Source organism: Enterobacter sp. K16B (assembly GCF_020216105.1).
Lineage (GTDB): Bacteria > Pseudomonadota > Gammaproteobacteria > Enterobacterales > Enterobacteriaceae > Enterobacter > Enterobacter sichuanensis.
Window position 1 is genome coordinate 1 of record NZ_JAIWJZ010000088.1, and the last position, 49,712, is coordinate 49,712.

The 49,712-nt window shown below is 54.6% G+C and carries 50 protein-coding genes, 2 tRNA genes and 1 pseudogene; 14 read left to right on the forward strand and 39 right to left on the reverse strand.

The window, feature by feature from the left end:
* The coding region (locus LDK53_RS15980; RefSeq protein WP_225287566.1) for an LVIVD repeat-containing protein at nt 1–1,090 on the forward strand (1,090 nt) is incomplete at its 5' end.
* Nucleotides 1,091–1,130: 40 nt separating this feature from the next.
* On the opposite strand, the gene mtnK is transcribed toward LDK53_RS15980, so the two are convergent.
* The gene (gene mtnK / locus LDK53_RS15985; RefSeq protein WP_047958005.1) at nt 1,131–2,330 is read right to left on the reverse strand and encodes an S-methyl-5-thioribose kinase; all 1,200 of its coding nucleotides are present in this window, start codon (nt 2,328–2,330) and stop codon (nt 1,131–1,133) included.
* Between the two features lie 105 nt (nt 2,331–2,435).
* Here mtnK and mtnA point away from each other — a divergent pair, with 105 nt between their 5' ends.
* Together mtnA and LDK53_RS15995 are read left to right on the forward strand one after the other, a co-directional pair.
* The gene (mtnA, locus tag LDK53_RS15990) at nt 2,436–3,452 is read left to right on the forward strand and encodes an S-methyl-5-thioribose-1-phosphate isomerase (protein ID WP_045286209.1); all 1,017 of its coding nucleotides are present in this window, start codon (nt 2,436–2,438) and stop codon (nt 3,450–3,452) included.
* A 42-nt stretch (nt 3,453–3,494) separates the two neighbouring features.
* A complete protein-coding gene (locus LDK53_RS15995; RefSeq protein WP_045286208.1) occupies nt 3,495–3,965 on the forward strand; it encodes an SRPBCC family protein in 471 nt (156 codons plus the stop codon).
* A gap of 90 nt (nt 3,966–4,055) precedes the next feature.
* Here LDK53_RS15995 and LDK53_RS16000 read toward each other — a convergent pair whose 3' ends face one another.
* The 3 genes from LDK53_RS16000 to LDK53_RS16010 are packed head-to-tail and all read right to left on the reverse strand — an operon-like array spanning nt 4,056 to nt 5,895.
* Nucleotides 4,056–4,598 carry a 1,2-dihydroxy-3-keto-5-methylthiopentene dioxygenase gene (locus tag LDK53_RS16000; RefSeq protein WP_225287567.1) on the reverse strand — a complete coding sequence of 181 codons (543 nt, stop codon included), beginning with the start codon at nt 4,596–4,598 and terminating at the stop codon, nt 4,056–4,058.
* A complete protein-coding gene (mtnC, locus tag LDK53_RS16005) occupies nt 4,595–5,284 on the reverse strand; it encodes an acireductone synthase (RefSeq protein WP_047958008.1) in 690 nt (229 codons plus the stop codon). Before mtnC ends, LDK53_RS16000 begins: the two co-directional genes overlap by 4 nt.
* The gene (locus LDK53_RS16010) at nt 5,281–5,895 is read right to left on the reverse strand and encodes a methylthioribulose 1-phosphate dehydratase (protein ID WP_025756316.1); all 615 of its coding nucleotides are present in this window, start codon (nt 5,893–5,895) and stop codon (nt 5,281–5,283) included. Before LDK53_RS16010 ends, mtnC begins: the two co-directional genes overlap by 4 nt.
* 122 nt (nt 5,896–6,017) lie before the next feature.
* On the opposite strand from LDK53_RS16010, the gene LDK53_RS16015 reads away from it, so the two are divergent.
* Nucleotides 6,018–7,178 carry a pyridoxal phosphate-dependent aminotransferase gene (locus LDK53_RS16015; RefSeq protein WP_025756317.1) on the forward strand — a complete coding sequence of 387 codons (1,161 nt, stop codon included), beginning with the start codon at nt 6,018–6,020 and terminating at the stop codon, nt 7,176–7,178.
* On the opposite strand, the gene LDK53_RS16020 is transcribed toward LDK53_RS16015, so the two are convergent.
* From LDK53_RS16020 to citR, 3 genes are all read right to left on the reverse strand, one after another.
* Nucleotides 7,179–7,805 carry an IbrB-like domain-containing protein gene (locus LDK53_RS16020; protein WP_095452211.1) on the reverse strand — a complete coding sequence of 209 codons (627 nt, stop codon included), beginning with the start codon at nt 7,803–7,805 and terminating at the stop codon, nt 7,179–7,181.
* Nucleotides 7,790–9,013 (reverse strand): phosphoadenosine phosphosulfate reductase, encoded by a 1,224-nt coding sequence (locus LDK53_RS16025; protein WP_225287568.1) that lies wholly within the window; start codon nt 9,011–9,013, stop codon nt 7,790–7,792. Before LDK53_RS16025 ends, LDK53_RS16020 begins: the two co-directional genes overlap by 16 nt.
* A gap of 174 nt (nt 9,014–9,187) precedes the next feature.
* Nucleotides 9,188–10,087 (reverse strand): DNA-binding transcriptional repressor CitR, encoded by a 900-nt coding sequence (citR, locus tag LDK53_RS16030; protein ID WP_225287569.1) that lies wholly within the window; start codon nt 10,085–10,087, stop codon nt 9,188–9,190.
* Between the two features lie 637 nt (nt 10,088–10,724).
* Between citR and ahpC the strand changes: the two genes are divergently transcribed.
* Together ahpC and ahpF are read left to right on the forward strand one after the other, a co-directional pair.
* Nucleotides 10,725–11,288, forward strand: a complete 564-nt coding sequence (gene ahpC, locus LDK53_RS16035) for an alkyl hydroperoxide reductase subunit C (protein WP_008501015.1) — start codon at nt 10,725–10,727, stop codon at nt 11,286–11,288.
* A gap of 188 nt (nt 11,289–11,476) precedes the next feature.
* Nucleotides 11,477–13,042: an alkyl hydroperoxide reductase subunit F gene (gene ahpF, locus LDK53_RS16040; RefSeq protein ID WP_225287570.1), complete on the forward strand. Its 1,566-nt coding sequence runs from the start codon at nt 11,477–11,479 to the stop codon at nt 13,040–13,042.
* Between the two features lie 55 nt (nt 13,043–13,097).
* Here ahpF and uspG read toward each other — a convergent pair whose 3' ends face one another.
* Nucleotides 13,098–13,526 carry a universal stress protein UspG gene (gene uspG / locus LDK53_RS16045; protein WP_025756322.1) on the reverse strand — a complete coding sequence of 143 codons (429 nt, stop codon included), beginning with the start codon at nt 13,524–13,526 and terminating at the stop codon, nt 13,098–13,100.
* Nucleotides 13,527–13,706: 180 nt separating this feature from the next.
* Between uspG and LDK53_RS16050 the strand changes: the two genes are divergently transcribed.
* A complete protein-coding gene (locus LDK53_RS16050; protein WP_025756323.1) occupies nt 13,707–14,945 on the forward strand; it encodes a zinc-dependent alcohol dehydrogenase in 1,239 nt (412 codons plus the stop codon).
* Nucleotides 14,946–14,955: 10 nt separating this feature from the next.
* Here LDK53_RS16050 and yldA read toward each other — a convergent pair whose 3' ends face one another.
* Both yldA and rnk read right to left on the reverse strand, forming a co-directional pair.
* The gene (gene yldA / locus LDK53_RS23015; protein WP_008501020.1) at nt 14,956–15,045 is read right to left on the reverse strand and encodes a small membrane protein YldA; all 90 of its coding nucleotides are present in this window, start codon (nt 15,043–15,045) and stop codon (nt 14,956–14,958) included.
* 138 nt (nt 15,046–15,183) lie between these two features.
* Nucleotides 15,184–15,594 (reverse strand): nucleoside diphosphate kinase regulator, encoded by a 411-nt coding sequence (gene rnk / locus LDK53_RS16055; protein WP_025756324.1) that lies wholly within the window; start codon nt 15,592–15,594, stop codon nt 15,184–15,186.
* Between the two features lie 259 nt (nt 15,595–15,853).
* Between rnk and LDK53_RS16060 the strand changes: the two are divergent.
* Nucleotides 15,854–16,470 (forward strand): annotated as a pseudogene (locus LDK53_RS16060) (flavin reductase family protein).
* Here the strand turns inward: LDK53_RS16060 and rna are convergent.
* Together rna and dcuC are read right to left on the reverse strand one after the other, a co-directional pair.
* Nucleotides 16,464–17,273 carry a ribonuclease I gene (gene rna / locus LDK53_RS16065; protein ID WP_095450050.1) on the reverse strand — a complete coding sequence of 270 codons (810 nt, stop codon included), beginning with the start codon at nt 17,271–17,273 and terminating at the stop codon, nt 16,464–16,466. The pseudogene LDK53_RS16060 and the gene rna sit on opposite strands and share 7 nt — an antisense overlap.
* Before the next feature lie 94 nt (nt 17,274–17,367).
* A complete protein-coding gene (gene dcuC, locus LDK53_RS16070) occupies nt 17,368–18,735 on the reverse strand; it encodes an anaerobic C4-dicarboxylate transporter DcuC (RefSeq protein ID WP_045286223.1) in 1,368 nt (455 codons plus the stop codon).
* Nucleotides 18,736–19,129: 394 nt separating this feature from the next.
* Between dcuC and pagP the strand changes: the two genes are divergently transcribed.
* Nucleotides 19,130–19,747 (forward strand): lipid IV(A) palmitoyltransferase PagP, encoded by a 618-nt coding sequence (pagP, locus tag LDK53_RS16075; protein ID WP_047958016.1) that lies wholly within the window; start codon nt 19,130–19,132, stop codon nt 19,745–19,747.
* Between the two features lie 190 nt (nt 19,748–19,937).
* Nucleotides 19,938–20,147: a transcription antiterminator/RNA stability regulator CspE gene (gene cspE / locus LDK53_RS16080; protein ID WP_002439184.1), complete on the forward strand. Its 210-nt coding sequence runs from the start codon at nt 19,938–19,940 to the stop codon at nt 20,145–20,147.
* A gap of 219 nt (nt 20,148–20,366) precedes the next feature.
* On the opposite strand, the gene crcB is transcribed toward cspE, so the two are convergent.
* A complete protein-coding gene (crcB, locus tag LDK53_RS16085) occupies nt 20,367–20,750 on the reverse strand; it encodes a fluoride efflux transporter CrcB (protein WP_025756329.1) in 384 nt (127 codons plus the stop codon).
* Nucleotides 20,751–20,817: 67 nt separating this feature from the next.
* Between crcB and LDK53_RS16090 the strand changes: the two genes are divergently transcribed.
* Together LDK53_RS16090 and tatE are read left to right on the forward strand one after the other, a co-directional pair.
* Entirely contained in the window at nt 20,818–21,606 is a 789-nt protein-coding gene (locus LDK53_RS16090) for a deaminated glutathione amidase (RefSeq protein ID WP_225287571.1), read from the forward strand.
* 125 nt (nt 21,607–21,731) lie between these two features.
* The gene (tatE, locus tag LDK53_RS16095) at nt 21,732–21,935 is read left to right on the forward strand and encodes a twin-arginine translocase subunit TatE (protein ID WP_025756331.1); all 204 of its coding nucleotides are present in this window, start codon (nt 21,732–21,734) and stop codon (nt 21,933–21,935) included.
* A gap of 81 nt (nt 21,936–22,016) precedes the next feature.
* On the opposite strand, the gene lipA is transcribed toward tatE, so the two are convergent.
* From lipA to leuS, 14 genes are all read right to left on the reverse strand, one after another.
* Nucleotides 22,017–22,982, reverse strand: a complete 966-nt coding sequence (gene lipA / locus LDK53_RS16100; protein WP_024907012.1) for a lipoyl synthase — start codon at nt 22,980–22,982, stop codon at nt 22,017–22,019.
* Between the two features lie 207 nt (nt 22,983–23,189).
* Complete coding sequence (locus LDK53_RS16105; protein ID WP_045286197.1) at nt 23,190–24,143, reverse strand: YbeF family transcriptional regulator; 954 nt, start codon at nt 24,141–24,143, stop codon at nt 23,190–23,192.
* A 292-nt stretch (nt 24,144–24,435) separates the two neighbouring features.
* Complete coding sequence (gene lipB / locus LDK53_RS16110; RefSeq protein WP_045286196.1) at nt 24,436–25,077, reverse strand: lipoyl(octanoyl) transferase LipB; 642 nt, start codon at nt 25,075–25,077, stop codon at nt 24,436–24,438.
* 94 nt (nt 25,078–25,171) lie between these two features.
* The gene (gene ybeD / locus LDK53_RS16115) at nt 25,172–25,435 is read right to left on the reverse strand and encodes a DUF493 family protein YbeD (protein ID WP_003858718.1); all 264 of its coding nucleotides are present in this window, start codon (nt 25,433–25,435) and stop codon (nt 25,172–25,174) included.
* Between the two features lie 105 nt (nt 25,436–25,540).
* Entirely contained in the window at nt 25,541–26,752 is a 1,212-nt protein-coding gene (gene dacA, locus LDK53_RS16120) for a D-alanyl-D-alanine carboxypeptidase DacA (RefSeq protein ID WP_025756334.1), read from the reverse strand.
* A 139-nt stretch (nt 26,753–26,891) separates the two neighbouring features.
* The gene (gene rlpA, locus LDK53_RS16125) at nt 26,892–28,004 is read right to left on the reverse strand and encodes an endolytic peptidoglycan transglycosylase RlpA (protein WP_095441819.1); all 1,113 of its coding nucleotides are present in this window, start codon (nt 28,002–28,004) and stop codon (nt 26,892–26,894) included.
* 16 nt (nt 28,005–28,020) lie between these two features.
* Nucleotides 28,021–29,133, reverse strand: coding sequence for a peptidoglycan glycosyltransferase MrdB (mrdB, locus tag LDK53_RS16130; protein WP_013097590.1), 1,113 nt, complete (start codon nt 29,131–29,133; stop codon nt 28,021–28,023).
* Nucleotides 29,134–29,135: 2 nt separating this feature from the next.
* The gene (gene mrdA, locus LDK53_RS16135) at nt 29,136–31,037 is read right to left on the reverse strand and encodes a peptidoglycan DD-transpeptidase MrdA (RefSeq protein ID WP_025756336.1); all 1,902 of its coding nucleotides are present in this window, start codon (nt 31,035–31,037) and stop codon (nt 29,136–29,138) included.
* A 28-nt stretch (nt 31,038–31,065) separates the two neighbouring features.
* A complete protein-coding gene (rlmH, locus tag LDK53_RS16140) occupies nt 31,066–31,533 on the reverse strand; it encodes a 23S rRNA (pseudouridine(1915)-N(3))-methyltransferase RlmH (protein ID WP_003858701.1) in 468 nt (155 codons plus the stop codon).
* Nucleotides 31,534–31,536: 3 nt separating this feature from the next.
* Nucleotides 31,537–31,854: a ribosome silencing factor gene (gene rsfS, locus LDK53_RS16145; protein ID WP_003858696.1), complete on the reverse strand. Its 318-nt coding sequence runs from the start codon at nt 31,852–31,854 to the stop codon at nt 31,537–31,539.
* 270 nt (nt 31,855–32,124) lie between these two features.
* A complete protein-coding gene (nadD, locus tag LDK53_RS16150; protein ID WP_225287572.1) occupies nt 32,125–32,790 on the reverse strand; it encodes a nicotinate-nucleotide adenylyltransferase in 666 nt (221 codons plus the stop codon).
* Nucleotides 32,783–33,814 (reverse strand): DNA polymerase III subunit delta, encoded by a 1,032-nt coding sequence (gene holA, locus LDK53_RS16155; protein WP_225287573.1) that lies wholly within the window; start codon nt 33,812–33,814, stop codon nt 32,783–32,785. The genes nadD and holA overlap by 8 nt, the downstream gene beginning before the upstream one ends.
* Nucleotides 33,814–34,383 carry an LPS assembly lipoprotein LptE gene (gene lptE / locus LDK53_RS16160; protein WP_025756339.1) on the reverse strand — a complete coding sequence of 190 codons (570 nt, stop codon included), beginning with the start codon at nt 34,381–34,383 and terminating at the stop codon, nt 33,814–33,816. Before lptE ends, holA begins: the two co-directional genes overlap by 1 nt.
* A 14-nt stretch (nt 34,384–34,397) precedes the next feature.
* The gene (gene leuS, locus LDK53_RS16165) at nt 34,398–36,980 is read right to left on the reverse strand and encodes a leucine--tRNA ligase (RefSeq protein WP_148110461.1); all 2,583 of its coding nucleotides are present in this window, start codon (nt 36,978–36,980) and stop codon (nt 34,398–34,400) included.
* A 214-nt stretch (nt 36,981–37,194) separates the two neighbouring features.
* On the opposite strand from leuS, the gene LDK53_RS16170 reads away from it, so the two are divergent.
* On the forward strand, nt 37,195–37,677 hold the full coding sequence (locus LDK53_RS16170; protein ID WP_025756340.1) for a zinc ribbon-containing protein: 483 nt from the start codon (nt 37,195–37,197) through the stop codon (nt 37,675–37,677).
* 78 nt (nt 37,678–37,755) lie between these two features.
* Here LDK53_RS16170 and rihA read toward each other — a convergent pair whose 3' ends face one another.
* The 10 genes from rihA to miaB all read right to left on the reverse strand — a co-directional run bounded on the left by rihA (nt 37,756) and on the right by miaB (nt 48,029).
* Nucleotides 37,756–38,697, reverse strand: coding sequence for a pyrimidine-specific ribonucleoside hydrolase RihA (gene rihA, locus LDK53_RS16175; protein WP_225287574.1), 942 nt, complete (start codon nt 38,695–38,697; stop codon nt 37,756–37,758).
* A 121-nt stretch (nt 38,698–38,818) separates the two neighbouring features.
* On the reverse strand, nt 38,819–39,544 hold the full coding sequence (locus LDK53_RS16180) for an amino acid ABC transporter ATP-binding protein (protein WP_008501046.1): 726 nt from the start codon (nt 39,542–39,544) through the stop codon (nt 38,819–38,821).
* Entirely contained in the window at nt 39,541–40,218 is a 678-nt protein-coding gene (gene gltK, locus LDK53_RS16185; protein WP_025756342.1) for a glutamate/aspartate ABC transporter permease GltK, read from the reverse strand. The genes LDK53_RS16180 and gltK overlap by 4 nt, the downstream gene beginning before the upstream one ends.
* On the reverse strand, nt 40,218–40,958 hold the full coding sequence (gltJ, locus tag LDK53_RS16190; RefSeq protein ID WP_008501048.1) for a glutamate/aspartate ABC transporter permease GltJ: 741 nt from the start codon (nt 40,956–40,958) through the stop codon (nt 40,218–40,220). Before gltJ ends, gltK begins: the two co-directional genes overlap by 1 nt.
* Nucleotides 40,959–41,113: 155 nt before the next feature.
* Nucleotides 41,114–42,019 (reverse strand): amino acid ABC transporter substrate-binding protein, encoded by a 906-nt coding sequence (locus tag LDK53_RS16195; protein ID WP_008501049.1) that lies wholly within the window; start codon nt 42,017–42,019, stop codon nt 41,114–41,116.
* Between the two features lie 399 nt (nt 42,020–42,418).
* On the reverse strand, nt 42,419–43,957 hold the full coding sequence (gene lnt, locus LDK53_RS16200; protein ID WP_225287575.1) for an apolipoprotein N-acyltransferase: 1,539 nt from the start codon (nt 43,955–43,957) through the stop codon (nt 42,419–42,421).
* Nucleotides 43,958–43,962: 5 nt separating this feature from the next.
* Complete coding sequence (corC, locus tag LDK53_RS16205; RefSeq protein ID WP_225287578.1) at nt 43,963–44,841, reverse strand: CNNM family magnesium/cobalt transport protein CorC; 879 nt, start codon at nt 44,839–44,841, stop codon at nt 43,963–43,965.
* Between the two features lie 89 nt (nt 44,842–44,930).
* Nucleotides 44,931–45,398, reverse strand: coding sequence for an rRNA maturation RNase YbeY (gene ybeY / locus LDK53_RS16210; protein WP_008501052.1), 468 nt, complete (start codon nt 45,396–45,398; stop codon nt 44,931–44,933).
* Entirely contained in the window at nt 45,395–46,441 is a 1,047-nt protein-coding gene (locus tag LDK53_RS16215; protein ID WP_025756345.1) for a PhoH family protein, read from the reverse strand. The genes ybeY and LDK53_RS16215 overlap by 4 nt, the downstream gene beginning before the upstream one ends.
* A gap of 163 nt (nt 46,442–46,604) precedes the next feature.
* Entirely contained in the window at nt 46,605–48,029 is a 1,425-nt protein-coding gene (miaB, locus tag LDK53_RS16220) for a tRNA (N6-isopentenyl adenosine(37)-C2)-methylthiotransferase MiaB (protein WP_225287576.1), read from the reverse strand.
* Between the two features lie 135 nt (nt 48,030–48,164).
* Here miaB and ubiF point away from each other — a divergent pair, with 135 nt between their 5' ends.
* On the forward strand, nt 48,165–49,340 hold the full coding sequence (gene ubiF / locus LDK53_RS16225; protein ID WP_225287577.1) for a 3-demethoxyubiquinol 3-hydroxylase: 1,176 nt from the start codon (nt 48,165–48,167) through the stop codon (nt 49,338–49,340).
* Between the two features lie 96 nt (nt 49,341–49,436).
* Here the strand turns inward: ubiF and LDK53_RS16230 are convergent.
* Nucleotides 49,437–49,511, reverse strand: a tRNA-Gln gene (locus LDK53_RS16230).
* 36 nt (nt 49,512–49,547) lie between these two features.
* Nucleotides 49,548–49,622 (reverse strand) — tRNA-Gln (locus LDK53_RS16235).
* Between the last annotated feature and the right edge of the window lie 90 nt (nt 49,623–49,712).

Sequence of the window (49,712 nt, forward strand, 5' to 3'; positions counted from 1 at the left end):
CGTGCGCGACCCGAAAAACCCCAAACCCGCGGGCTATGTTCCCGCGCCGCCCGGCACCTGGAATGTGCACCTCCAGGCGCATGACGATCTGCTGCTGGTGATCAACGCCCGGGATCTGTTTGCCGATGCCCGTTTTGCCGACGAGAAGGTTTACTACACCCGTCAGGTGGGGGAGACCGTCAGCGACGTGCAGGACAAAGGCTGGAGCGCCGGGCTGCGCGTGTTTGATATTTCCACGCCGGACAAGCCGCGTGAGATCGGCTTTCTGTCACTGAGCGGCATCGGCATTCACCGCATCTGGTACGTCGGCGGGCGCTGGGCCTATGTGTCCGCGCTGATCGACGGTTTTACCGACTACATCTTCCTGACCATCGATCTGGCCGATCCGCGTAAGCCCGAAGTGGCAGGGCGCTGGTGGCTGCCGGGGATGAATCAGGCGGCAGGGGAAAAGCCTGACTGGCCGGAAGGCAAACGCTATGCGCTGCATCATGCGATCGTCGCAGGCGATACCGCCTACGGCAGCTGGCGCGACGGCGGTCTGACGCTGCTGGACGTGAAAGACCGCACCCAGCCGACATTAATTAGCCATCGCAACTGGAGTCCGCCGTTTGGCGGTGGGACGCATACCGCGCTGCCGCTGCCCGACCGCGATCTGCTGGTGGTACTCGACGAAGCGGTGCTCGACAATCAGCAAGACGGCGAGAAGCTGATCTGGCTGTTTGATATCCGCGAGCCGGCAAACCCGGTCAGTATCTCGACATTCCCGCAGCCGGATGAGAGAGACTACGTGACGAAAGGGGCACATTTCGGACCGCATAATCTGCATGAAAACCGGCCGGGGAGCTTTGTCAGCTCAACGCTGATTTTTGCCACTTACCAGAATGCTGGCATACGCGCGTATGACATTTCCAATCCGTATCGTCCGGTGGAAACCGGTGCGCTGGTGCCTGCCGCACCTGAGAGGATGATGGACACGCGGCCGAATCGCCCGCAGGTGATCCAGTCATGCGATGTGTTTGTGGATGCGCAGGGGATTATCTACAGCACGGATTATAACGGCGGGCTGTCGGTGATTGAGTATCTGGGGTGAGGGTTTGCCCGGTAAGCGCAGCGTCACCGGGCAAACGGTCTCAGCTGTACTGACGCACCCGTGCCACCAGCTCTTCCACGCTGTCGATGCGATCGGCAATCACAATCAGCGCCTTGCCGAGCGTAATCGCGTGGCGTAGGCATTCGTGGCGCATGGCGTCATCCGCGATGGTGTCGATATCCGCAACGTGTGAAAGCCCTACGCTGCGGCGGATCAGCTCGGTGCCACTGAAGCCAATGGCATCGTGCCAGACTTTTTTCAGAAACGCGGAGGCATAGCCCGGTACGCTCAGCGCGGCATCGCGCGTTTTCTCATGTGCCAGCGCCTGGAAGCGTTCCGCGAAGGTGTTCCAGAGTTCCTGAATATCGGTCAGCCGCTGCTCGCGCGCGGCGGCGGCATCGCGAATGCCCAGATGCCCCGGCAGGCCGCAGAAATTGAGCAGCAGGTTACCGATGGCGGTACCCACGTCAAAGCCAATCGGGCCCACGTAGCCGAACTCAGCGTCGATGGCCTTCAGGCTGTCTTCCGCCACGAATATCGATCCGCTGTGAATATCTCCGTGCAGCAGCGCTTCGGCATGCGAGAAGAAGCGATGCTTGAGTGAGGCCACGGCAATTTTTAGCTGGGCGTCGTCGCGGAGGGCGGCGACGTCGCTTTCCAGCTCGGCCGGGTAGCTGTTGCGCGCATGGATCTGGTACGGATCGTTGAAGAACAGATCTTCCGTGATCTCGCACATCTCAGGGTTAATGAACTTCGCCACCTGCGCTTTCTTATCGTGCGGGTGCAGGTAGAAATCGCTGGTGTGGAACAGCGTGTGCGCCAGGTATTCCCCCAGCTGACGTGCGGCCTGCGGGTAGTGATGATTTTTAATCAGCTCGCCGCGCCAGATGCGATGGCTGGAGAGATCTTCCATCACCATCACCGCCAGCTCCGGGTCGTAATGGTGGATTTTCACGGTGTGCTGCGGGCTGTGCCGGTAGTGCTCGACCAGCGTTTGCGCCTCCAGGCGCGCGCGGTCCAGCGTCAGCGGCCAGGACTCGCCGACGCAGCGCACGTAAGGGAGTGCCTGCTTAACGATGATACGGCTCACGCCCTGGGCATCGTAAATTTTGAAAACCAGATTAAGGTTACCGTCGCCCACTTCCTGCGCCTCTACCAGCGATGAGGGATTATCAAGGCCGCCAAACTGCCTGGCATACTCCACGGCGTCCTGGGCGGTAAAGGTACGGTATTGCGACATTGCCTGCTCCTCACTGATTTTGCGAATAAAGACATGTAGACGTCTATACATCTGGATTTCATCCTGACACAATGTGCTACAACAACGCAACAGGGAATTAACGACATGCAGACAATACAGACGACCAGCCTGCGGGTGACGGATAATCAGCTCTTTATTCTCGACCAGCAGGCGCTTCCGCAGGAGAAACGCTGGCTGGACGCGACAACGGTAGAGGCGCTGGTGGGGCATATTCATGCCCTTCGCGTGCGCGGCGCGCCGCTGATTGGTCTCTCTGCAAGCCTGCTGCTGGCGCTGTTGGCCGAAAACGGCAAAAGCCGTGATGAACTGGCGCTGGCGCTGGAAACGCTGCGCGCCTCCCGGCCGACGGCGGTTAACCTGATGAACAACCTCGACCGCATGAAGCTGGCGCTCTGGCAGGAAGATTTTGTGCCAGCGCTGACGGCGGAAGCGTTGCGTCTGATTGATGAGGATAAACAGCTCTGCGACGCCATCGCGCGTGCGGGCAGTGCGCTGGTGAAGCCCGGTAGCCGTCTGCTGACCCACTGCAACACTGGCGGTCTCGCAACCGCGGGCGTGGGGACCGCGCTCGGCGTTATTGCCCGTGCGCATCAGGAAGGCAACGTCAGCAACGTCTGGGTGGATGAAACCCGGCCGCTGCTGCAGGGGGGCAGGCTGACCGCATGGGAGCTTGGCGAGCTGGGTGTGCCGTATCAGCTTATCACCGATTCCATGGCCGCCAGCCTGATGGCGAAAGGGCAGGTCGACGCTGTGTGGGTAGGGGCCGACCGCATTGCCGCCAACGGTGATGTGGCGAATAAAATTGGCACCTACTCTCTGGCGGTGCTGGCGAAATTCCACGGTATTCCGTTCTACGTTGCCGCGCCGCAGACCACGCTCGACCCGGCCTGCCCGAACGGGGACGCGATCCCCATCGAGCAGCGTGCCGCCAGCGAAGTGACGGGCGTGGCGGGAAGCTTTGGCGCGGTGCAGTGGGCGCCGGAAAATGCACGGGTCTATAACCCGGCCTTTGACGTTACGCCTGCCTCGTTGATTAGCGGCTGGGTACTGGATACGGGCGTGGTCACGCCGGAAGCGGTGGCAAACGGGAAATTCGCCTGACTCCGGCTATCCTTTAAGGGGTTCCCCTGAGAGGACAACATCGTGACGCTCGACCCTGAGACAGATTTAAAACTGGAGCGCGTGGTGGATGCACCGCGCGACCTGCTATGGCTGTGCTGGACTACGCCCGAGCACATCAAAAACTTCTTCATTCCTGCACCCCATAAGGTGACCGAATGCGATCTCGATCTCCGCGTGGGCGGGCGGTTCAACACCGTGTTTGAGGTGGACGGTCAGCGGATGGATAACCGCGGCGTCTTTCTGGAAATCGATCCTGGCAAAAAGCTGGTCTTTACCGACGGTTATACCGAAGGCTGGAAACCGGCCGAAAAGCCGTTTATGACGGCGATCCTGTTGCTGGAAGATGTCGGGGAGGGCAAAACCCGCTACACGGCGATTGCGCGGCATCCAACGAAGGCGATCCGCGAGCAGCATGAGCAGATGGGCTTCCACGAAGGGTGGGGGATTGTGCTGGATCAACTGGTGGGGTATGTGAAGGGGCTTAACGCGTAGGGTGCGCTGGTTCCCTCACCCCGGCCCTCTCCCACAGGGAGAGGGAGCAAACACTAAAAAAGGCAGCTATAGCTGCCGTTTTGCTTTCACCTATGCCAGACGAGGATACGCATCCGCAATCGCATCCCCGGTAAACTGCGCCACCCAGCCTTCCGGGTTGTCGAAAATACGGATCGCGGTAAAGTTCGGCTCTGAACCCATATCAAACCAGTGCGGCGTGCCCGCCGGCACGGAAATCAGGTCGTTTTTCTCGCACAGCACCTGATACACCTCATCACCAATGTGCAGGCAGAACAGCCCGGCACCTTCTACAAAGAAGCGCACTTCATCTTCGCCGTGGGTGTGCTCGTTCAGGAACTTCGCGCGCAGCGCCTCTTTCTGCGGGTTGTCGGCGCGCAGGCTGATCACATCCCAGCTCTGGTAACCCTTCTCCGCCACCAGCTTATCGATCGCATGCTGATAAGCTTCGATCACGGCTTCAGGCGTGGGGTCCTGTCCTAAATCCCGATCGGCCGCCCAGCGTTCAAAGCGCACGCCTTTGGCGTTGAGCTGTTGGGCAATTTCGTCCGCGTCGGTGCTGTGCCACTGATGCTTACTGGCGTCTTTATCAGAGTAAATCGTTAATGCGCTCATGAAGGGATCTGCTCCGGGTTAATCTCGTCAAACTGGTGAACCTGATGATGGTGGCTTGCGCCGTCATCATCACCGCGAATCAGCTGCAGGGTGCGAAAACCTGCCTGTTCAGCCGCGTCCAGCTCCTGATGAATATCTGACAGGAACAGGATCTGCGATGGCGAGATGCCCGTTTGCGCCGCAATGTTCTGATAAGACTGTACTTCACGCTTGGCGCCGATATGGGTATCAAAATAGCCGCTGAACAGATGAGTAATATCACCTTCGTCGCTGTAGCCAAATAACAGTTTTTGCGCTGCGACGGAGCCAGAGGAATAAACATAGAGATCAATCCCTTGCGCTTTCCATTTTTCCAGCGCAGGGAGCACGTCCGGGTAGAGATGGCCGGTAAAGTCGCCATTGACGTATCCGTCGTGCCAGATAATCCCCTGCAGTGCCTTCAGCGCCGTCGATTTGCGGTCTTCATCCATAAAGGTAAACAGGGTGTCGATAAGAGTGCTGACGCTGGCGTGCGGCGCGTCAATTTCATCGCGCAGGTTGTCCAGAATGGATTTGACCGGCTCGGCGTACTGCTGAGCGGTGACGAAGGCCGCCAGACGCTCACGCGCATAGGGGAACAAAACATCATGGACAAAACGGATATCGCTGGTGGTGCCTTCAATATCCGTCACAATTGCGCGAATCATACCTTCTCCAGTTGTCGTAAACGCATTTCGCATTCAAATAAGAATTCTAACCCTTCAAGATGACGGCGGGCCTCGGCCACATCGCGTCCCCAGCAGGTTAAGCCATGACCGCGCAGAAGAAAACCATAATTAAGCGGGCGTTCCTGTGCGTAATGGGCGATTCGCGAGGCGAGGGCGTCGATATCCTGATCGTTGTCAAACACCGGAATGGCCACCGTATCCAGATGGCTGGTTTGCCCGGTGAGGGATTTTTGCATCTCGAAGCCGCTGATGTTGAGCTCAGCTTCTTTCACCAGACGCGACAGCACCGTGGCGTTAACCGTGTGAACATGCAGCACGGCGTTGGCTTCCGGGAACAGACGATAGATCAGGGTGTGCAGCCCGGTCTCCGCCGAGGGCTTGCGGCCAGATGGCGCGCGGTTGGTGGCGATCTCCACCTGCAAAAAATCCTCTGTTGTGAGGCTGCCTTTGTCTTTTCCGGATTCACTGAGCCAGCACAGATGTTCGTCCTGACGCACCGACATATTGCCGCCGGTGGCAGGCGCCCAGCCTTTGGCCCCGATCCAGCGGCAGGCGTCGACCAGAGAGGTGAGTTGCGGGTTGTCTGTCATTGCCTTGTATCCTCCCGGACAGGAATATGAATAGCATATAGACGTCTAAGCGTCTTGATTGCCAAAGACTAACATCGTGTTATAGTGGCGGCAACATAAGTATTACAAGCAGGCACAACACAATGAGCACTAACGCATTGATTCCGCAGAGTAAGCTTCCTCAACTGGGGACAACCATCTTTACGCAGATGAGCGCCCTGGCGCAGCAGCACAATGCGATTAACCTTTCGCAGGGGTTCCCGGATTTTGACGGACCGTCATATTTGCAGGCGCGCCTGGCGTACCACGTCGCACAGGGGGCGAATCAGTACGCGCCGATGACCGGCGTGCAGGCGCTGCGGGAGGCCATTGCGGACAAAACGGCTGAGCTATATGGCCATAAGCCTGATGCAAATACTGACATCACGGTGACGGCAGGGGCTACCGAAGCGCTGTATGCGGCGATCACGGCGCTGGTCCGCACCGGCGATGAGGTGATCTGCTTTGACCCAAGCTACGACAGCTACGCGCCGGCGGTTGAACTCTCCGGCGGCGTGGTAAAACGGGTGGCGTTACAGCCACCGCATTTCCGTCCTGACTGGCAGGCGTTCGCTGCGCTGTTGAGTGACAAAACCCGCCTGGTGATCCTGAATACGCCGCATAATCCCTCGGCGACCGTGTGGCAGAAGGCCGATTTCGCCGCGCTGTGGCAGGCTATCGCTGAACGCGAGATTTATGTTCTAAGCGATGAAGTGTATGAGCACATCTGCTTTGCAGAGGAAGGGCACGCCAGCGTGCTGGCCCATCCGCAGCTTCGCGAGCGGGCTATCGCCGTGTCGTCATTCGGTAAAACCTATCATATGACCGGCTGGAAAGTGGGCTACTGCATCGCGCCGGCCGCCATTAGCGCGGAGCTGCGCAAAGTGCACCAGTACCTGACGTTTGCCGTGAATACGCCAGCCCAGCTGGCGCTGGCCGATATGCTGCGCGCTGAACCTGGACATTATCGCGAATTACCGCATTTTTACCGCGAACGTCGGGATCTGTTTGTCTCAGCGCTCAGTAAAAGCCGTCTGGAGATTTTGCCTTCGGAAGGGACTTACTTCCTGCTGGCTGACTACAGCGCGGTTTCCGATCTGGATGACGTCAGCTTCTGCCAGTGGCTGACCAAAGAGGTGGGCGTGGCGGCGATCCCGTTATCGGTATTTTGCGCCGATCCCTTCCCGCATAAGCTGATCCGTCTCTGCTTTGCGAAACAGGAATCGACGCTGCTGGCGGCGGCAGAACGTCTAAACGCGCTCTGATTATTTTACCGTCCAGGCTTCGGAGTATCGACGGTCTGCAAAGAGTTCCAGCAGGCCGTTGATTTGTCTGAGGCGCAGGACCTCGTCGTTGTCCATCCCCAGTTCCTGACTGATTTTCTCGTCATCCCAGCCAAGCTGGGCCAGCTCGCGGACGATGTCGGACATCGCACTAATCTGGTGACGACCCCGGGCACGATTATGGCGAATGGTGGCCGCCATCCGGTCGAACTTTTTCTGCCGTTCTTTACGCAGAAAGGTGACGGGCAGGTAGCCTTTAAGCTGGCGTTTTAACACCGCCCGGTTCGAACCCATTTCGTGGCGGTGAAAGCCGTCGACGATTTCATAATGTTGAGTACCGCTTTCCGTTACCACAATGGGCTGGGTGAAACCGTCCAGCTCCAGTGATTTGCAGAGCAGCCGTTTTTCCGGCGGCGCGACGTTATTGGGGTTGTAATCGTTCGCGGTGATATCGTCCTGTTTAATCCACAGCACGCAGTCGACAGGCTGCTCACGGAAAGGGCTATTTTCATGAATGGCCTGACGAAAGGCGTTGATGGCTTCAATGCGTTGGTCTTCGGGAAGAGACTGAAGATAACGTTTAATTTCCTGAATCAATCGTTGCTGCATAATATTCCCCACTCCTTGCGTTTTGACTTTATCCGTTCGCTGTAACGCTGATAATGCTTTGGTTTATTAGGACTGAATGAAAGCGCCCGACACCAGTAGTCATTATTGAGTAATACCTTACACACGCGTCGCCAGGACGGAATATCTTTCGCCCCGATATCGCCTTCCTGCGTGTCGGGAATATCGGCCATGCCTCTCTTCTGATACCAGTGCAAATAAATCGCGATTTTATTGCGGTAATGTTCCGCCGTCATTTGCGGCATGCTGTCGAGCAGCAGCAGGGCGTATTCACGCCAGCTGAGCGCGTCGGGTTTCAGAATTTTGCGGTGGCCATAAAAATGATTGTCCTGCCCGGCATAGACGCCACCGCAGTGAACGCCCGCCACACGCTCGCACATCGCCGCCCAGCGCTCGGGCTCCACGACGTGATAGAGCCACAACCCCTGGCGCTGCTCGGGGCCGAAGGGTTCACAGATGCGCATATAGCGCGGGGGGACGCCCGCCTGGAACATCAGGTCGTAAAGCGGGTTATAGCATCCGCCCGTTTTGGCAAACCATGTCCAGATATCAGCGGTTTTCCAGTCATAAAGCGGATAGATATACCAGGCGTGGCCGCCAGGGGCGACGGTGGTCCAGGGTTTGTCATCGGCAAAACGCTGCTTTCGCGCATTGGCGATGGTCAAAAAACGGTTGTAGGATTCATCGGCGCGAATACCGACCATCATTGCCGCCGGGCGTCGTTGGGCATACCAGTCGGAAAAGGCGCGGACAAAGGCTTCAAACGTCATGCCAGGCTGGTAGAAATCGAAGTAAGCCGGATCGGTAATCGCCTCTGCAGGCGGCTGGCGCACCCACTGTTTCCCTGGCTCCCAGCATTGCCATTCTGGCTCGAATTGTGTCAGAGCATTTTGCGTGGTGAGGGGGAGCGCAACCCACCAGTATTGTTCAATCACGTCGGCGTATTGCGCGAGCATATTATTTACATGCTGAATGGTATAGGTAAACTGCGCTTCCCAGTCGATAAAAAGCAGATGAATTTTTCTCCCCATTTTGCGGGCCTGGCGGGCCGTTAAATGCAGCATAATGGTGGAATCTTTCCCACCTGAAAATGAAACACAAACTCTGGGTAGATTCTCAAGCGTCCATGTTATGCGGTCCTCCGCAGCCTCCAGGACATTTTGATTGAGCGGATACTTATACATTGACATAACCAATCTTCTCCCTGGATATAAATACCGGATGGGTGTCAATTAAGGTGTGAGGATAATAGTAGTGAAAAACAGGAGCAGGTAAATGAAAAAGAGAAAAGTTTTTATTATCTATAAATGAGGATTATCTGTTTATAAAAGAAAAAGGGCTGTGTGAACCCCAGCCCGAGGTGTTTAAATTTCCGCAACTTGTCCAATAAAGGTCGAGAAAATCGAGCTGTTAAGGGCAGAGCGGTTATAAATCATGAACACATCCACAGGGGGAAGCATGATGGGGGCGTGCAATCTTTTGAGCCGCATTACGTCTTTGTATTTTTCAAATAATACTTCGGGCAAATAACCAATGAGATGCGAGGCGCTAATCATGGCGAGGATCGTGTATACGGAATCGCAACGGAAACCAATGTTTTTCTCAGCATGCACCTTCGCCACTTGTGACTGGTAGTTCTTCACGCCAGCTTCCTCGCTGAGGAAAATCGTAAATTTCTCTTCCTGAAGTTCCTCCATCGTCACAACGTCCTTCATGCGCGGGTGATCCTGACTGCATACCATAACCATCGAATAGCTTGCATAAGGGACACACACCATGGAACGGTTGTTAACCGGCGCCATAGAAAAAATAAGATCCGCTTTCCGGTACGCCAGCAAGTCTTCTGCGGAATCAGCAGTCAGCAGCATATCGTGAAGCTCTATCTCGTAGTTATGATGTCTCATCAAGAGTTTAAGCGGGGTAATCAGGTTTTCCGTCGTCAGGATTTGCGGACTGTAGACGATAAAATTCTTTTTAAGTGCAGACGCATTCATAATGTTGATTGTCTGCTCAAGCTGATTGAGGTTTTGCTCAAGATGATGGTGAAGATTGACACCCACCGTGGTGGGCGTAATTCCTTTCCCCGAACGGATAAAAAGCGGATCGTTGAGCTGGTTACGCAGTCGCTGCAGCGATTGACTGACGGCTGACGGAGTAATGTACAGCGTTTCTGCTGCCTTGCTGATGCTAAGATGCTGGTAGATACATTCGAAAATGACCAGCAGGTTGAGATCGAATTTTTTAAGGTCGTAAAGGTTTGCCATGTTTCATCCTGAGTGAGCTGCGTTGCGTTATCACATCAATGATAACTATAGAACTAAGTTAACTATTTACCATCCGTGATAGTTAACTAACTTAATTGTTATTCAATGCGAACTTAATATATCACGAACGTAGATTAATGAAATAGAACTTCAATTATGATGAAGATATTTTTATCTTTAAAAACGCAGATAAAATTGAATAAAAATAGTGTCGTTTATATATCGACAAGTAAATATCACTCATTTCTATTTTTCACGCCGGATAAGAGGGGCGTGCGTGAAAAAGGCCGTTTGGTAAAACCTATCACAGCCATAGATACGATTACCCCTTTCGCGCATTGCTCTGGGTCTGTACGGGTGCTGTAATCAGGAGGCTGTTACGATCCTGATATAAAGGTAAGTAGAGCGCAACGCAACGCCAGTGTAACTGGCACTGAAAGTTCCTGTGGAAAGTTCAGGTATCAGGGCCGCCCACCAGGGCGGCCTTTTTACTTTCGGGCTTTTGTTTATTCAGTTCTTAACGTTGTCTTGATTGGGTTGTTAGGTTTGGCTGATTGATTTGATAAAGCATACGCATTAGCCCCGATGGATAAAGTTGGTTACCTTACATCTCAACGAAAACACGGAGGAAGTACAGATGTCTTTGATTAATACCAAAATTAAACCTTTCAAAAACCAGGCGTTCAAAAACGGTGAGTTCATTGAAGTCACTGAAAAAGATACCGAAGGCCGCTGGAGCGTGTTCTTCTTCTATCCTGCTGACTTCACCTTCGTTTGCCCGACTGAACTGGGTGACGTGGCAGATCACTACGACGAACTGCAGAAGCTGGGCGTAGATGTCTACTCAGTGTCTACCGACACCCACTTCACCCACAAAGCATGGCACAGCAGCTCTGAAACCATCGCCAAAATCAAATACGCGATGATCGGTGACCCGACTGGCGCCCTGACCCGTAACTTCGACAACATGCGTGAAGATGAAGGCCTGGCTGACCGCGCGACCTTCGTTGTTGACCCGCAGGGCATTATCCAGGCTATCGAAGTTACCGCTGAAGGTATCGGCCGTGATGCTTCTGACCTGCTGCGTAAAGTGAAAGCGGCTCAATATGTTGCTTCTCACCCAGGCGAAGTCTGCCCGGCGAAATGGAAAGAAGGCGAAGCGACTCTGGCGCCATCTCTGGACCTGGTCGGCAAGATCTAAATCTGTAAAGCCTGGCGGCGCTGCGCTTGCACAGGCCTGCAGTATCGTAGGCCGGGTAAACGAAGTGCCACCCGGCAATCAATGGGCGCACCCGCGCCCATTTCATTCCAGCACCATGATGCAAGTTGCATTCAGGCCGCCCGCAGAAAGGCTGCTTGCATGATGACGTTTTAAGAGAGGGAAGAATAATGCTCGACACTACGATGAAAACCCAGCTCAAGGCCTACCTTGAGAAACTGACCAAACCTGTTGAGCTGATTGCCACGCTGGACGACAGCGCGAAATCGGCAGAAATCAAGGAACTGCTGGCAGAGATCGCTGAACTGTCGCCAAAAGTGACGTTCAAAGAAGACAATTCCCTGGCTGTCCGTAAGCCTTCTTTCCTGATAACCAACCCAGGCTCTGATCAAGGGCCGCGCTTTGCCGGTTCCCCGCTGGGGCATGAATTTACCTCGCTGGTGCTCGCGCTGCTGTGGACCGGCGGCCATCCGTCGAAAGAAGCACAGGCGCTGCTGGAGCAGATCCGCGATATCGACGGCGATTTTGAGTTTGAGACCTATTACTCACTCTCCTGCCACAACTGCCCGGACGTGGTGCAGGCGCTGAACCTGATGTCGGTTCTGAACCCGCGCATCAAACACACGGCTATTGACGGGGGTACCTTCCAGAACGAAATCACCGATCGCAACGTGATGGGTGTTCCGGCAGTGTTCCTGAATGGGCAGGAGTTTGGCCAGGGGCGTATGACCCTGACGGAAATTGTCGCCAAAGTGGATACCGGTGCCGAAAAACGGGCTGCCGAAGAGCTGAACACGCGTGATGCGTATGATGTCCTGATTGTCGGTTCTGGCCCGGCGGGCGCGGCGGCGGCGGTGTACTCCGCACGTAAAGGGATCCGTACCGGCCTGATGGGCGAACGTTTTGGTGGTCAGGTACTGGATACCGTGGACATTGAAAACTATATCTCAGTACCGAAAACCGAAGGTCAGAAACTGGCCGGGGCACTGAAAGCGCACGTCAATGATTACGCCGTGGATGTGATCGACAGCCAGAGCGCCAGCAAGCTGGTTCCGGCCGCGGTTGAAGGTGGCTTGCATCAGATTGAAACCGCCTCCGGCGCGGTGCTGAAAGCGCGCAGCATTATCATTGCTACCGGCGCGAAATGGCGCAACATGAACGTCCCGGGCGAAGATCAGTATCGCACTAAGGGCGTGACCTACTGCCCGCACTGCGATGGTCCGCTGTTCAAAGGGAAACGCGTGGCGGTGATCGGCGGCGGTAACTCCGGCGTGGAAGCGGCTATCGACCTGGCGGGTATTGTGGAACACGTTACCCTGCTGGAGTTTGCCCCGGAGATGAAAGCCGACCAGGTTCTGCAGGACAAAGTACGCAGCCTGAAAAACGTCGACATCATCCTGAACGCGCAGACCACGGAAGTGAAAGGTGACGGCAGCAAGGTAACCGGTCTGGAATACCGCGACCGCGTGAGTGGCGATGTCCACAGCGTAGCGCTTTCGGGGATCTTCGTGCAGATTGGCCTGCTGCCAAACACCACCTGGCTGGAAGGGGCGATTGAGCGCAACCGTATGGGCGAAATCATTATTGATGCGAAGTGTGAGACCAGCGTGAAGGGCGTATTTGCGGCCGGCGACTGTACCACAGTGCCTTATAAACAGATCATCATCGCCACTGGCGAAGGTGCGAAGGCGTCCCTGAGTTCATTCGACTATCTGATTCGCACCAAAACCGCATAAAAAAGTAAGACGACACCTGCAATAGCAAGAGGCCACCGGAAGGTGGCCTCTTTTTTTATCTGACAACCATCACCGGAATGTGCGTGTGGCGGATCACGCTGGAGGCGTTCGACCCGAGCAGATGCGTGGTGATGGACGGGTTACGCGAACCGATGACCACCACGTCAGCTTTCAGTTCGTTTGCCAGTTCGTTTACCGCATCACGCACGCTGCCAAACCGGACGTGCGTTTTGATGCGTGAAGGGTCGATGCTGAAATGGCCAACCATGGTTTGCAGGCGCGTTTCCGCCTCGTGCTGCAAATGCTCCTCAAAGCGACGCACATCGGCGGCGAAGCGGTGAAGGCTCAGGCTGGCGGAGCCTGGCAGCACGTGCAACAGATGGATTACACCGTCCTGCTGCGCCAGGAACTCGGCATGGCGTACGGCCTTGTCGCTCAGCTCCATCTCAAAAACATCAACCGGCATAATGATTCTCTGATACATACCCGTTTCTCCTTGTTTATAAACGCTGAACTCATTCAACCACAAAATAGTCATGGTTTCTGTAAGCGCCTCGTCAGTTTTCTTATCTCGCCAGGAAAAATCTCAAAAGGCCTCTATTCCCGGGCAGACCTTCAGGGGTAGCTACCCTTATACACTTACCTGGAACCTTTCGGAGGTCGCATGAAAGCACTTACGTATCACGGTCCGCACCATGTTCGCGTCGAGAATGTCCCTGACCCCATCATTGAACAGCCCGACGATATCATCCTGCGCGTTACGGCCACGGCGATCTGCGGCTCCGATTTGCATCTCTACCGTGGCAAGATCCCGAAGGTGCAGCACGGCGATATTTTTGGTCACGAATTCATGGGTGAAATTGTTGAGTGCGGCTCAGAGGTGAAGCAGCTGCAGAAGGGCGATCGCGTGGTGATCCCTTTTGTCATCGCCTGCGGAGATTGTTTCTTTTGTCGTTTGCAGCAGTACGCGGCCTGTGAGAATACCAATGCCGGACAGGGTGCGGCTCTGAACAAAAAGCAAATCCCCGCGCCGGCAGCGCTGTTTGGCTATAGCCATCTCTACGGCGGCGTGCCGGGGGGACAGGCGGAATACGTGCGCGTGCCGAAAGGTAACGTCGGGCCGTTTAAAGTCCCGCAACTTCTTTCTGATGATAAGGCGCTGTTCCTGTCGGATATTTTGCCCACGGCCTGGCAGGCGGCAAAAAATGCGCAGATTGAAAAAGGCTCAAGCGTGGCGGTTTACGGTGCCGGGCCGGTGGGGCTACTGACCATTGCCTGCGCACGGCTATTAGGGGCCGAGCAGATCTTTGTTATCGATCACCACCCGTATCGGTTGCGATTTGCCGAGGCGCGTTACGGTGCCATCCCCATCAATTTTGATGAAGATAATGATGCCGCGGAAAAAATCATCGAGCAGACCGCCGGCCAGCGTGGGGTTGATGCCGTGATTGATGCGGTAGGATTCGAAGCGAAAGGCAGCACCACGGAAACGATCCTCAGCAATCTTAAAATTGAAGGCAGCAGCGGGAAAGCGTTGCGTCAGTGTATTGCGGCCGTTCGCCGTGGCGGGGTGGTCAGCGTACCTGGCGTGTACGCCGGGTTTATTCATGGCTTCCTGTTTGGCGATGCCTTCGATAAGGGGCTGACGTTTAAGATGGGCCAGACGCACGTTCACGCCTGGCTGGGCGAACTGTTACCGCTGATCGAAAAAGGGCTGCTTACGCCGGAAGAGATCGTCACCCATTATCTCCCCCTTGCGGATGCGGAACGCGCCTATAAAATTTTCGAAAAACGGGAGGAGGAGTGCCGGAAGGTGATCCTGGTTCCTGGCGCCGAAACGCCCGAGGCGGCGGAACAGCAGGTTAAAGGGCTGGTAAATGCCTTTCCGGGTGGGGTGGTGTGAGGTGACTCATCTACCAGTGGCGCTCCAGATAAAGCACCGCCGTGACGATAATCGCCACAAAAATGAGAAAAATAAGCGTGATAACCCCTATCTCACTCATGACCGTCCCCGCGGCACCAAAACAGATTAAGCGTGGATTAAGGCCATTTTGCGCGATATAGGAAATTAGGGTGAATTGGCGGAAAGAGGATGCGACTGCATCCTCTGTGCAACGCGGGGCGCGCTTGTTCAGAAGGGGTTAACGCAGGTAATCGCCCGCCGCTTCTGGCTGGTAGAGTAACGCCAGGACTTCCAGATGGGTTGAGGCGCCGCCCGGTAATTCCCAGTGGATGGTATCCCCCGTGCGCAGCCCCAGCAGTGCGGCCCCTACCGGTGCGAGGACAGAAAGCTGAGTGCTGCTGTCCGTCATCTGCGCCGGGTAAACCAGCGTGCGGGTCAGCTCTTCACCGGTGGTCAGGTTGCGGAATTTTACCTGGCTGTTCATGGTGACCACGTCATGGGGCATTGACTCAGGCGTGCACATTTGTGCCCGGTCGAGCTCCTCATTCAGGGCGTCTGCCACCGGCAGTGAGGCAAATTCTGCTTTTTCCAGCAGTCTGTCGATACGTTCTGCGTCGAGCTCGTTAATGATAATGGTTGGTCTGGACATTTTTACTCCATGTCGTTAATGCTGCGTGTTACGCAGAAACTGATCCAAAAGAAAACCCTCGCCGTCTGGCAGCGAGGGTTTAACTCTCCCGATGATACTGGCTGAGCGCATAAGTTTGAAGTGATGAAGGTCACATTCATGGTCCATATGAATTTTCGTTGAAATTTATTCAGTCTCCCTTTCCGCTGGATTGCGTTACGCTGAGCGTTCTGAACCGGGGTCTGGTGCGAAGCGCCATGCCCACCAACGAGAGAGCACTATGTACTTCTATCAACCGTCTCAGGGGCACGGCCTGCCGCATGACCCGCTGAATGCCATTATTGGCCCACGTCCTATCGGCTGGATCTCCTCATCTGATAAGGCCGGTCAGTTGAACCTCGCACCGTACAGCTTCTTTAACTGCTTTAACTATCGTCCGCCTATCATTGGTTTTTCCAGCAACGGCTGGAAGGACAGCGTGCGTAATATTACCGAAACGGGGAATTTGTCTGGAACCTGGCCACGCGCGAACTGGCTGAAGCGATGAACCAAACGTCCGCGATGCTTCCGCACGACCGGGATGAGTTTACCTTTTCCGGATTGACGCCGGCGGCGAGCCAGCTTGTTAAGGCGCCGCGCGTGGCGGAGAGCCCGGTGAATTTTGAGTGTCGCCTGTCGCAGTGCATTCAGCTGACCGGCGCCGACGGTACGCCGGTTGATACCTGGCTGGTGCTGGGGGAAGTGGTCGGTATCCATATTGCCGAATCACTGCTGGAAGAGGGGATCTACCAGACGGCGAAAGCGCAGCCCATCCTGCGTGCGGGTGGGCCGACGGCGTACTATGGCATCAGTGATGAAAACCGGTTTGATATGGTTCGCCCGGGTGCGGGTCAGTAACCGGCCTTATCTACCACGAATTGTTTACCGCAGTTACCCGGATGTGGCTGCGGGGCAAATGACGTCGCAGACAGCGGGTTATTAATGGTCGCTGCCTTGAGTGAAATCTGCATTTCGGTCAGATACGCCGGATTGCCATTGCAGGTGAGCTTGAACGCTTTGACGTTTTCCTTGCCCCAGCTTTTGGCAACGGCGCGGTCAAAGTCGCTACGGTTGACGGTTTTCCCGTAGTTATCGGCGAGGAATTGACCGACAGCGCTGCTTTTTACTTCCTGATTCATCCGCACCATCGTGCCGAAATAGGCATCGGGATCAAAACCAAAGCAGACGCCATGTTTGGCATACTCGTAACGCTCCAGGCAGGAATTACCGCCTGCGCCCGGCATCACGCTGTTAAGCTTTGCGGCACCGGACAGCGACAGTCCGGTTTCGGCGGCGGCACATTTGCGGCTGGCCTTCGCTTCCGGCAGGTTTGGGATTGGGCGCGTGGCGCAGCCAAAGCGCATCCATCGACGTTCATCCACGCCGCGGGCGGCAATCGATTTCGGCAGGCCTGGCCAGAGTCCGTGAACGGTCAGAAAATCGACTTTATTGTCGGTCTCTTTTTGCAGGCGACACTCGTCTGGTTCATTACGGTTGCGCTCGACCATGCTCTGACAAAACCCGGTTTGCCAGGACAGCGCCAGCACATAACGATCGAAATCGCCATACTGTGTTGCCTTGAGCGGTTCGGCCTGTGCGGAGAAAACACAAAGAGCAAGCGCGAATGCGCCAGACGGGATAACGATATCCTTCCTGAACATATGATTTCCTGATCGAATGAGCACAATAAATTTCTGGAAGTTATTAAAGCACAAAAAGCGCCCGCAGGCGCTTTCTGGATAGCCGTAATTTAGCTTAGGCTGCGCCGGGAACCAGCACTTCGGTGGCGATAATCACGATAATCAGCCCAACAATCACCGGCACTGAGGTGCGTTTGACCACTTCGAATGGCGAGATTTTTGCCATCCCGGCAACGGCGACGACCACGCCCGACACCGGGGAGATAGTACGGCCCAGGTTTGACGCCTGCAGCATGGGAATGGAGAGGTACGCCGGGTTAATACCGGAGGAGTGAGCCAGTTTGGGGATCATCTCCACAAAAGCGTAGAAGGGCGCGTTACCGGAGCCGGTGGTCATGGCCGCCAGCATGGTGAGCACCACCAGAACCAGCATCAGGATAATACTGGCCGAGCCGAACGAGGTGGCGATGGAGATCAGGCTCTGGATAAAGCCAATTGTGCTCAGCCCCTGGGCAAAGACGCCTGCCGCAACCAGTAGCATCACCACCCCGGCAAAGGCATCCGCCATACCGCGATACGCCACTTCCAGACCGGAGAAGACGTTTTGCGTGTTAAAACCGCGCACAAATTCCAGCATGGCGGCCAGCAGCATACAGATCACCAGAATGGTGATGATGTGCAGTTGCGGACCCCATTTGCCGTCAAAAATCAGTACCCCGATAATCGGCGTGAAGGGCAGAATGGCATAAAACGCGGGTGCGGTGGTGGTGATTTCACTCACATCCATCATTTCGTGGCTGATGTTCTCTTTCTTATCCAGATAGCGCTGCCAGAAGAAATGCGCGATACCCATTCCCACAATGGCGACAATAGAGATCGGCAACGTGGTTTTAAAAGCGAAGTCGATGAGTGACATTTCCGCTGCCTTTGCTGCCAGTACTACATCACCTGAAGTCGGGGAGAGAATTATCGCTGCCGGTGACGCGCAAATTGCCGCTGCCGCGCCACGGCTGATACCGACATTGACCATGACCGGGAACAGTGTGGCCATGAGCAGTACGCCAAGTCCGGTAGCCGACGACACGGCCAGCGACATCAGGCAGGCGAGGAAATAGGCGGCGACCATCAGCAGATAGGGCGAGTTGATGTACTGCAGGGGTTTTGAGGCAAGTTTAACGACCATGTCGTTGGCACCGATATGGGTCATGTAGGCGGCAAAGCCGCACAGCATCATGATCATCATACCCAGGTCGCCGCCGCGGCTCATGAGTAATATCTTAATGTATTCAACAATATCAGTAGCGGTGTAACCCGTACTGGTTGCGCTGGCTGGTAATACCTGATGCCCCATTATGGCGCTGATAATCAGCAGTGTTAAACCGCCAACAAATAATACGCCCGTGGCCGAGTAGCCTTTAATGATGTAGCGTGCGACACCGACAATGACGACGACCCCAATAAGGAGTTCGATAAACGTAAGCATGATTTCCCCTGTATCTTTGCTGCACTGGAGCACAAAAAAATCAATAAAATAAGAAGGATGAAAATGTGCCGAATAAATGGCCCGTTCTTGCTGATTAAAATCAATAAACAGACGACTAGAGAACGGAACAACCGCATTTTGCCATGGCCCATACATTTATGTCATGAGAGGCTTGACCGTCAGACATCGCGCAGGATGTCTTTATAATGATAACAAAATGTTAATAACCTGTGTAGTTTAGTATGTTGTTGATTAAAAAGTTAAAGAGGTAAAAAGCCTACGTAATATGGGCTTATTCGAACGTTCCCGACAGGTTTAATTAAGAATATTCCCGAAAAAAGGCCGGATAATTAGGAATAACAGCGATGCCGTTAAGTTCTGGTTCAACTATTTTATGGTAAACTTTGCCTCGAATACTAAGAATGGTAATTGCATTGTGATCGTACGTAATACTTTTTTCTCTATTTTGTTGTTTATTTTTGGGCAGTTAACGTTTTCTTCTGTTGCACAGGCAGCGGACAACGCGACGGATAAAGGCTGGTTCTCAACCTTTACGGATAATGTTTCCCAGACATGGTCGGCACCAGAACATTATGATCTCTATGTTCCGGCAATAACGTGGCATGCGCGCTTTGCTTATGACAAAGAGAAAACCGATAAATACAACGAGCGTCCCTGGGGGGCGGGGTTTGGTCAGTCGCGCTGGGATGAAAAGGGCAACTGGCACGGCATCTATCTGATGGCCTTTAAGGACTCGTTTAATAAATGGGAACCGATTGGCGGTTATGGTTGGGAGAAAACCTGGCGCCCGTTAGCAGACGAGAACTTCCACGTCGGTTTGGGCTATACCGCCGGGGTCACTGCACGTGACAACTGGAACTACATTCCGATCCCGGTGCTGCTGCCGCTGGCCTCTATTGGCTATGGGCCGGCAACGTTCCAGATGACCTACATTCCCGGTACGTACAACAACGGTAACGTTTACTTCGCCTGGATGCGTTTTCAGTTTTAACTGAAAAAACTTTACATGTTGGTGAAAAAACGCGCAGGCGTTGATTCATAAACGATAAAAATCTGCCAGTGAAAATTAACGCGACTTTAGTCACTTTTTATCAAAGATCCGCTGGACAAAAGGTCCCACAATTGATGTACTGGTAACCGACACAGCATTTGTGTCGTTTTTTAATGTAAAGGTAATTTTGATGTCTAAGATTAAAGGTAACGTTAAGTGGTTTAATGAGTCCAAAGGATTCGGTTTCATTACTCCTGAAGATGGCAGCAAAGACGTGTTCGTACACTTCTCTGCAATCCAGTCTAATGGTTTCAAAACTCTGGCTGAAGGTCAGCGTGTAGAGTTCGAAATCACTAACGGTGCCAAAGGCCCTTCTGCTGCTAACGTAATCGCTCTGTAATTCAGACGCGTCAGCAAGAATTTCAAAACCCGCTCACTGAGCGGGTTTTTTTCGTTTTGAATCAGCCAAGCAGATACATTTTCAGGAAGCTGGCCACGATCAGCACGCTCAACAACACCATTCCTGCGCTCATCAGACTCTGTTTCATTCTGTCACCCTCGTTCAGTATTGCACTCAGAGTGACAGAGAAAAATTAAGCCAACATTAACGCGCCGGCTGTTAGTGCTGACTTGCAGTGGAAAATAGCCAAAATGCGATCCCCGTCATCGCAAAGGAGCCCAGCATGTTAATGGCGATGTTCACCAGCGCCCAGCCGATACGACCTTCCTGAAAGAGAAACACCACTTCTGCAGAGAAGGTGGAGAAGGTGGTTAAGCCGCCGCAGAAACCTGTCGTAATCAATACCTTCCACATTGGGTCGATGTGCGTCATGCGGTTAAACCAGGCCAGTCCCATGCCTATGATAAAGGCGCCAATCAGGTTCGCGGCAAGCGTCCCCATAGGAATCGCCTGATGCAGCGGGTTAAACCGCATACTCAGAAACCATCGCGCAACGCTACCCGTTCCCCCACCAATAAAAACGGCTAAAAGTAGTTGTAACACGCTTAATACCTGCTATTTGATGTGTAAGAGAAGCGAGTTTAACGCCGTTTATGATGAGGGGACAAATATGTATGTTGCGGTAGGACAATTTGCGGTCACGCCTCGCTGGCACGAGAACGCGATCGCTTGCGTCAATCTGATGGCGCAGGCACAGCAAAAAGGCGCGTCGCTGCTGGTGCTCCCGGAGGCCTTGCTGGCCCGTGATGATAATGACCCGGATCTGTCGGTGAAGTCGGCCCAGCCGCTGGACGGCGGTTTTTTACAGCATTTACTGGCGCAGAGTGCTGGTAACGAGATGACCACCATTCTGACCGTGCATGTTCCCTCAACACAGGATCGTGCGGTCAATACGCTGGTGGCGATTCGTGACGGGAAGATTGTCGCACATTACGCCAAGCTGCATCTCTATGATGCCTTCAGCGTTCAGGAGTCCCGGCGGGTTGACCCGGGAGACCGTATTCCCCCGCTGCTGGAGATTGACGGAGTAAAGATTGGGTTGATGACCTGCTACGACCTGCGTTTTCCGGAGCTGGCGCTCCATCTGGCGTTACAGGGCGCGGACGTTCTGGTATTGCCTGCCGCGTGGGTCAAAGGACCGTTGAAGGAGCATCACTGGGCGACGCTGCTTGCGGCGCGCGCGCTGGATACGACCTGCTATGTGGTTGCAGCAGGCGAATGCGGCACGAAAAATATCGGGCAAAGCAGGGTGGTGGATCCGCTTGGGGTGACGATCGCCGCCGCCGCTGAAACCCCCGAGTTGCTGGTGGCGGAGATAAACGTAGACAGAATCGCGCTTGCACGTCAGCAATTACCTGTTCTTCGCAATCGTCGGTTTGCGCCACCGCAATTATTGTGATGTTTTTTTCAACAACGCTTGATTCACCTTGTTACAGATTGCTATTGTGTGCACGCGCTAAATGACCGTTAATAGATTCAGGTTTTGGCGCTGTATGCAGCCTGTTTTAAGTAAAGAAGGTATCTATGGGTGAGATTAGTATTACCAAACTGCTGGTGGTTGCCGCACTGGTCGTCCTGCTGTTTGGTACCAAGAAGTTACGCACGCTGGGTGGTGACCTGGGGGCTGCCATCAAAGGCTTTAAGAAAGCGATGAACGACGATGACGCGGCTGCGAAGAAAAGCGCCGAGGACGACATCCCGGCAGACAAGCTTTCTCACAAAGAGTGACAGCCATGCCTGAGGGCATGCGAAAAAAAACCGGCTCATGAGGCCGGTTTTTTTGTATTACTGTAAATGAATATTACAGCATTATTTTACTTCTTCGCCTTTCGCCTGCATGTCCGCATGGTATGAAGAGCGAACAAACGGGCCGCACGCCGCGTGGGTAAAGCCCATCGCCATCGCTTCGGCTTTCATCTCATCAAACTCGTCCGGGCTGACGTAGCGCTGTACCGGCAGGTGGTGACGGCTTGGCTGCAGATACTGGCCCAGGGTGAGCATAGTTACACCGTGGCGGCGAAGATCGCGCATTACCTCGATGATTTCCTCATTGGTTTCACCCAGCCCTACCATCAGACCTGATTTGGTCGGGATGTGCGGATGTGCTTCTTTAAAACGCTCCAGCAGCTTCAGGGACCAATTATAATCCGCACCCGGACGAACCTGGCGGTAAAGACGCGGCACGTTCTCCAGGTTGTGGTTAAACACGTCTGGCGGCGTGGCGGTCAGAATATCCAGCGCACGATCCATACGGCCGCGGAAGTCAGGCACCAGCGTCTCGATTTTGATGTTCGGGCTTTTCTCGCGAATGGCCGTAATACAATCAGCGAAGTGCTGTGCACCACCATCACGCAGATCGTCACGGTCTACGGAGGTAATGACCACATAACGCAGCGCCATATCAGCGATGGTCTGCGCCAGTTTTTGGGGTTCGTTAGCATCAGGTGCAACTGGACGGCCATGGGCTACGTCGCAGAACGGGCAGCGGCGGGTACAGATAGCACCCAGAATCATAAACGTCGCGGTACCGTGATTGAAACATTCAGCAAGGTTCGGGCAAGAGGCTTCTTCACAGACGGAGTGAAGGCCATTTTTGCGCATCGCCGCTTTGATCCCCTGGATACGCGAAGAGTCGGCCGGAAGTTTGATTTTCATCCATTCCGGTTTTCTTAACAGCGCCTCGCGCTCTGTAGCCACGTTTTTAACCGGGATAAGGGCCATTTTATCGGCATCGCGGTATTTAACACCGCGTTCCATCACAATGGGTTTACTCATAGCGTGCGTGTTCCAGTTGCGAATATCGAAGGAAAGCGTTTCAATTCAAGGGAATGTTGTATTTATCAACTATTTTTGAACGAACGACAGGCAGTATATCATTGAAAGGGGCGTTAAAGCAGCCTGCCAGGTCGCCAATTTGTAAAATAGTTGTTGTTTTGTGCCTTTTGCCCTGCCTGCAGCAGGGACTTGTGCTGTATGAAGCGGTCAGAAGGCCTGACGGATAATGCGGATAACGTTTTCCAGGACCGGATCGCGCAAACTCAGTTTGTTGTAATGCAGTGAAATCTCGACAGATTCCGCATTAAGCTGGCTGAGCGGGATACTTTCCAGCGGCCAGCATTTGCGCAGCAGGTTGTACAGACGTGCCGGCATAATGCACAGCATATCGCTGCTGCCGATCAGGGATGCGGTAGTGAACATATTGTAACTGCTGAAACTGATCTGGCGTTCCGGGAAAATTTCATCAATACGCTGGCGCAGAGCATGATTCGCCTGTCCTTCGGTCATGAAAGACGAGTGGTCATAGTTGCGCAGGTTTTCAAGGGTCAGCGGTTCGCTGAGCGCGGGATGCTGCTGGCGACACACCAGAACCAGATTATCCGCATAGAGCACATTTTGCCCCAGTGCTCTGGCACTGAAGCTGCCGCTTTCAATAATCAGGTCCGTCTGGAACTGGGCAAGCTGAATATCAGGCTCACTGAGAGGCACGTTGCGCAGCAGAAGCTGCGGGGCATGCTCTTTCACGGCCTGATAAATTGCAGGCATCACCAGAACGCCCACGGAAGGGGAACAGCCGATGGTAATGGTGCGCTGCTTATCGTAGCTGCCGGTTAAATCCAGCGCGCCCAGAATGGATTCCAGCCCCTGGCTGATGAACTCATGGAGGTGCGTGGCGTAGGCCGTCGGCGTCACTCCCTGACCCTTACGGATAAATAACGGGTCGGGAAATATAGCGCGCAGCTTTTGAATGGACTGGCTTATTGCTGATGGCGTGAGATTAAGAATTTTCGCAGCGTTAACGATACCCTTATGGACATATACTGCCTCAAAAATAGTCAGTAAATTGAGATCAATATTACGTAAAGTCCGAAAAATTTGCGGCTTGTCTTCGCCACCAGGGTCATTCAGGCGTTTGGCTGGTAAATTATTATACTCCACGCTTTTACTCCGTATACATTCACAATATGAATGATAGTTGAATTTATTTATTATGCTTGTAGAGATTCGTAAAGTGTTGGTTTTGTTTCACTTCTTTATCAAAAATCAAACAGTTGTGTGATTATCACTCACGTTACTTAGACCCTGTTTGTCACGTTTGAGGGAAGCTAAATAATATGTAACGGCAATATTCGGGCGCTTCGAAAATATAGAATCTGTGGTTTATTGTAAAGCGCAAAAGCGGTAAATAAACAGTGGCCCGTCAAATTAGCGAGCCATGTTGTATGATATATTAAGCAGGGATATATTCGTGCGGGGGATTGTTAAGTAGTGCTAACACGTTCTTCAAAAGCACAGGACGAATAGTGTCTGGCGTAGCGGTATCGACCCACTGACGCATTTGCGTCATCTCCATGCCGGCGTAGCCGCAGGGGTTTATGCGCTGGAAAGGGGTGAGATCCATATTAATATTCAATGCCAGGCCGTGGAAGGAGCAGCCTTTACGAATTCGCAGCCCCAGAGAGCAGATCTTCATTTCCCCGACGTAAACGCCTGGTGCATCGGCGCGTGGATGCGCATCGATACCATATTCCGCCAGCGTATTGACGACAGTTTGTTCCAGTAGAGTGACCAGTTCACGCACGCCCAGTTTTCTGCGCTTCAGATTGAGCAGGACGTACATTACCTGCTGTCCGGGGCCGTGGTAAGTGACCTGCCCGCCGCGATCGCTCTGAATCACCGGGATGTCTCCCGTCATCAATAAATGTTCCGCTTTTCCCGCCTGACCCTGCGTAAAGACTGGCAGGTGTTCGACCAGCCAGATCTCATCCGGGGTGCTCTCATCGCGTGAATCGGTGAAGTCATGCATAGCCTGGGAGACAGGCTCATAAGGTTGCAGCCCGAGGTGTCGGACCAGAATTTTATCCTGATACAAAACAGCGTCTCCGAAGACGAGGGACAAAAGATGCGGGGGAGTATATCACAGCGGGGAGTGGGGTTACCCGGCAAACCGGGTAACCGCAAAGGGACTACAGCACCATACGAACAATTTCGATATTGCCGAGCTCTTCGTACAGCGTCTCAACCTGCTCAATGTGTGTAGCGGTGATGGTAATAGAAACCGAGTGGTAGTTGCCCTTGCTGCTTGGTTTTACTGACGGAGAGTAGTCACCCGGCGCATGGCGCTGTACCACTTCAACCACCTGATCAACCAGCTCAGGCTTCGCCAGACCCATTACTTTGTAGGTAAATGGGGTAGGGAATTCAAGCAGTTCGTTAAGTTTGGTTTTCATGTCAGCTCCGGCGTAACGTCAAAAAGAATAACTCCCACGTCAGGTGGGAGTTATCAGGATACTTAGTATATGGGGATCAAAATCACACTTTCAAGTGTTCAATTTTTAACCAAACCAGTGATGGAACATCAATTTAATGTAATCAATGATTTTGCCGAAGAAATTACCTTCAGGAATTTCTTGCAGGACAACCAGCGGACGCTGATCGATCGTCTTGCCATCCAGCTGGAAGTTGATGGTACCTACAACCTGGTTTTTCTGCAGTGGCGCATGCAGCTCGGTGCTGTTCAGGACGTAGCTGGCTTTGAGATCCTTCATACGACCGCGTGGAATGGTCAGGTACAGATCTTTATCCACGCCAAGAGAGGCACGGTCGTTGTCGCCGAACCAGACGGGTTCGGAAGCAAACTCTTTACCTGCTTTCAGCGGGTTCACGGTTTCGAAGAAACGGAAGCCCCAGGTCAGCAGTTTCTTGCTTTCTGTTTCACGACCTTTAAAGGTACGGCCGCCCATCACGGCAGAGATCAGGCGCATCTGACCTTCAGTGGCAGAGGCCACCAGGTTGTAACCCGCTTTGTCAGTATGGCCCGTTTTGATGCCATCAACGTTCAGGCTGTTATCCCACAGCAGGCCGTTACGGTTGGTCTGACGAATACCGTTGAAGGTGAACTCTTTCTCTTTATAGATGGCATATTCGTTAGGTACGTCGCGGATCAGCGCCTGACCAATGAGCGCCATATCACGCGCGGAGCTGTACTGACCGTCGGCGTCCAGACCGTGTACGGTCTGGAAATGGCTGTTTTTCAGACCCAGCGCGTTCACGTAGCTGTTCATCAGGCCCACGAAGGCGTCCTGGCTACCGGCAGCAAAATCGGCCATCGCCACACAGGCATCGTTACCTGACTGCAGGTTAATCCCGCGAATGAGCTGAGAAACGGGAACCTGCATACCCGGTTTCAGGAACATCAGAGACGAACCTTTGAACACCGGGTTTCCGGTTGCCCACGCATCGTTACCGATGGTGACCAGGTCAGTTTCCTTGAATTTCCCGGCTTTCATCGCCTGGCCGATAACATAGCTGGTCATCATTTTGGTCAGGCTGGCCGGGTCGCGGCGGGCATCAGCATTCTGTTCTGCCAGCACTTTGCCAGAGTTGTAATCGATCAGGATGTAGGATTCCGCGTCGATTTGCGGAACGCCAGGGATCATGGTCTTGATATTCAGGTCATCGGCGTGAGCTGCAGAAAGTGCAGCAGCGCAAAGGGCCGTGGTCAGCGCCATGCGCTGCACAAAACGAGCAGAAAAAGTGGTCTTCATGGTCAGAACTACGACATCCGTGATGGAATTAAAAAAAGTGCCTTACTATAGCAAATGCTATTCAGGCAGGCATCCGACTTTAAGCATGAGTTTGTGAATGTGTTTTACACAAACTGACATTTCGGACACCGCCGATTAATTACTTTGCAACAGCGATAAATGACTGAAGCTGAGCTTCATTTTGCAAACGCTGCTGCAGGGACGCTGCCTGCGATTTGCTGGCAAACGGCCCCATCTGAATACGCCAGACCGCACCGTTTTGCTCAACGCGTCCCGGGACGCCAAACTGCTGGCTCAGACGCTGTTGATACTGCTGGGCACGAGCCTGATCGCTCACTGCGCCTACCTGCACCACATAGCTGCCGCTGGCCGCTGCCGGAGCTGCCACCGCCGTACTTTGCGTGGCCGCTGGCGCCGTTACGGGCGCCGGTTGAGCTGCTGGCGCACTCACAGGTGCAGGGGCGGGTGTCGGCTCACTGCCTTCAAGTACGCCCGAGGCTAAGGTCGTTGGTGCACCAAGAAAGCCGCTACTCTTTACCGGTGCGCCCGTTGAATCATCACTTTGCAGCGTATCATTGCTGATTGGACGGATTTCTCCCCCCGGCTGAGCCGGTTCGGCCGGAGAAGAGACGCTACCCATTCCGCCGTCAAGATTTGGACGATCGGGCAGGGCATAGGTCTGTTTCGCCACTGTCGTACAGGCGGTACCCGGTCCGGAGAGCGAACCATCCTGCGCCACGATAATCGGGTCGATACGGACTTTGGTGTTATTCGACGTGTTCAGGCGATCGGCGGACGCGCGAGACAGGGAGATCACCCGGTCATTGCCGTACGGGCCGCGGTCATTGATACGCACAACGATCATACGGCCGTTCGCCAGGTTGGTGATACGGGCATAGCTCGGGATCGGCAGCGTCGGGTGTGCTGCTGTCAGTTGCATTGGGTCGAAGGCCTCCCCGGACGCCGTCAGGTTACTGCCGGGTTCGGCATCATAAATGGCGGCAAAGCCAGCCTGGCTGAAGCGGGAAGGATCCTGAACAATTTTGTAACTTTTGCCGTCGCGCTCGTAATCCTGATTCGCACTGGCATTCAGCGGTTCATAAACGGGATCGGCACCGCTGATTTCAACGATCGGGCCATTACACACCGCAGGCTGCGGCGGCGCGACGGTTGCCTGTTGCTGACCATCATCACTTGTACAGGCCGCAAGTAAACTTGCCGCAATGCAGATCCCCAGCCACTGCTTACGCATTCCGATCCCCTTATTTTTATACGCTTTTTGACAACATTTTTCTGTGGGTATGGATCGACATCACGATACCAAACCCGGCCATCAACACAATCAGTGCCGAGCCTCCGTAACTCACCAGCGGTAGCGGTACGCCAACCACCGGCAGAATACCACTCACCATACCAATATTTACGAAGACATAAACGAATAAAATCAGCATCAACCCGCCAGCCATAACGCGACCAAAGGTGGTTTGCGCGCGTGCTGCAATCCACAATCCGCGCATGATCAGCAGGACGTATAGCGCCAGCAAAATTAAGATGCCCACCAGCCCCAGCTCTTCAGCCAGTACGGCGAAAATAAAGTCGGTGTGGCGTTCCGGTAAAAACTCCAGCTGCGACTGTGTACCGTGCAGCCAGCCTTTACCGCGCAGGCCACCGGAGCCAATCGCAATTTTTGACTGAATAATATGATAGCCCGCGCCCAGCGGATCGGTTTCCGGATCGAGCAGCATCATGACGCGCTGGCGCTGGTAATCATGCATCAGGAAGAACCAGAGAATCGGAATAAACGCGGCAACCAGCACCACCGCGATGCCAATCAGACGCCAGCTCAGGCCCGACAGGAAAAGAACGAACAGGCCGGATAGGGCGATGAGGATTGAGGTTCCCAGGTCAGGCTGCGCCGCGACCAGCAGCGTTGGCAGGAAAATCAGAACCAGCGCGATGGCGGTATTTTTAAGAGACGGCGGACAGACGTCGCGGTTGATAAAGCGTGCCACCATCAGGGGTACGGCGATTTTGGCGATTTCCGAGGGCTGGAAGCGGACAACGCCCAGATCCAGCCAGCGCTGCGCCCCTTTTGAGATGGCGCCAAACGCGTCTACCGCAACCAGCAAAATAATACAGAAGATGTAAAGATAGGGCGCCCAGCCTTCATAGACGCGCGGTGGGATCTGCGCCATCACCACCATAATGACCAGACCCATCGCGATCTGGCCAATTTTACGCTCCATCATGCCGATGTCCTGGCCGCTGGCGCTCCAGATAACCAGGGCACTGTAAACCAGCAGAGCCAGCAGGATCAGCAGCATGGCTGGGTCGATGTGGATTTTATCCCACAGCGATTTTTTATTCGGATTATCCGTCATGATTATTGGTCCTCCGCCGCAGCGGCGGCCGGGTTTTCAGCCGGCAGTTCGGTGTTGTTATCACCCAGCATAATGTGGTCAAGGATCTGGCGCATGATGGTCCCGACCGCGGGGCCGGCACCGCCGTTTTCCAGAATCATCGCCACCGCGACCTGCGGGTTATCATAAGGGGCAAACGCCGTCATCAGCTTATGGTCACGCAGACGTTCGGCAATGCGGTGGGCGTTATAGGTTTCGTTGGCTTTCAGACCAAATACCTGCGCCGTACCGGATTTCGCGGCCACTTTATAAGGCGTACCGGCGAAATATTTATGAGCGGTACCGTTCGGACGGTTTGCCACGCCGTACATCCCGTCTTTCGCGATTTCCCAGAAGCCAGAATGGATGTCACCCACAGGCGCTTCGTGCGGCTGGTTCCAGGGCACCTTTTTGCCGTCTTCAACGGTACTTTGCAGCAGATGAGGGACTTTCACCACGCCGTCATTGATGAGGATCATCATGGCTTTGTTCATCTGAAGCGGCGTAGCCGTCCAGTAGCCCTGACCGATACCCACCGGAATAGTGTCACCCTGATACCACGGTTTCTTAAAGCGCTTCAGCTTCCACTCACGGGTTGGCATGTTGCCAGAGCGTTCCTCGGCAAGGTCAACACCGGTGTAATGTCCGTAGCCAAACTTACTCATCCACTCTGACAGACGGTCGATACCCATATCGTACGCCACCTGGTAGAAGAAGGTATCCGCGGACTCTTCCAGCGATTTCGTCACGTTCAGATGGCCGTGGCCCCATTTTTTCCAGTCGCGATAGCGTTTTTCAGAACCCGGCAGTTGCCACCAGCCGGGGTCAAACAGGCTGGTATTACGGTTGATGACACCAGCACTCAGGGCAGAGACCGCCACGTAAGGTTTAACCGTTGACGCTGGCGGGTAAACCCCTTGCGTAGCGCGGTTCACCAGCGGCGTGTTCGGGTCATTCAGCAGGCCGGAATAGTCTTTACTGGAGATGCCGTCAACAAAGAGGTTCGGGTCATAGCTTGGCATTGACACCATCGCCAGGATGCCACCGGTACGAGGATCGGTGACCACCACGGCCGCACGACTGCCCGCCAGTAAGGTTTCAATATACTGCTGCAGTTTAAGGTCGAGGGTCAGATATACGTCATGTCCCGCCTGAGGCGGCACCTCTTTCAGCTGACGAATGACGCGGCCGCGGTTGTTCACCTCAACCTCTTCATAGCCGGTCTGCCCATGCAGAACATCTTCGTAGTAGCGTTCAATGCCCAGCTTGCCGATATCGTGCGTTGCTGCGTAGTTAGCCAGCTTGCCGTCTTTATCGAGGCGCTCGACGTCTTTATCGTTAATCTTGGAGACGTAGCCAATGACATGCGTCAGCGCGGAGCCGTAAGGGTAGTAACGACGCTTGTAACCTTTCACTTCCACGCCGGGGAAACGGTACTGATTCACCGCAAAGCGGGCCACCTGGACTTCCGTCAGATTGGTTTTAACCGGAATGGAGGTGAAACGGTGGGAACGGGCGCGCTCTTTTTTGAAAGCCGCGATATCGTCATCGTTAAGATCGACCACGCTTCGCAATGCTTCCAGCGTGTCCTGAACGTTATCGACCTTTTCCGGCATCATCTCGATTTGATAGATGGTGCGGTTTAACGCCAGCGGGGTACCGTTACGATCGTAAATAATGCCGCGGCTGGGCGCGATGGGCACCAGCTTGATCCGGTTTTCGTTTGAACGCGTCTGGTAATCGGTAAAGCGGACAATTTGCAGATTATAAAGGTTGGCGATCAGCACGCCGGTAAGCAGCAAAATCCCGGTAAAGGCGACCAGCGCCCGGCGCACAAACAGCGCGGACTCAGCCGTATAGTCGCGAAAAGAATTCTGTAGTTTCATCCGCTGCTTAATCTACCCTGGTCAGTCATTACTCGCGGTGATAGGGGTGGTTGGTAGTAATGCTCCACGCGCGATACAGGCTTTCTGCCACCAGTACCCGAACGAGCGGGTGGGGAAGCGTCAGCGCGGAGAGAGACCAACTTTGTTCTGCTGCCGCTTTGCAGGCAGGGGACAACCCTTCAGGCCCGCCAATCAACAGACTGACGTCACGACCATCCTGCTTCCAGCGCTCCAGTTCGTGCGCCAGCTGCGGCGTATCCCAGGGCTTCCCTGGAATATCGAGAGTGACGATGCGGTTTTTGCCTGCGGCTGCCAGCATCAGTTCACCCTCTTTATCGAGAATACGTTTGATATCGGCGTTCTTGCCGCGTTTTCCGGCGGGGATCTCCACCAGTTCGAACGGCATGTCTTTTGGAAAACGACGCAGATATTCAGTAAAACCGGTTTGTACCCAGTCCGGCATTTTGGTGCCGACGGCGACCAGCTGCAACTTCACGCATTAACCCCAGAGTTTTTCCAGCTCATACAGGCGACGGCTCTCTTCCTGCATGACGTGGACAATCACATCGCCGAGATCGACAACCACCCAGTCAGCGGTCGCTTCACCTTCAACGCCGAGGGGCAACAGCCCTGCAGCACGCGATTCCTGCACCACGTGATCGGCAATTGAAACAACATGACGCGTAGAGGTACCGGTGCAGATGATCATGCAGTCGGTAATACTGGATTTACCCTTAACGTCGATAGCGATGATGTCCTGACCTTTCAGGTCATCAATTTTGTCAATAACAAAATCCTGGAGTGCTTTACCCTGCAAGTTTTCCCCCTGGGGTGAATGAGATTGTATAACGTTGAATTCGTAGCCAGACAGTATACCTGAACTCAGGCCTGTAACGGGACAAATGTCTCCTGCCCGGCTTTTGAAGGCGGGTATCATCCCACCCTCCGCCTGAGATTGCATCGCCATTTTTGTAAAACAATTTCTGTAAAGCAATGATCGGCGGGAAAGTCTGGCAGCGGAGGATAACAGTATGGCTTACCCTGTCAAGGCAGGAAAAACAATAAGCCACTTTATTATGCCCTTCGGCTATTCATCTGCGCTTTTCTGATACAAACCGTGCGTATGGATATACGCCAGCACCGGGGCCGGTAGCAAATCGTCACAGGCTAAACCGTGCTGTAAACGCTCGCGAATGAGGGTCGCAGAGATATCGAACCACGGCGTCTCCGCCAGATAAATCTTCCCGGCCGGCTGTGTGTGAAGATCTTCTATATTGTCGGTGAGATGATCTTCCAGCCACTGCTGATACTGTGCTTCGCGCATGGTCAGCGGATAGCCCGGACGACGGCAGACGAGCAGATGGCTGTTCTCCAGAATGGTTTCATACTGATGCCAGGTGGGGAGATTCAGCAGAGAGTCCTGACCGATGATAAAGGCCAGCGGCTGGTCTGGTCCGTGTTCAGCGCGCCACTCCTGCAACGTTTGCGACGTCCAGGAGGGCGTGTCGCGGCGCAACTCGCGCTCATCAAGGCTGAAGAGCGGTTTGTCCGCGATGGCCAGGGCAAGCATCGATTTTCGCTGCTCGCTGGTTGCTTCGGGCTGCGGACGATGAGGCGGGACATTATTGGGCATAATGATAACGCGCTGAAGACCAATCAGATTCGCCAGAATCTCAACCGGCTTCAGATGCCCGTAATGTACCGGGTCGAAGGTGCCACCATACAGGGCCTGGAGAGAGTGCATACTATCCATCAATAAAAACGTCAGCCAGCGCCTTGTGGCAGAGCAGCAGAGAAAGACTTTCCAGCTCCGCCCAGACCGACTGACCGTAATCTTGTTTTAACGTGAGCTCAGCGCGCATCAGAAGCTGTACTGCCTGACGCAGCTGTTCATGGCTCAGGCGGTTGACGGCCTCGGTGGTTAACGCCCTGCGATTTTGCCACACCCGATGTTTATCAAACAGCGCGCGCAAGGGCGTATGGGCAGACTGGCGCTTGAGCGCGATCAGCAACAGCAGTTCGCGCTGGAGCGTGCGCAGCAAAATGACTGGCTCGCTGCCTTCAAGGCGCAGCTGCTGCAGAATATGCAGGGCGCGTTTGCTCTTCGCCGACAGCAAGGCATCAACCCAGTGGAACGGCGTGAAGTGCGCCGCGTCGTTAACGGCCTGCTCGACGCGCGGCAGGGTCAGCTTGCCATCCGGCCAGAGCAGGGCGAGCCGGTCCAGCGCCTGCGCGAGGGCCAGCAGATTGCCTTCGTAGCAGTAGCAGAGCAGTTGATTTGCCGCGTCATCCAGCTGAAGGTTGTTCTGCTTCGCGCGCGCGGCCACCCATTTTGGCAGATGTGCCTGCTCAGGCGTCTGACAGGTGACCTGCACCGCATGGGTCGCGAGTTGGGTAAACCACGCCGCGTTTTCCTGCGCTTTCGTCAGTTTATTGCCACGCACGATAAACAGCAGATCGCTGTGTAACAGACTGACCAGCGTGGCCAGTTGTTCATTAATGGCAGCGTTCGGACCATTCTCTGGCAGCAGGATCTGGATCGTCTGACGCGAGGCAAACAGGCTCATCGCCTGGCAAAGTGAGAAGAGGGCATTCCAGTCGGTATTGTTATCCAGCTGGACGGTGTGGTGTTCATCGAAGCCCTGAGCGGCCGCTGCGTGTCGCACGGCATCCAGGCTTTCCTGTAGTAATAACGGATCGTTACCGAGGAGCAGATACGCCGCGCGCAGCCCTTCATTGAGCTGCGCGCGGAGTTGTTCAGGATACAGCCTGATCATCAGTTACCCATTGAGGTAGAAACAGGAGACGCGTCGGCATCCGGTTTTTCAACAATGTCAGATCCTTGTTTTTTTGACGCTGCAATAGCTGGCAGTTTACGGATCAGCTGTTCCGCTGCCTTGTCGTACATTTCGTTGATGATAATCTGCTGTTCGGCATCTTTTGCCAGCGCCGTCTGCGGGTTATCGAAGAACGAACGGTACACTTTCGTGCTGATCGGGTAGATGTCTTTACCCGGGATCAGAACTGCCGCGTTAACCGCCATGACCATCTGATACTCTGCGGTATGGCCGTCCTGGAAGATAGAGGCCGTATCTTTGCTGAGCGTCATCCCCAGCACACGCAGAGACGGTACATCCTGGCGCAGGGTGCCTTTTTCGATCAGCTCGACGCCGTTCAGACGCAACTGATTACGAATTGCGCGGCTGAGTGGACCGTTAGGATCCGATGAGTCGAAAATCATCGTTTTCATCTCAGCAGGCACCGCCGTGGTATTGCGCAGGTGCCAGCCACAGCCAGCGGTGACAAGCACCGCCAGAGATAAGAGTATTGTTGCCAGTTGTCGCACGTTTCCTCCCGCGCTTAGCCAACGACCAGATTCAGCAATTTACCTGGTACGTAGATCACTTTACGTACGGTAACGCCCTCAAGATATTTTGCGACCAGCGGTTCCTGGCCCGCGCGCTCGCGAACCTGTTCTTCGGTTGCGTCGACCGCCACGGTAATTTTACCGCGGACTTTACCGTTTACCTGGACCACAACCAGCGTGGTGTTTTCCACCATCGCGGCTTCGTCAGCCTCTGGCCACGGCGCGTTGTCGATATCGCCTTCGCCTTTTAGCTCCTGCCACAGGGTGAAGCTGACGTGAGGCGTGAACGGGTTCAGCATGCGAACGACGGCCAGCAGCGCTTCACGCATTAAGGCACGATCCTGCTCGCCCTCTTGCGGCGCCTTCGCCAGTTTGTTCATCAGTTCCATAATAGCCGCAATTGCGGTATTGAAGGTCTGACGACGACCAATATCATCGGTCACTTTCGCAATCGTTTTATGAACATCACGGCGCAGCGCCTGCTGATCTTCCGTCAGGGCGGCGGCGTTCAGGGCCGGAGCATCGCCCAGTGAGGTGTGTTCGTAAACCAGTTTCCAGACGCGCTTCAGGAAGCGGTTCGCCCCTTCAACGCCTGACTCCTGCCATTCCAGGGTCATGTCTGCCGGAGAGGCAAACATCATGAACAGACGCACGGTATCCGCACCGTAACGCTCAACCATCACCTGCGGGTCGATGCCGTTGTTTTTAGACTTGGACATCTTGCTCATGCCGGTATAGACCAGCTCATGACCTTCGGCGTCTTTCGCCTTCACGATACGGCCTTTCTCGTCGCGCTCAACGATCGCATCGACCGGAGAAACCCAGTTACGCTCGCCGTTTGCACCCACGTAGTAGAACGCATCTGCCAGCACCATGCCCTGGCACAGCAGCTGTTTAGCAGGCTCGTCAGAGTTCACCATGCCCGCGTCGCGCATCAGCTTGTGGAAGAAGCGGAAGTAGAGCAGGTGCATGATGGCGTGTTCAATACCGCCGATGTAAATATCAACCGGCAGCCAGTAGTTTGCCGCGTTGGAGTCCAGCATGCCGTCCTGATACTGCGGGCAGGTGTAACGCGCGTAATACCAGGATGACTCCATAAAGGTGTCGAAGGTGTCGGTTTCACGCAGCGCAGGCTGGCCGTTGACGGTGGTTTTGGCCCACTCGGGATCGGCTTTGATCGGGCTGGTGATACCGTCCATGACCACGTCTTCCGGCAGGATCACCGGGAGCTGATCGTCTGGCGTTGGCATCACGGTGCCATCTTCCAGGGTCACCATTGGAATTGGCGCACCCCAGTAACGCTGGCGGGAGACGCCCCAGTCGCGCAGACGGTAGTTCACCTTACGCTCACCTACGCCCAGAGAAGCCAGTTTGTCGGCAATGGCGTTAAAGCCCTCTTCGAAGCTCAGGCCGCTGAACTCGCCGGAGTTGAACAGGGTGCCTTTTTCGGTCAGCGCTTGTTCGGACAGGTCAGGTTCAGAACCGTCAGCCGCCAGGATAACAGGCTTGATGGTCAGGCCGTATTTGGTGGCAAATTCGTAGTCGCGCTGGTCGTGACCCGGAACGGCCATTACGGCACCCGTGCCGTATTCCATCAGCACGAAGTTGGCGGCCCAGACAGGGATGGCTTCGCCGGTCAGTGGGTGAATGGCTTTGAAGCCAGTATCCACGCCTTTTTTCTCCATCGTTGCCATATCGGCTTCGGCCACTTTGGTGTTGCGGCATTCGTCGATGAAGGTGGCCAGTTCCGGATTATTTTCTGCCGCTTTCTGCGCCAGCGGGTGACCTGCGGCCACGGCCAGGTAGGTCGCGCCCATGAAGGTGTCCGGACGGGTGGTATAGACGGTCAGGGTCTGGTCGTAGTTCTCAACGTTGAAGGTAATTTCCACGCCTTCAGAACGGCCGATCCAGTTGCGCTGCATGGTCTTAACGGTATCCGGCCAGTGGTCCAGATTATCCAGATCGTTCAGCAGTTCGTCAGCGTAAGCGGTGATTTTGATAAACCACTGCGGGATCTCTTTACGCTCAACTTTGGTGTCACAGCGCCAGCAGCAGCCGTCGATAACCTGTTCGTTAGCGAGAACGGTCTGGTCATTCGGACACCAGTTAACGGCAGACGTCTTCTTGTAAACCAGGCCTTTTTTGTACAGCTCGGTGAAGAACTTCTGTTCCCAGCGATAGTATTCCGGGGTACAGGTTGCCAGCTCGCGGCTCCAGTCATAGCCAAAGCCCAGCATTTTGAGCTGGTTTTTCATGTACGCGATATTGTCGTACGTCCACGGGGCTGGCGCCGTATTGTTTTTTACCGCTGCGCCTTCCGCAGGCAGGCCAAACGCATCCCAGCCGATTGGCTGCAGAACGTTCTTGCCCAGCATGCGCTGATAGCGTGCAATCACATCACCGATGGTGTAGTTACGCACGTGGCCCATGTGTAGTCGACCAGAAGGATAGGGAAGCATCGACAGGCAGTAATACTTCTCTTTGCTCTCGTCTTCGGTTACTTCAAAGGTGCGCTTCTCGTCCCAGTGTTGCTGGACTTTTGATTCTATCTCTTCCGGGCGGTATTGCTCTTGCATGGCAGCCAGTGGTCCTGTTTTCAATACAGCTACAAATGTAGCCAATGGATGTGGTAATTCAGATCCGCATAGCATAGCCCAAACGCCCGCGTCAAAACAGCCTTTCGCACAAATGCGCTTTGCAGGAATTTACCGGGTCTGTGCTTCACCTGACAAAGCGGCGATGAAATAAGGTCTATTATTAGAAATAGTTACTTACCCGGGAGGCAAAATGATGAACAAGGTTGCTCAATTTTACCGCGAACTGGTGGCGACACTGACGGAACGGCTGCGTAACGGCGAGCGCGATATTGACGCGCTGGTGGAGCAGGCTCGTGCCCGGGTGACGCAAACGGGTGAGTTAACGCGAACCGAAGTGGAAGAGGTGACCCGTGCCGTGCGCCGTGACCTGGAAGAGTTTGCGCGCAGCTACGAGGAGAGCCAGGACGAGATCGCCGACAGCGTCTTTATGCGGGTGATTAAAGAGAGTCTGTGGCAGGAGCTGGCCGATATTACTGATAAAACACAGCTGGAGTGGCGCGAGGTGTTTCAGGATTTGAACCACCACGGTGTGTACCAGAGTGGTGAAGTGGTTGGGCTGGGAAATCTGGTGTGCGAGAAATGCCATCACCATATTGCGGTGTATACGCCGGATGTGCTGCCACTGTGTCCGAAGTGCGGGCACGACCAGTTCCAGCGTCGGCCGTTTGAGCCCTAGGTAAACGCAAAACGGCAACCACGTTGCCGTTTTTAGTGTCTGCTCCCTCTCCCGTGGGAGAGGGCTGAAGTGAGGGCATCAGGGCGCGCAGTAGTAAGCCAGCCTCTCCGCCAGCAAATCCACAAACCCTTCCCGATCGATATCCACCATTACCGTCGTATTCGGCTTGTTTCCCGTCAATGAGTAATAGTCCACCACCGTCATCCCCTGCGTATATTTCCCCTGCGTCTCAACACCCACCCAGCGCTCCACCGTGGTAAACATCTCCGGCTTTAACAGCCAGGCGATCGTGCAGGGGTCATGCAGCGGTGCGCCGTGGAATCCCCACTTCTCGGCTTTGTGATACTCCATAAAGAAGTCGAGCAGCTCAGCCACGGTTGTGGCGACCGGGTTACCCACGGAACGGAAACGTTCAATGTCGTCGGCCATAATCTGCGCGCGGTGGGTAACGTCCAGCCCTGCCATCACAATCGGCAAACCGGACTGGAAGACGATCTCCGCCGCTTCCGGGTCGACAAAAATGTTGAACTCAGCGGACGGCGTCCAGTTACCGAGCCCCATCGCCCCGCCCATGATGACGATACGGGCAATTTTGCCGTGCAGTTCCGGATGGCTGTTCAACAGCAGCGCGACGTTGGTTTGCGGTCCCGTTGCCACCAGGGTGACGGGTTCCGCGCTCTCACGCAGCACCTTTGCCATCAGCTCCACGGCGGTGCAGTTTTGCGGCGTGAAGCCCGGCTCCGGCAGCGCCGGACCGTCCAGCCCACTTTCACCGTGCACGTTATCCGCAATAATTAATTCACGCATCAGGGGCTTGAGGGCACCGCCAGCGACAGGAATATCCGTGCGGTTAAGCAGCGTCAGCATGCGCAAAACGTTACGCAGGGTTTTATCCGGCGTCTGGTTTCCGGCAGAAGAGGTGACGGCTTTGACGTCGAGCTCAGGGGAGGCAAGTGCAAGGACGAGCGCGATCGCGTCATCATGACCCGGGTCGCAATCGAAAATAATAGGTTGTGCCATAGCGTTCTCCATTCATAGCGTTATTTTGTGACAAGGTTAACGCTGCAATGGGACACACGACGAGAAGAAGTGAGCGAAAGCGTGAGGCAGTGCGCAATCCGCAGATTGCGCACTGAGAAGATTAATGCAGGATTTTCGCGAGGAAATCTTTCGCACGTTCTGATTTGGGGTTAGCGAAGAACTCCTCTTTCGGTGAGTCTTCCACGATCTTCCCTTCGTCCATAAAGATCACGCGGTTGGCCACTTTACGGGCGAAGCCCATCTCATGGGTTACCACCATCATGGTCATCCCTTCATGCGCCAGCTCAACCATAACGTCCAGCACTTCGTTGATCATCTCCGGATCGAGGGCCGACGTGGGTTCGTCAAACAGCATCGCCACAGGATCCATGCACAGCGCGCGGGCAATCGCCACACGCTGCTGCTGGCCGCCAGAAAGCTGTGCCGGGAACTTATCGGCATGGGCCGCGAGCCCAACGCGTTCCAGCAGTTTCAGGCCTTTCTCGCGCGATGCTTTTTTATCACGCTTAAGCACTTTCACCTGCGCCAGGGTCAGGTTCTCAATAATGGAGAGGTGAGGGAACAGCTCAAAATGCTGGAACACCATCCCAACGTGAGAGCGAAGCTGGGCGAGGTTGGTTTTCTTGTCGTTAACTTTGGTGCCGTTGACCACGATCTCACCCTGCTGCACCGGCTCCAGTCCGTTGACGGTTTTGATCAGCGTCGATTTACCGGAACCGGACGGTCCGCACACCACCACCACGTCGCCTTTTTTCACTTCGGTGGAGCAGTCGGTCAGCACCTGAAAGTGCCCATACCATTTAGAAACATTTTTCAGGGAAATCATTGTACCGTCCTTTTCTTCAGCCAGCTGACCAACAGCGACGCGCTTAAACTAATCACAAAATAGACCGCTCCCGCGAAGAGCACCATCTCGACCTGCGTACCATCACGTTCACCGATGGTGGACGCGGTACGGAAGAAGTCTGCCAGACTCAGCACGTAGACCAGGGAGGTATCCTGGAACAGTACGATACCCTGGGTCAGCAGGAGTGGAACCATGGCGCGAAACGCCTGCGGCAGAATAATGAGCTGCATGGACTGCCAGTGCGTCATCCCCAGTGCCAGCGCGGCGCTGGACTGTCCACGGGAGATACTCTGAATGCCCGCACGGATAATCTCTGAATAGTAGGCGGCCTCAAACATCGAGAACGCCACCATCGCGGAGATCAGGCGGATATCGGTTTTCGGTGACAGCCCCAGCACGTTTTGCAGGAAGCCGGGCACAATCAGATAAAACCACAGCAGCACCATCACCAGCGGGATGGAACGGAAAACGTTGACGTAGGCGGTTGCAAACCAGGCGAGCGGCTTAAAGCTCGACAGGCGCATGACGGCCAGCAGGGTACCCCAGACGATACCGACGATGATGGCAATAAGCGTGATTTTTAAGGTAATCACCAGGCCATCAAGCAGGTATGGCATAGAGGGAACGATAGAACTCCAGTCAAACTCGTACATTATTTGCCCCCCATATTGCCCGGCAGGCGAATTTTGCGTTCAACCAGGTTCATCACCAGCATGATGAAAGCGTTAATCAGAACATACGCGAGCGTGATTGCGGTGAAGGATTCCCACGCGTGCGCGGAGTAATCCAGCAGCTTTCCCGCCTGAGCCGCCATATCGACCAGACCGATGGTTGAGGCGATGGCCGAGTTTTTCACCAGGTTCATCATCTCAGAGGTCATCGGTGGGACGATCACGCGGTAGGCGTTAGGCAGCAGCACGTAGCGGTAGGTTTGCGGCAGGGTTAACCCCATCGCCAGGCCCGCATTTTTTTGTCCACGGGGTAATGACTGAATGGCGGCACGCACCTGCTCACAAACGCGCGCAGCGGTAAACAGCCCCAGACACATCATTGAGGAGACAAAGAACTGTACATTCGGATCCAGTTCCGATTTGAACCACATGCCAATATTTTCAGGCAGTAGTTCCGGGATAACCAGATACCAGGTAAAGAATTGTACGATGAGCGGAACGTTACGAAAAAGTTCCACGTACAGGGTGCCCAGTGTTGAAAGGAAACGGTTAGGGACGGTACGCAGAATACCGAACAGCGAACCGACAAGAAACGCGATAATCCACGCCGTTATCGATAATGCCACGGTAACCTGAAATCCGCTCCACAGCCAGCCAAGATAGGTGGTGTTGCCGAACGGGGCTTGTTGCAGGAATATGCCCCAGTTCCAGTCGATTGACATAATAAACTCCAGAAAAAAAAGGGTAGCAGCGCTACCCTCGAAGATTGGTGAGAAGCTCATTTTTCGTGCTGAGTGGGGAACGACCACTCAACGTATAGTCTGTCCGTGCTTCCCGACAATCGAGAGGGCAGGAGATCCCGCCCCTGTTGTTCTAATTAGTTAAGAGCTTTGTCATTGGGTGATTTGAACAGGGCCTTCATGTCGTCGGACAGTTCAAAGTTCATGTTCAGGTTTTTTGGTGGAATCGGGTTCTTGAACCATTTGTCGAACCATTTTTCCGCTTCGCCGGAGGTTTGCACCTGGGCGATGGTGTCATCGATCAGCTTTTTGAACTGCGGATCGTCTTTACGCAGCATACAGCCGTAGGCTTCTTTCGACTGCGCGGTACCGACGATATCCCAGTTGTCCGGTTTCTTCGCTTTTGCACGCTCGCCCGCCAGCAGGGCGTCGTCCATCATAAACGCGACGGCACGACCACTTTCCAGGGTACGGAAGGAGTCGCCATGGTCTTTGGCGCTGATGATGCGCATATCCATTTTCTTCTCGTCATTCAGCTTGTGCAGCAGCACTTCTGAAGTGGTACCGGAGGTAACCACGACCGCTTTCCCTTTCAGGTCAGCGAAGTCTTTGATCTCACCGCCTTTCTTCGTCAGCAGGCGGGTGCCCACAACAAAGATGGTGTCCGAGAAGGCTGCCTGTTTCTGACGCTCGAGGTTGTTGGTGGTGGAGCCACACTCAAAATCAAAGGTGCCGTTTTGCAGCAGTGGAATACGGTTCTGTGAAGTGATTGGGATCAGCTTCACCTGCAGGTCAGGTTTGTTCAGCTTTTTCTTCACAGCTTCAACGATGGCGTTGGAGTAATCCTGTGAATAACCTACGACTTTTTGCGTGTTGTCGTAGTAAGAGAACGGGACAGAAGATTCACGGTGGCCGACCACGATCACGCCGTTTTTGGCAATCTTGTCGAGAGTGCTGCCGGCTGCCGGCGCATCTTCAGCGTGGACCACGCCAGCAGACATTCCCATCACCAGCATTGCTGTGGCCAGTTTACGTAATTGCATACCCAACTCCTTCTTATCAGCGCCAGTGACGCATTGATACCCATTGTGATGTTGTTATATCTCGCGCGATGCGAGTGCAGTGTTATGCAAGCTTGTTAACATTTAGTCTGGCTTAATGTAAAGATTTTGCTGCGTTATTGTTTATTTTTGCGAAGCGCGCCGCACCATTCAGAGGCAAATATCTCCCGTTGCACCGTTTCGGTGCTACCGGTGGTCTACGCTGGTGCGACAAAGTTGCACATTAAGCCAAACTGCGTTTACCTGAATAAACAAAGCAATAGGCGTGCCAGAAATGAATTCGGAGAGGATTGTCGGGTGGCGGCTACGCCTTACCCGACCTACGGGAGCAAAAATATAGGCCGGGTAAGCATCAGCGCCACCCGGCAACAGAAGGTAAGGTTATTTACGACGCTGACTCAGACTCATCAACACGGCGCCAAAGCCAAACAGTGCGGTCAGGATCCACAGTGGCCAGTTGCCGGTACGCGCATATGGCGTTAACCCGGTCGTTGGCGTGACTGTCGTGGTCAGCACTTCACGGGTGAACTGAGGGATCATGGCCTGAATTTCACCCTGCGGCCCAATCACGGCGGTAATGCCGTTATTGGTGCTGCGCAGCAGTGGACGCGCCAGCTCCAGGGAGCGCATGCGCGCCATCTGGAAGTGCTGCCACGGGCCAATCGACTTACCGAACCACGCATCGTTAGAGATGGTCAGCAGGAAGTCCGTGTCCGGACGGAAGTTATCCCGCACCTGTTCGCCGAGAATGATTTCGTAGCAAATGGCCGCCGTCAGAGCAAATCCGTGCGCGTGCAACTGGGGCTGAACGTATGGCCCGCGGCTGAAAGAGGACATCGGCAGGTCAAAGAAGGGGGCCAGCGGACGCAGAATCGACTCCAGCGGAACAAACTCACCAAACGGTACCAGGTGATTCTTGTTATACCGGTCAGTCGAGTGGTAACTGTATTCGCTGTCTTTACCGAGCGTAATGATGGTGTTGTAGGTGTCGTAGCGGTTCTGCTGGTTCAGACGCGCATCCACAATGCCGGTAATCAACGTGCTGCCGCGCGCGAGCAGCAGATCGTTCATCATGTTCAGAAACGGCTGCTGGTTGAGCTCCAGATCGGGGATCGCCGACTCCGGCCAGATAATCAGCTGTGATTTTCCCATCACCTCTTCGGTGGCGTTGGCGTAAATCTTCAGCGTATTCAGCAGCTCTTTCTCGTCCCACTTCATGGACTGCGGGATATTTCCCTGCACCATAGAAACCTGCATGGCACGCCCGGGCTCCGGCGTGAACCACTGGATATAGCGCAGCGGGAAAGGCAGGGCGAACAATACGAGCGCCAACACCAGCGGTTTCCAGCAGCGCGTGACCAGCGCCAGTACCAGCAGGCCGCTGACCACCATCAGCAGGAAGTTGATGGCTTCAACGCCCATCACCGGCGCCAGGCCTTTTAGCGGGCCGTCAATTTGACTGTAGCCGAACTGCAGCCACGGGAAACCCGTCAGTACCCAACCGCGCAGGAACTCGGTGAGTTGCCAGACCACGGGCGCGGCAATGGCGACGCGTAGCCAGCTGGTTTTGGGCCACAGGCGAGAAAGGATGCCTGCGAATAAACCGGTATACAGCGAGAGGTACGCGGCGAGCAGTACCACCAGGAAGACGTTAACCGGGCCGGGCATACCGCCAAACTGGGCGATGCTGACATAGACCCAGTTGATGCCTGAGCCAAACAGCCCCAGCCCCCAGAAGTAGCCGATGGCGGCAGCCTGGACGGGACGACGATTCAGGGTTAAACCCTGTAGTCCCATCAGGGAGAGGATGGCCGCAGGCCAGATATCGTAAGGAGAAAAAGCCAGCGTACCGCTGGCTCCGAGTAACAGCGCCAGCAGCAAACGGACGCGCTGGCGTTCAAACAGTGGGGCAAATGCCATTTACATTACTCTTCCAGTTTTGGCACCGGTGAATCGTCCGGCGTTCTGACGTGAACCTGTATAATACGTCGGCTGTCGGCCATGGCCACTTTGAACTGGTAACCGTCGATGTCAACGGTCTCACCGCGCGCCGGGAGATGACCAAAGGCCTGCATCACCAGCCCGCCAATGGTATCGACCTCTTCATCGCTGAAGTGGGTCCCGAAGGCGTCGTTGAAGTCCTCGATGGAGGCCAGCGCACGCACGGTCCAGGTATGGCGGCTTAGCTGACGGAAGTCGATATCTTCCTCTTCGTCATACTCATCTTCGATTTCGCCGACAATCAGCTCAAGAATATCTTCGATCGTGACAAGACCGGAAACGCCACCGAATTCATCAATAACAATCGCCATGTGGTAACGCTGAGAGCGGAACTCTTTCAGCATCCGATCCACACGTTTACTTTCCGGCACAACCACGGCCTGGCGTAACACTTTTTCCATGCTGAAGGCTTCGGCATCGCTGCGCATAAACGGCAGCAGATCTTTCGCCATCAAAATCCCTTCGATGTGATCTTTGTCTTCGCTGATGACCGGGAAACGCGAGTGGGCGGATTCGATGATCACATCGAGGCACTCGTCCAGCGTCTGGTTGCGTTTCAGGGTGATCATCTGTGACCGGGGGATCATGATATCGCGAACGCGCTGGTCAGCGATGTCCATAACCCCTTCGAGCATTTCGCGCGTATCTTCGTCGATAAGGTCGTTCTGCCCGGAATCACGAATCAGCTCCAGCAGTTCATCACGGTTTTTCGGTTCGCCGTGGAAAAGCTGGTTCAGAATGAGGGAGAAAAATCCCTTTTTATTGGTTGTCGTGTCGCTACTGTGTGAATTGTCGTCGCTCATGGCGTTTGTTAAGGGTTCTCTTGTTAGTTCAACGTTTACCGCCACGCAATCTCCTTTCGTGGCGGCATGTTAGTCAGTCAGATGACGGACTATTCTTTCTCGGCAATGTACGGATCCTCATAGCCCAGAGCAAGCATTATCTCTGTCTCAAGGGACTCCATCTCTTCCGCTTCGTCGTCTTCAATATGATCGTAGCCGAGCAGATGCAGGCTGCCATGTACCACCATATGCGCCCAGTGGGCTTCCAGCGGCTTTTGTTGCTCTTTGGCTTCCTGTTCAACCACCTGACGGCAGATGATCAGATCGCCCAACAGCGGCATCTCGATACCCGGCGGAGCTTCAAACGGGAAAGAGAGCACGTTGGTTGGCTTATCTTTCCCGCGGTAGGTCAGGTTAAGCTCGTGGCTTTCTGCTTCATCCACCAGACGAATCGTGACTTCTGATTCTTCCTGAAACTGGGGGATAACGGCATCCAGCCATTTCTGAAACTGTGCCTCATCTGGCATGCCGGAATTATCTTCACAGGCCAGCTGTAAATCGAGGATCACCTGACTCATTTCTGCTCTTGCTCCTGCGCTTCGCGCTTACGTTCTGCGGCCAGTTCGGCCTTACGCTTCTGATCTGCCTCTTCCCAGGCTTCATAGGCGTTAACGATACGCGCGACCACCGGGTGGCGTACCACGTCTTCACTGTGGAAGAAGTTAAAGCTAATTTCGTCGACCTCGGCCAGCACTTCGATGGCGTGGCGCAGACCCGATTTGGTGCTGCGCGGCAGGTCGATCTGCGTCACGTCACCGGTAATGACTGCCTTCGAGTTGAAGCCGATACGCGTCAGGAACATCTTCATCTGTTCGATGGTGGTGTTCTGGCTCTCATCAAGAATGATGAACGCGTCGTTGAGCGTACGGCCGCGCATGTAGGCGAGCGGGGCCACTTCGATTACGTTACGCTCAATGAGCTTCTCGACTTTCTCAAAGCCCAGCATCTCGAACAGCGCGTCGTACAGCGGGCGCAGGTAAGGATCAACCTTCTGGCTTAGATCGCCGGGCAGGAAGCCCAGTTTCTCGCCCGCTTCCACAGCCGGACGGGTCAGCAGAATACGGCGAATCTCCTGGCGCTCCAGCGCATCAACCGCGGCGGCAACGGCCAGATAGGTTTTCCCCGTACCCGCCGGACCGACGCCGAAGGTGATGTCATGGTCAAGAATGTTGGCGATGTACTGCGCCTGGTTTGGCGTCCGCGGCTTGATGACGCCACGTTTGGTCTTAATGTTAATGGCCTTGCCGTAGTCCGGCACGCTTTCCGCGCTCTGCTCAAGCACGCGCGCCTCTTTAATGGCGAGGTGGATCTGTTCCGGTTCGATATCCTGAATTTCGCCGCGCATCGGGGCGGTATCGACATACAGGCTACGCAGAATGTCCGCGGCGGCGTTGACGCAGATAGGGCGTCCGGTAAGTTTGAAATGATTATCGCGACGATTGATTTCGATACCCAGACGTCGCTCCAGTTGTTTGATGTTGTCATCAAACGGCCCGCACAGGCTCAGCAGGCGAGCGTTGTCTGCGGGCGTCAGGCTAATTTCACGCGTATCTATGTTCAAACTGTTCCTCATTGATTGGTTAACTGATCCGTTGCGACAGGACGTAATAAAACGGTCATTACCGAAATTATTCACGCCACAGAATAAAGGCGCAAGCGTTGCGGATGATATTGGGGACGATGAGAGGAAATACAAGGCCTGCCGAAGAGGCAGGCCTGAAGGATTAAGGCTGGTAAATTCCCACGCCAGAATCATTTTCTTTGCGGGTACGGGAAATCACAGATTCTGGTGACTCTGCAATACGCAGGCCCATCTCATCTTCGGTACGTACCACTTTCGCACGCAGCGAGTTGGTCAACACTTCAACAATCTCGACGTCCACAAATTTACCGATCATGTCCGGGGTACCTTCAAAGTTGACCACGCGGTTGTTCTCGGTACGTCCGGAGAGTTCCATGATGCTCTTGCGCGAGGTGCCTTCCACCAGAATACGCTGGACGGTGCCGAGCATGCGGCGGCTCCAGGCGTTGGCCTGCTGGTTAATGCGCTCCTGCAGAATGTACAGACGCTGTTTTTTCTCTTCTTCCGGTACATCGTCAACCATATCGGCCGCAGGGGTGCCAGGACGCGGTGAGAAGATGAAGCTGTAGCTGACGTCAAAATTCACTTCGCCGATGAGCTTCATGGTGCGTTCGAAGTCATCAGCGGTTTCGCCAGGGAAGCCGACAATAAAGTCTGAGCTTATCTGGATATCCGGGCGGGCTTCACGCAGCTTACGGATGATGGATTTGTACTCCAGCACCGTATGCGGACGGCCCATCAGGTTCAGCACGCGATCGGAACCGCACTGAATCGGCAGGTGCAGGAAACTCACCAGTTCCGGCGTATCGCGGTAAACGTCAATGATGTCGTCGGTAAATTCCATCGGATGGCTGGTGGTAAAGCGAATACGGTCGATGCCGTCAATCGGGGCCACCAGACGCAGCAGTTCGGCAAAGCTGCCGGTGGTGCCGTCGTAGTTCTCACCGCGCCATGCGTTAACGTTCTGACCCAGCAGGTTGACTTCGCGAACGCCCTGGGCGGCAAGCTGTGCAATTTCAAACAGGATGTCATCTGCCGGGCGGCTGACCTCTTCACCACGGGTATACGGCACCACGCAGTAAGTACAGTATTTGTTGCAGCCTTCCATGATAGAGACGAACGCGGTCGGGCCATCGGCGCGCGGCTCTGGCAGACGGTCAAATTTTTCGATCTCCGGGAAGCTGACGTCAACGACCGGGCTACGATCGCCGCGCACCTTGTTGATCATTTCAGGCAGGCGGTGCAGGGTCTGAGGGCCAAAGACAATATCCACATACGGGGCTCTCTGGCGGATCAGCTTACCTTCCTGCGACGCAACGCAGCCACCCACGCCGATGATCAGGTCCGGATTTTTTCGTTTAAGAAGTTTCCAGCGGCCTAACACGTGAAAGACTTTTTCCTGCGCTTTTTCGCGAATTGAACAGGTATTTAGCAGCAGCACATCGGCTTCTTTCGCATTTTCAGTCAGCTGGTATCCGTGGGTGGTATCCAGCAGATCGGCCATCTTGGATGAATCGTATTCGTTCATCTGACAGCCCCAGGTTTTTATATGGAGTTTTTTAGTCATCGACTTGCTCAGCTCAGGATTGCAAGCCGCGTATTGTAATGCTTTGGTGGGGTTGTGACCAGTATGAAGGTTATGTGTCTCATGACCGAAAAAATCCGGTAAACTTAAAGGATTCTGCAATAAGGAAAATTGACCATGACACTCCAACACACCGAAGTTGCCGTTGTCGGCGGCGGTATGGTCGGCGGCGCGCTGGCGCTGGGGCTGGCGCAGCAGGGATTTGAGGTAACGGTAATTGAACAGGCTGCGCCTGGGCACTACGATCCGGCGGCCAAACCGGATGTGCGCATCTCCGCGATAAGCGCAGCGTCCGTTGATCTGCTGCGCGGTCTGGGCGTCTGGGAGTCGGTGCTGGCGATGCGCGCCCATCCTTACAGCCGTCTTGAAACCTGGGAGTGGGAAAATGCCCACGTCGCGTTTGATGCCGCTGAGCTGAAGTTACCGCGCCTGGGCTATATGGTGGAAAATAACGTGCTCCAGCGGGCACTCTGGCAGGCGCTGGAGGCGCACCCGAAGGTGACGCTGCATGTGCCTGCGTCGCTGAAGGCGCTGCATCCTCACGAGAGTGGCTATGTGTTGACGCTCGACAGCGGCGATGAACTGGCCGTGAAGCTGGTCGTCGGGGCCGATGGGGCTAACTCGCAGGTAAGGCAGATGGCGGGTATCGGGGTGCATGCCTGGCAGTACGAGCAGTCCTGCATGTTGATTACCGTTCAGTGTGAGAATGCGCCGGGAGAGAGCACCTGGCAGCACTTTACTCCGAATGGTCCGCACGCCTTCTTACCGCTGTTCGATAACTGGGCGTCGCTGGTGTGGTACGACAAACCGGCGCGCATTCGCCAGCTGCAGGGGCTTTCAATGGAGCAATTGCAGCGGGAAATTCATCTGAACTTCCCGAGCCGTCTGGGCAATGTTATGCCGGTTGCCGCAGGGGCGTTCCCGCTCACGCGGCGTCACGCATTGCAGTATGCCAGAGAAGGTCTGGCGCTGGTGGGCGATGCGGCACATACCATTCATCCGCTGGCCGGGCAGGGGGTAAATCTGGGGTATCGCGACGTCGATGCGTTACTGGATGTGCTGGGCAGCGCCCGCGGGCATGCGGAGAACTGGTCCAGTCATCAGGTCCTGAAGCGTTATCAGACGCGCCGTATGGCGGATAACTTTATCATGCAGTCGGGAATGGATCTGTTCTATGCCGGGTTCAGCAATGACATAGCGCCGGTGCGTATCTTGCGTAACATTGGTTTGATGGCGGCGGAACGCGCCGGCGGCTTGAAGCGTCAGGCGCTCAAATACGCCCTGGGACTCTAATCTTTTTTCCCTCTCCCGTGGGAGAGGGCATCAGACCGCACTATTCTGAGCAACAAAAACAAAAAAGCCCGCAGAGCGGGCTTTTTTGTGACTAAGTGGCTGGGGTGCAGGGATTCGAACCCCGGAATGCTGGTATCAGAAACCAGAGCCTTACCGCTTGGCGACACCCCAATTGCGTTAAACAGACTGCTTAACGACTTTTTAAATTGGCTGGGGTACGAGGATTCGAACCTCGGAATGCCGGAATCAGAATCCGGTGCCTTACCGCTTGGCGATACCCCAACAATTTTTTTTCATTACCGAAATCAATCGATAATCTAAATTTGGTGGCTACGACGGGATTCGAACCTGTGACCCCATCATTATGAGTGA

Coding starts and splice junctions, on each gene's coding strand:
- mtnA (WP_045286209.1), top strand. CDS start 2,436: ATGCAGACAATACAGACGACCAGCCTGCGGGTGACGGATAATCAGCTC.
- LDK53_RS16050 (WP_025756323.1), top strand. CDS start 13,707: ATGAAAGCACTTACGTATCACGGTCCGCACCATGTTCGCGTCGAGAAT.
- corC (WP_225287578.1), bottom strand. CDS start 44,841: ATGAGCGACGACAATTCACACAGTAGCGACACGACAACCAATAAAAAG.
- uspG (WP_025756322.1), bottom strand. CDS start 13,526: ATGTATCAGAGAATCATTATGCCGGTTGATGTTTTTGAGATGGAGCTG.
- ahpC (WP_008501015.1), top strand. CDS start 10,725: ATGTCTTTGATTAATACCAAAATTAAACCTTTCAAAAACCAGGCGTTC.
- dacA (WP_025756334.1), bottom strand. CDS start 26,752: ATGAAGACCACTTTTTCTGCTCGTTTTGTGCAGCGCATGGCGCTGACC.
- LDK53_RS16025 (WP_225287568.1), bottom strand. CDS start 9,013: ATGTCAATGTATAAGTATCCGCTCAATCAAAATGTCCTGGAGGCTGCG.
- dcuC (WP_045286223.1), bottom strand. CDS start 18,735: ATGCTTACGTTTATCGAACTCCTTATTGGGGTCGTCGTCATTGTCGGT.
- LDK53_RS16180 (WP_008501046.1), bottom strand. CDS start 39,544: ATGATTTCCCTGAAAAATGTTTCTAAATGGTATGGGCACTTTCAGGTG.
- mtnK (WP_047958005.1), bottom strand. CDS start 2,330: ATGTCGCAATACCGTACCTTTACCGCCCAGGACGCCGTGGAGTATGCC.
- tatE (WP_025756331.1), top strand. CDS start 21,732: ATGGGTGAGATTAGTATTACCAAACTGCTGGTGGTTGCCGCACTGGTC.
- gltJ (WP_008501048.1), bottom strand. CDS start 40,958: ATGTCAATCGACTGGAACTGGGGCATATTCCTGCAACAAGCCCCGTTC.
- lnt (WP_225287575.1), bottom strand. CDS start 43,957: ATGGCATTTGCCCCACTGTTTGAACGCCAGCGCGTCCGTTTGCTGCTG.
- leuS (WP_148110461.1), bottom strand. CDS start 36,980: ATGCAAGAGCAATACCGCCCGGAAGAGATAGAATCAAAAGTCCAGCAA.
- nadD (WP_225287572.1), bottom strand. CDS start 32,790: ATGGATAGTATGCACTCTCTCCAGGCCCTGTATGGTGGCACCTTCGAC.
- ubiF (WP_225287577.1), top strand. CDS start 48,165: ATGACACTCCAACACACCGAAGTTGCCGTTGTCGGCGGCGGTATGGTC.
- lipA (WP_024907012.1), bottom strand. CDS start 22,982: ATGAGTAAACCCATTGTGATGGAACGCGGTGTTAAATACCGCGATGCC.
- mrdB (WP_013097590.1), bottom strand. CDS start 29,133: ATGACGGATAATCCGAATAAAAAATCGCTGTGGGATAAAATCCACATC.
- pagP (WP_047958016.1), top strand. CDS start 19,130: ATGGTAAACTTTGCCTCGAATACTAAGAATGGTAATTGCATTGTGATC.
- yldA (WP_008501020.1), bottom strand. CDS start 15,045: ATGAGTGAGATAGGGGTTATCACGCTTATTTTTCTCATTTTTGTGGCG.
- LDK53_RS16020 (WP_095452211.1), bottom strand. CDS start 7,805: ATGCAGCAACGATTGATTCAGGAAATTAAACGTTATCTTCAGTCTCTT.
- ahpF (WP_225287570.1), top strand. CDS start 11,477: ATGCTCGACACTACGATGAAAACCCAGCTCAAGGCCTACCTTGAGAAA.
- rna (WP_095450050.1), bottom strand. CDS start 17,273: ATGTTCAGGAAGGATATCGTTATCCCGTCTGGCGCATTCGCGCTTGCT.
- citR (WP_225287569.1), bottom strand. CDS start 10,087: ATGGCAAACCTTTACGACCTTAAAAAATTCGATCTCAACCTGCTGGTC.
- ybeD (WP_003858718.1), bottom strand. CDS start 25,435: ATGAAAACCAAACTTAACGAACTGCTTGAATTCCCTACCCCATTTACC.
- LDK53_RS16170 (WP_025756340.1), top strand. CDS start 37,195: ATGAACAAGGTTGCTCAATTTTACCGCGAACTGGTGGCGACACTGACG.
- LDK53_RS16000 (WP_225287567.1), bottom strand. CDS start 4,598: ATGAGCGCATTAACGATTTACTCTGATAAAGACGCCAGTAAGCATCAG.
- rihA (WP_225287574.1), bottom strand. CDS start 38,697: ATGGCACAACCTATTATTTTCGATTGCGACCCGGGTCATGATGACGCG.
- gltK (WP_025756342.1), bottom strand. CDS start 40,218: ATGTACGAGTTTGACTGGAGTTCTATCGTTCCCTCTATGCCATACCTG.
- LDK53_RS16195 (WP_008501049.1), bottom strand. CDS start 42,019: ATGCAATTACGTAAACTGGCCACAGCAATGCTGGTGATGGGAATGTCT.
- mrdA (WP_025756336.1), bottom strand. CDS start 31,037: ATGAAACTACAGAATTCTTTTCGCGACTATACGGCTGAGTCCGCGCTG.
- miaB (WP_225287576.1), bottom strand. CDS start 48,029: ATGACTAAAAAACTCCATATAAAAACCTGGGGCTGTCAGATGAACGAA.
- rlpA (WP_095441819.1), bottom strand. CDS start 28,004: ATGCGTAAGCAGTGGCTGGGGATCTGCATTGCGGCAAGTTTACTTGCG.
- rnk (WP_025756324.1), bottom strand. CDS start 15,594: ATGTCCAGACCAACCATTATCATTAACGAGCTCGACGCAGAACGTATC.
- mtnC (WP_047958008.1), bottom strand. CDS start 5,284: ATGATTCGCGCAATTGTGACGGATATTGAAGGCACCACCAGCGATATC.
- cspE (WP_002439184.1), top strand. CDS start 19,938: ATGTCTAAGATTAAAGGTAACGTTAAGTGGTTTAATGAGTCCAAAGGA.
- LDK53_RS16015 (WP_025756317.1), top strand. CDS start 6,018: ATGAGCACTAACGCATTGATTCCGCAGAGTAAGCTTCCTCAACTGGGG.
- ybeY (WP_008501052.1), bottom strand. CDS start 45,398: ATGAGTCAGGTGATCCTCGATTTACAGCTGGCCTGTGAAGATAATTCC.
- LDK53_RS16010 (WP_025756316.1), bottom strand. CDS start 5,895: ATGACAGACAACCCGCAACTCACCTCTCTGGTCGACGCCTGCCGCTGG.
- holA (WP_225287573.1), bottom strand. CDS start 33,814: ATGATCAGGCTGTATCCTGAACAACTCCGCGCGCAGCTCAATGAAGGG.
- LDK53_RS16090 (WP_225287571.1), top strand. CDS start 20,818: ATGTATGTTGCGGTAGGACAATTTGCGGTCACGCCTCGCTGGCACGAG.